The organism is Collinsella aerofaciens (assembly GCF_040915545.1).
Taxonomy (GTDB): domain Bacteria; phylum Actinomycetota; class Coriobacteriia; order Coriobacteriales; family Coriobacteriaceae; genus Collinsella; species Collinsella aerofaciens_BE.
Map to the genome: position 1 here is coordinate 57672 of NZ_JBCPDH010000003.1, position 57671 is coordinate 115342.

A 57671-nucleotide genomic window follows, 5' to 3' on the forward strand; every position below is an offset into this window, starting at 1 on the left:
CACCGTCACGTCATACGCCGGGAGTCGCCCCATGCACGCAACTGATTTTGGCCGCACGCTCATCATCGCCAACCCAGCAGCCCAATCGGGTGCGGCGCACGAAGTTGCCGAGCGCCTGCAACGCTTTTTGGATATGACCGCGCGAGCATCCCAGTTTGACCTGGTGCTGACCGAGCGCATGGGACACGCCAAGGAGCTGGCCGCACAGGCTCAGGGCTATCGCACCGTTATCGCCCTTGGCGGTGACGGCGTGATTCACGAGGTCGTCAACGGGCTTATGACGCAAGAGGAGGACGCCCGCCCCGCTCTTGCCATCCTACCCGTGGGCTCTGGCAACGATTTTGCCCAAACGCTCGGCATCGACGATTTCTCCGGTAAGGATTTTGGCGCGCTGCTCACCTGTGAGCTGCAGCGTCAGGACATCGGGCGAATTCGCTCGTGGAGCCCTGCGAGCGGCAGCGGCGAGGCTACCGTTGAGTACTACGACCAGACGCTTTCGGTCGGCATCGATGCCGCCATCGGCCTTGGCACCACCGAGCTGCGCAAAAAGACCGGCTTGACGGGCGCGCCGCTCTACACCCTCTCGGGACTTGAGCAGTTTGGCCTACGTTATCGCAACTACCCCATGACAGTCAGCTTTGACGGGGCGCCTGCCGAGCGCGTGAGGGCGATCATCATGGCGATTCAGCTGGGTCCTACCTATGGCTCGGGCTATCGCATCTGTCCCGACGCCGACCCCTGTGACGGTATATTCGACGTCTGCTACGCCTGCGGCCCCGTTCCGCGCGCGGTCGCGCTTCCCATGTTCCTTTCGGCCAAAGATGGCCACCATACCAAGTTGCCGCCGGTTCGCATGCGCCGCTGCCGCCATGCCGAGCTTACCTTTGAGGAGCCCGACTACCCCATCCAGGCCGACGGCGAGCCCGTTGTCGCCTCACGCATCGAGGTCGACATCCTCGCCGGCGCCCTCGAGGTCTGGCACCCCACCCGCTAACCCCACCTAAGTTGCGGTGAAATAGGGACTGTTTATGCAGCAAAAGCCGCAAAACAGTCCCTATTTCACCGCAACTTATGAGGAGGCTATTCGTCGCTGCCCGGTTTGCGACGGTTGGCCTTTTTAATGGCGTTGAAGTGCTTGTCATTAAGCCTGCGCTGGCGAGAGCGCTGAGGCACCTTGGTCTTTACGCGTCGACGCGGTGGACGCCCGCGACGCTCAAGCTCAGCGCGCAGCTTACGCAGGCAGCTCGCGCGATTCTGAAACTGGCTGCGGCTCTCACGCGCCGTCACGACAATCCCCGTGGGCCCATGTTTCATGCGCACCGCAGAGTCCGTCGTGTTCACGCCCTGCCCGCCCGGACCCGTCGCGCGAAACACCTGTACCTCGCAATCGTGCGCCAGCTCCTCGACCGACATCTCGGCATAGCGCGCATACTCACGCCATCCCATCTTGTTCTCATCCATATCAGCACCTCCCCTCATACAAAAAATGTGACAAAGGGACAGTCCCTTTGTCACATCGCATACCAATCGCTTGTGTTGCGCGCTTAGGCGAAGGTGATCTCGCCGTTCTCGCAGTCCATATCGGCGATACGGGCCAGGCTCTCAACGCGGAAGCCGCGCTGACGGAGCTTATCGCCGCCGCCCTGGAAGCCCTTCTCCACGGCAATACCGATGCCGGCAACCTCGGCGCCCGCAGCCTCGCAGATCTTGATGAGACCCTCAAGCGCACAGCCGTTAGCCAAGAAGTCGTCGATGATCAGAACCTTGTCGCCCTCGGACAGGAAGCGCTTACCTACAATGACCGGGTACTCCTTCTGCTTGGTGAAGGAGTAGATGGTCGTGGCATACTGCTCGCCATCGAGGTTGATGGACTGCGCCTTCTTGGCAAAGACCACCGGCACGCCGCCAAAATGCTGAGCTGCGATGCAGGCCATGCCAATGCCCGAAGCCTCAATCGTCAGGATCTTGTTGATCTCGACACCCTCGAACAGACGGGCCCACTCGGCACCCATGTGGTCGAACAGCTCAACGTCGCACTGGTGGTTGAGGAAGGCATCAACCTTAAGGACGTTACCGGCCTTTACGATGCCGTCATGGCGAATACGATCCTCAAGCTCCTGCATGGCGCAACCCCTTCTCGCGGCAACGATACCGCGCGATTAATAAACGTTGTTCGATAGTCTACCACGGACCGACCCCCGCCCGCCCCACAAGCCGCATCGCACCACAAACCAGTCTTTTTGGGACGGCGCGAATCGTGGCAGACAGCCTCCCAACACGCTAATGGCGGGCGCGCATCGTCACCAAACGCACCATGGCAAGCGCAAAGCCCACAGCGGCCACAGCCATAAGTACGTAGAACACCGAGCGAAAGCCGAATAGGAATACATCCGGACGGCCTGCAACAAAACTGGTCACGGCCTCGCCCATCGCCACGCTCATCTGCCCATACAGGATATGCGACGCCGCCGTAATGCCGAGTGCCATGCCGGCGTAGCGCGCCAGGCTGCCCAGGCTGCCCGCAAAGCCGAGCGCTTCGCGCGGAGCTGAGCCCATATACAGCGAGTTGTTGGGGCTCTGGAAAATCGACGTGCCACACGACATAAACGCAACGCAGCACACGATCACAGGAATAGAAGAGTGCTCGTCGAGCGTGCTTACCGCAAAGAGACCGCACACGTACACGCCCAGGCCGACCGCCGTGGGGCCCTCGCAGCCAACACGGTCCGAAACCGTACCTGAAAGCGGTCCGATAAAGGCATTCACCATCGGCAGCGCCAAAAAGAGAAATCCGGAAATGTCGGAACCAAAGCCATGGGCGTCCTGAAAATAGAACGGCAGGATAAACTCAGATGCGCCAATACCAACGAACACGATGAGCATGCAGGCAAGGTTGATGGTGAAGGCCGAATTTGCAAAGCAGCGACGAGCGGCCTCGATCAGGGACATGGGGCGCTCGCCGGCCTCCGGCTTAACATGCGGCAGCGTGTAGAGCCCCACGATAAACGAGATGACGCCAATGGGCAGGTTGATGAGGAAGATGCTCTCCCAAGGAAAGCTTGCCACCAGCATGCCGCCGAGCACGGGGCCACACATCATGCCGAGGGCCACAAAGGTCGCGAGAATACCCATGGCACGGCCTCGTTCGCGCGCCGGGAACGACTCGGTGATGATACCCATGTTGTTGGCCATGGCCGCCGCGCAACCGACGCCCTGAACAATGCGTGCCAGGATAAGAACCTCGAGCGAGGCCGAAAGGCCGCACAGCAGCGAACCGACCGTAAAGACGATGACACCCAGCTGGAACACATTCACCTTGCCGCGCACGTCACCCAGACGGCCAAACGGCAACATAGCCACGCATGTCGCAAGCAGGTACACCGAGCTCACCAGCTGAATGCGATCGAGGCCCACGCCCAGCTCCTTTTGCATCACGGGCAGCGCCACGGTCACGACGGTCGAATCCAAACACACCATAAACGTCATGATGAGCACGGTAAATAGAATCGCCCATTTGTTCTTGCCATGGGTGTCGCCCTCTAGGGCAATATGCTCGCGGCGCAGCTGCTCTGCAGTTTTCTCCATATCCATCCTTTCGAGTGGCGCAACGCAAAAACGGGGCCCCAATCGCCTGTAAACAGTCGCAATTGGGGTCCCGCCTACGGAATCGGAACGGAAGGCCACCGAAGCTTTCTGCCAGCATCGGCGCCTTGTGCGAACGCTAGCCTAGCACTGCTCGAGCGCCTGCTCAAGGTCGGCAATCAGATCGGCCGTGTCCTCGAGGCCGCACGACAGGCGCACCATGTCGGCGGAGATACCGCAGGCGATGAGCTCCTCATCGTTCATCTGGCGGTGCGTAGCGTTAGCGGGATGCAGGCAGCAGGTGCGGGCGTCGGCCACATGCGTGGCGATCTGGGCGAGCTTGAGGCTCTTCATAAAGGTCTCGGCCGCCGCGCGACCACCATTAAAGCCAAAGCTCACAACGCCGCAGGTACCGTTTGGCATGTACTTCTGAGCGAGGTCATAGTACTTGTCGCCCTCCAGGCCCGGATAGCTCACGAAGCGCACCTTGGGATGGCTCTGCAGGAACTTGGCAACGGCCAGGCCGTTCTCACAATGACGCGGCATGCGCACATGCAGGCTCTCGAGCGAGCTGTTCAGGAAGAATGCCGCCTGCGGGTTCTGCATGGGGCCGAGGTCGCGCATGAGCTGCGCGGTGGCCTTGGTAATGAAGGCGCCCTCGCGACCGAACTTCTCGGCATACGTCACGCCGTGGTAGCTCTCGTCGGGCGTGGTGAGACCCGGGAACTTATCCGCATGGGCCATCCAGTCAAACTGGCCGTGGTCGACGATCACGCCGCCCAGGTAGGCAGCATGTCCATCCATGTACTTGGTGGTGGAGTGCGTAACGATGTCGGCGCCCCACTCAAAGGGGCGGCACATCACGGGCGTCGGGAAGGTGTTATCGACCATCAGCGGCACGCCGTGGTCATGCGCGGCCTTGGCAAAGCGCTCAATATCGAGCACGGCAAGTGCGGGATTGGCGATCGTCTCGCCAAAGACGAGCTTGGTATTGGGCTCAAAGGCTGCCTCGAGCTCCTCGTCGGTGCAGTCGGGGGCAACGAACGTGCAGGTCAGACCCATGCGCTCCATAGTATGGGCGAGCAGGTTGTAGGTACCGCCATAGATGGCAGAGCTCGCGACCACGTGATCGCCGGCACCGGCCACGTTAAAGATCGCGAGGAAGTTCGCAGCCATGCCCGAGCTCGTGAGCATCGCAGCGGTGCCGCCCTCCATCTCGCAGATCTTGGCGGCAACCAGATCGCACGTGGGGTTCTGCAGACGGCTGTAGAAGTAACCAGACTCCTCCAGGTCAAACAGCTTGCCCATGTGCTCCGACGTGTCGTATTTCCACGTGGTGGACTGGTAAATGGGCACCTGGCGCGGCTCGGCATCTCCCGGGTGATAGCCGCCCTGAACACATGTAGTACCGATGGTCTGCTCGCTCATATCTAGCTCCCTTGCCTGGGTTACGTTTTATCCGGTTCACGATACCGCTACCCCGCACCCCTCACAACCCATCCCCAAGGTAGGTTATGAGACAAATTGATCAGGGGCATTTATTTCAAGCCTTGGACATTTGCTCGATAGATAAAAATGAGGCATACATGAAGCTCTCGATGATTACATGCACTGTCACGGGTACCATAGGCGGGTACACCGTGAACAAGGAGACAACGATGAAGCAAATCGATACGGCCCAGCTCGACATCAACGCCTGTCAGGCTCAGGCTGCCGAATACCACGCCCGTGGCTTTAACTGCGCCCAGGCCGTCGCCTGCACGCTCGCACCTGCCGTCGGGCTCGACCCCCAGACCGCCTTTACCCTCACCGAGGGATTTGGCGCCGGCATGGGCGGCATGACCGAAACCTGCGGCGCCATCTCGGGCGCCGTGGCCATCATGGGCTTTGTGATGAGCGACGGCATGGAAAACCCCAAGACCAAGGGCCAGACCTACAAGCTGTCGCGCGAGATTGCCAAGCGCTTTGGCGAGAAGAACACGACGACCGTCTGCGGCACGCTCAAGGGCATCGGATCGGACAAGGGTCCGCTCCGCAGCTGTCCCGGTTGCATCGACGATGCCGTCGAAATCGCCTGTGATGTACTAAAGCAGCTCGCCGAGTAAACGGCAGCGACATAAAACGACGGTCGGTGTGCTTGGGATCCGTCCAAAAGCACGCCGGCCGTCGCCGTTAGAACTCGGCAAATTCGGGAGCACCGACCTCGATCTCCTCGCGCCCCGCCATAAGCTCGCGCATCTTAGCGCAAAACGACTCCTGCTCCCCCGCCTTAAACACCAAATGAAGTGTCACGGCATCCGCGTACTCGGTATCCGAAACCTTGGCACCGGAATCCTGGGCCAAGCGAAGCACCTGCTCATACTGCGGATAGGCCACATGCACGTCAACAGGCACGACACTCGTCATCTCGACGATCCGCCCGGCCTCCTGAGCCGCGGCCACCGCCGCTTGCGTCGCCGCAGTATAGGCGCGAACCAGGCCGCCCGGCCCCAACAGCGTGCCGCCAAAATAGCGCGTCACTACGCAGCAAACATTTTTGAGCTCCGCACCGCGCAACACCTCGAGCGTCGGCATACCGCTCGTGCGGCTCGGCTCACCATCATCGCTCTGGCGCTCGCGTCCATCGACCAAAATCCACGCGGGAACATTGTGTCGAGCGTCGTAATGACGCTTGCGAACCATCTCGATAAAGGCATTCGCCTCGTCCTCGGACTCAATATGGACCAGCTGGGCAATAAACCGGCTCTTGCGGTCCACAAACTCGCCCGAAGCCTCAATATTCGATTGCAGAGTAAAATAGCTGTCCAACAAAGTCCCTCAACAGAATAAAGCGCAGCAACAAACAGCCTCAATAATACGGCAAAGGCCGTACCGATAACCCCGGTAAATAGAACGGCGACACCGATGATCAGGCAAAAACAGCGAGATGCCAAGAACGGAACCGCCGATGATTCCGTCAACGAAAGCGAGAACCCGTCAGCGCGAGCAAGGTGCCTTGAAAGACGAGATTGCAACAGAAATGAGACGGCCGATGACCAGATAAAAACAGCGAGACGGCGTCAGCTGAGTCGATTTGGCCCGAAAGAGGAGGGAGCACGCCTTATGGCGGCGACCGACGAATGAGCGCCAAATCGGCCAGCTGACGCCGTCGCAGCGTCAACATAGTTGCTGAGTGGGCCTATAAGCCGGGTTCTGTCGTGAACGGTCATTTATCTTGTCTGCACGTTACCGTGCAGCTCCACGCACGCTACCCGAACGCGGACCGGGCCGGCCCATAGCGTTCCTATTCGCGCTTGCTCCGGATGGGGCTTGCCAAGCCGCCGTGTTGCCACGACGCTGGTGGTCTCTTACACCACCGTTTCAGCTTTTCCCTTTACGCCTTGCGGCGCAGGTGGGAGTCTTCTTTTCTGCGGCGCTTTCCGTCGGATCACTCCGCCCGGCCGTTAGCCGGCATCCCGCCCTCTGGAGCCCGGACTTTCCTCACGCGTGCTGCAAGCAGCACATCGCGCGACCGTCTGGCCCACTCAGCAGTGCAAGAGTGTAGCACACCGTCAGCATAGGCAGCGGCACAACACAAGCGCTCGACACGATAAACCAAGAACCATGTCATGCAGCACAATAGGAACGCCGATGGGCAACGTCGTCAGTCGAGACGCGACCGCGCTCCGCACCCCTCCGTCTACTCGGTGCGTTCCCGCCTCCTCCCCGAGGCGGGATGTCGGCGTTTTTTCATGCACCGACAACTCAATAGCAAGCGAATAGCCCAAGCAGCGTTACGCGCAGGCACTATCGAACATCTCGGCAGTAAATGCAAAAAGGGACCCGTCCATTACGGACGGATCCCTTAAAACAAGTGATCGTCAAACCGATTTACTCGGCGTCGGTCTCCTCGTCCTTCTTCTCGGAAGGCAGCGGGGTAACCTCGATCTCGACGCCCAGAGTCTCAGCAGCGGACTTCATGGACAGGGAGATACGACGACGGTCGAGGTCGATCTCCATGACCTTGACCTGAACCTTGTCGCCCACGTGGGTGACCTGAGAAGGCTGATCGACGTGCTTGTTGGCCATCTCGGAGATGTGCACCAGGCCCTCGATGCCCTCGCCCAGGTCGACGAAAGCGCCAAACGGGACAAGCTTGGTCACCGTGCCCTCGACGATAGCGCCGACGGGGTACTTCTTGACCAGTGCGCGCCACGGATCCTCGGTGGTCTGCTTGAGACCCAGGGAGATGCGCTCGCGGTTGAGATCGACGTCGAGAACCTCGACCTCGACCTCCTGGCCGACCTTGACAACCTCGGAAGGATGGTTGACGTGGTTCCAGGAGAGCTCGGAAATGTGGATGAGGCCGTCGATACCACCGAGGTCGACGAAGGCGCCGAAGTCGACGATGGAGGAAACGGTGCCCTGGAGACGCATGCCAGACTTGAGCTTGGACAGGATCTCGGAGCGCTCGGCCTTACGGGACTCCTCGAGCACGACGCGACGGGAGAGGACGACGTTGTTGCGGTTGCGGTCCATCTCGATAACGCGGGCCTCGATGCGGGTGCCCATGTAGGAGGTGAGGTCCTTGACGCGACGGAGGTCGACGAGGGAAGCAGGCAGGAAGCCACGCAGGCCGATGTCGAGGATCAGGCCGCCCTTGACAACCTCGATAACCTCGCCTTCGACGTTCTCGCCGGAGTTGAACTTCTCCTCGATGCGGTTCCAAGCACGCTCGTACTCGGCACGCTTCTTGGACAGGACCAGACGACCGTCCTTGTCCTCCTTCTGGAGAACCAGAGCCTCGATGGGATCACCGAGTGCAACGATGTCTGCAGGGTTAGCGTCCTTGCGGATGGACAGCTCGCGGACCGGGATAACGCCCTCGGACTTGAATCCGATGTCAACGAGCACCTCGTCATGCTCGATCTTAACGACAGTGCCGTTAACGAGATCGCCCTCATCAAAGTCGGTAATCGTACCGTCGATGAGGTTGTTCATCTCCTCCTCGTTGACATCGTCAAGAGAGAAAATGGACGAGTTCTGAATCTCACTCAAAGGTGGACCCCTTTCGAACTACGGGGCCCCGATTGCTAGGACCTACAGAAGGGTGCGACAAGCACACAACGTTTAGGAACACTCGGGAGCCGACAGATACTAATGTGACGCTTATGCAATCACGTTCGTATAGGTTACGGGGAAATGAGTTCGATTTCAAGCGTGAACTGCGATTTTTTACTCGTGTGGAGACTTTTTCGTAATCTTATGAACACACGTCTCCGCAACTTGACGATAACCAGCCAGGCATTCGGCTTTGGGGTAAAGTATCCGGAGCCAACGATTCTAGATCGATTTTTCGAGAAAGGTGCCCGCGTGCTCAAAGCAGTCGTTTTCGATATGGACGAAACGCTTCTCAGCATCAACCTCAACGCGTTCATCCTTCGCTATTTTAAGGATGTCTCTTCGATGCTCGCGGATATCGGGCGCCGCAGTCGCGGTGGCACGATGGCACGCCTCGGCACCATCCTGGTCGACCTCAACGCCAATCGCCGCAGCGGCACGGACAACCGCACCAATCTTGAGTTTTACCAAGAAGAGGTCGAGCGCCGATGCGGGATCTGCCTCTCCGATCCCCTCATCTACGAGGCGTTTACCTACTATGACCGCGAAGTTCTTCCGTACAAGAACGACGAGGTCATTAACGCCCACGCCATGCCGGGCGCGCACGCCGCGCTCCAGGCCGTACAGGACGCAGGGCTGCGTTGCGCGCTCTTTACCAACCCCAGCTTTCCCCAGGGGGCCATCGAGTGCCGCATGGGCTGGGGCGACCTGGCCGACGCCCCCTTTGAACTCGTGACGCACATGGGAAACGCCACCCGCTGCAAGCCCGATACCACCTACTATCTAGAGCAGCTTCAGGTGATGGGGCTCGAGCCGCACGAGGTCCTTATGGTGGGCAACGATCCCAAACGCGACTTCCCGTCCCCCGATTGCGGCATCCAAACCGCCTTTGTGGGCCAAGGCAAGCCCAGCCGAGCCACCTGGCACGGTACCATGGAAGACTTCGCCCGCGACTTTAACGCCGTAGTAGAAGCCTTCTACGAACACCAAGTAGCCGACGAACTGTCGTAGGACCCCTCGCTCGCTCCAAACAAAATGGCGCCGCAGGTTGAAATGTGACAAAGAGACAGTCCCTTTATCACATTAGATACGGAACGCTGATAGAGCAAAAGACAGCGAGCGGGCCGCATTTGAGGCAAGGTGCCGTGAAATGAAAGGGCGCTGACCTTTCGGTCGCGCCCTTGAAATTGAACGGCAGATTGTCCAAATGCGGCCCGCGCAGCGTCGGCCGGTCCGCCGTTCGGCAGAACGGCGGAGCCAATGAACTAGCAAACTCGAGTCTTGCCGATCATGATGTTGAGGATCTCGACGTCGGTGTCTTTCATGCCCACGCGGCCTACGTAGCCCATGCTGGCGATTGTCTGCTCGACGGTATCCTGGATCAGGCCCTCACCGGCACGGAAGCCGCGGCCTTGCATGGCCATATCGTGGCCCAGAATCGCCGCATCAACGGCAGCGGAAATCTTGGCGGCACAGCTCGCCTTGGCGCCGTCGCACACGATGCCGCCCACGTTGCCAAGCGTATTCGAGACCGTCGCGCCAATCTGCTCGCGCGTGCCACCGCACAACCAGGTAATCGCGGCGCCGGCACCGCACGCGGCGCAAATGGCACCGCAAAACGCCGAGAGCGCACCAATATAGCTCTTGATATGCACAGCGATAAGATCGGACAGCATCACGGCGCGCACCAGGCGCTCGTGGTCACAGCGCAGGTACTCGGCATACTCCATAACGGGCAATGCGCAGGTAATGCCCTGATTGCCCGAGCCGCACACAATGGCGACCGGCAGCGCGCAACCGTTCATGCGGGCGTCGGACCCGGCGGCCGCACGGGCACGGGCGCGGCAGGCGACGTCATCGGCACGAGCACCCAGCAGCGTACGACCCACCTCGGCGCCCCAAGCGTGCGCAAGGCCCTCGGCACTGATTGCGCCATTCAGCTCAATCTGACGCTCAACGGCAGCGCGGGCGTCCTCAATGTCACCGTCCTCGATAAAGTCGATGATGGACTCAATGCTCATAGGGGTATCGGCCTTATCCGCCGCACGCTCGGCCACCACGCGCTCGGCGCAGGCGGCACACTCCCCCGCCGACTTGCCGCACACCGGAATACCGTCGAGCGTATGGCACGTGACATTGGTGTGGTGATCGGTAATCTCGACGACCGCGGTATGGCCCCCGGCCGTCACAGTCACCTTGATGTAGAGGTTGGGCACGCCCTCGACAAGCGACACATCGCAGTAGTCGGCGTCGGCGAGGAGCTCGACCACGCGTGCACGGTCTTCATCGTTAACGCTCTCGAGCACCTCGAGCGCGCTCTTGGCGTCGCCGCCCACGGCACCCAGCACGGCCGCGGCCTCAATACCGTGCATACCACCCGAGTTGGGCACGGTCACGCTCTTGACGTTCTTGATGATGTTGCCCGAGCAGGCAACATCCATATGATCGGGTTCGCAACCAAGCGTCTGGCTCGCCAACGCCGCTGCATAGGCAACGGCAATGGGCTCGGTGCAGCCGAGTGCACAGACAAGCTCGCGGTTCAAAACATCGCAAAACGCGGCATCGCGGATGGAATCGGTAGGCATAGGTATCTCCTGCTTACATAACGGACTGGGCCCTCGATAATAGTTAACTCTATTTATTTGATAACAATGCATCAAAAACCGCAACCCAAGTTCCGGCGGACGGCGTTCAAGCGCAAACTGACAGCATTAATACATGAAAAGCTAGTCTTGTTGCATGCTAAAGCGTTTGACCAAAAAACGCCCGAGAGTTTACACAAAAGTCGCGCTATCATGCAGTCGAACGCGGTAAAACCTTTAGCATTTGCACCGCACGGACCAGAGAGGAACCACCCATGAAGATCGGTATCGGTAACGACCATGCCGCCGTCGAGCTCAAGAACATCATCTCCGAGCACCTGAAGGAGCGCGGCTGCGAGGTCGTGAACTTTGGCACCGACACCTCCGAGAGCTTTGACTACCCCATCGCCGGCTACAAGGTGGGCAAGGCCGTTGCCAACGGTGACGTCGATCTGGGCATCCTGATCTGCGGCACCGGCGTCGGGATTAGCTTGGCAGCCAACAAGGTAGAGGGCGTGCGCGCCGTCGTGTGCTCCGAGCCCTTCAGCGCCAAGCTCTCCCGCATGCACAACAACACCAACGTGCTCGCCTTTGGCGCCCGCGTCGTGGGCTCCGAGCTCGCCAAGATGATTGTCGACGAGTGGCTCGACGCCGAGTTTGAGGGCGGTCGTCACGAGCGTCGCGTTAACCTCCTCAACGAGATCGACCACACGCGCGGCCTCAAGGTCGTCGACGAGGCCTAAACTACTCAGTGCCACAAGCTAACAGCAGGGGCCCGCTCGGAACTCATGTCCGAGCGGGCCCCTTCATAGATTTCGGAATAAAAAGGGCGCCGCGGATGGAATTCCGCAGCGCCCAAGCCACACGCTAACAGCTTTAAGGAGTCAAAGCTGGTTTAGCCAAAAAAGCGCTTGATCTCGATCTCGGCGTTCTCCAGGCAGTCGGAGCCGTGGATTACGTTGGCGTTGACATCGACAGCAAAGTCGCCGCGAATGGTGCCGGGGGCAGCATCAAGCGGGTTAGTAGCGCCCATAAGGGTGCGCATCTTGGAAACAGCGGAGAGACCGGAAACGACCATCTTGACGACCGGACCGCTCGTCATAAAGTCGCAGAGACCGCCAAAGAAGGGCTTGTCGGCCAGATGGGCGTAGTGCTCCTCGACGGTAGCGCGCTCGAGCGTGGTCATCTCCATGCGCTCGATGACAAGGCCGCTGCGCTCAATGCGAGCAACGATCTCGCCGATCTTGCGGTCGCGCACGGCGTCGGGCTTAATCATGATGAAAGTCTTCTCGATAGCCATAAGGTAGCCTTTCAAGTAGGTTCGCGCGTGCCCAAGTCCCATTCCGGCACCCGCCTGGACTGCATCGTAACAGAGTTTTAGCTGCAGTTAAACAAAAAGCTGTTTATTGAAACGCTGCAATTTATTAAAACGCTCCATATGTGTCACTTCTGTTTCGAAGCCCGATTAGAGTACCATCCGACCGCCCATCAACCGCATCGAACCGAGCGGACGGTCGGTTGTCGCCCGTGAACGCATCCCCTTCACAACCTGCCCAAAGGTCCTACAGAAGTTCTCGACAAGCCCCTCCCTTCTCTATAACAAAACGGGCGCCCACCGTAGCGGGCACCCGTAAAGGCAAGATATGATGAACACACCAGACAGACGCATCCAATAAGCTAATTAACCCCGTGACCCATCTCGACGACCTTGGTCAGCGATCCAAACACGCCCTCGTCGGCCACGAGCTGTGCCTCGGCACGCTGCAGCTGCACGGAAACGGCGGCAGGAGCGGTGCCCCCCTCGGTCGTGCGCGCGGCGACAATCGACGGGATGTCAAGCGCCTCGGTAATGTCGCGCTCAAAGAGCGGGCTTGCCTCCTGGAACACCTCAAACGGCAGGTCCTCAAGATTGCAGCCGCGCTTCTCGCACATCAGGACCAGATGGCCCACCACGGCATGTGCCTCGCGGAACGGCAGACCACGCTTGGCCAGGTAATCGGCAACATCGGTAGCGGCAAGGTGCCCCACGCCGCACTCGCGCGCCATGGCATCCTCGTTGACGGTCCAGGTCGAAATCATTCCGGCCATAACGGACAGGCACTGCATGAGCGTGTGAGCGGTATCGAGCGCGCCCTCCTTGTCCTCCTGCAAGTCCTTGTTATAAGCAAGCGGCAGGCCCTTCATGGTTACGAGCAGCTGCACCAGGTTGCCATAGACACGGCCGCTCTTGCCGCGAATAAGCTCGGCAAAGTCGGGATTCTTCTTCTGCGGCATGATGGACGAGCCAGTGGAGTACGAGTCGGAAAGCGTGATAAAGCCAAATTCGGAGCTCGACCACAGCACGATCTCCTCGGAAAGACGCGACAGGTGCATCGCCATGACGGAGCCGGCGTAATGCAGATCGAGCAGGAAATCACGGTCGGAAACCGCATCGAGCGAGTTGGGAATCACGCCCGCAAAGCCAAGTTCGGCAGCCGTCATCTGGCGATCGAGCGGATAGCTCGTACCGGCAAGCGCGGCAGCACCCAGCGGACAGTTGTCGGCGGCATCAAAGGCGGCCTTCAAGCGTGTAAAGTCGCGCGCGAACATCCAGGAATACGCCAGCAGATGATGCGAGAGCAGCACGGGCTGAGCGTGCTGCATATGCGTGTAACCCGGCAGAATCACCTTGTCGTACTTCTTAGCCGCATCCACCAGCACATGGCGCAGCTCAAGATTGGCCTCCATGAGCTCCTTGGCCAGTGCCTTGACGCCCAGGCGCGTGTCGGTCGCCACCTGGTCGTTGCGCGAACGTCCGGTATGCAAGCGCTTACCGGCCTCGCCGATGCGACGCGTCAGCTCGCTCTCGATGGACATATGGATGTCCTCGTCGTTGATATCGAAGGTAAAGTTGCCGGCATCGATATCCTGTTCGATTCCGGTCAGGCCCTCGGCAATCGCCTGCTCGTCCTCGGCACTGATGATGCCTTGGGCGGCCAGCATCTTGGCATGTGCCTTAGAGCCGGCGATATCCTGCTTATAGAGATGTTTGTCGACCGGCAGCGACGCGCCAAACTCCTGCGTGACCTCGGCCACGCCCGCCTCAAAACGACCGCCCCAAAGAGCCATGGAACTGTCCCCTTTCTCCAAATACCAAAACAAGCGCCCAAAGCAATGCGCCCTGTCGCTAAAGCGATTTACCAACCGCTAGTTTTGCACATTCCCCACTGCATGCGGGGCCATGTAGCTAATTTGCAAAGAAGTGACGCACCATGCACTTGGCACCCAACGTCTCCCTCCGAATGTTGCCCTGCGAACCGTCAATCCAAGCCTTCAGGCTCATAGGGACGTCCTCGACCTTTGCAGCATCGAGCTCGGGCGCGAGGGCAAATAAAGCATGCGCGATGACATTGAACATATTGGATACTCCTCATATATATAGGCGCAAGGCCGACAAATTGATAGAAAGAGCCCCGCCGGACAACCCCGGCGGGGCTCGGACTCAGCCGCAAGCGCGGCGTCATATATGCGGGCGGAACGTAGGGGCCACCGATGTTAAGAAGTGTCAGCAAGCATAACGAAAGGTAGGGACCCCGTGCGCCCGTTATGTATCACGCGGATGGGCCGCGCGGATACCAAGGGAAGGAGGCGCTAGGCCTGGGCGGCAGCAGAGCTGGGGCCCTGGACCTTTGCCCACGTCTTGAGCGACAGCGTATCGATCTCGATAAAGCCGGCGCTGGCCTTCTCGTCAAACGTGGTGTCACGGTCGTAGGTAGCCAGACCGTAGTCGTAGAGGCTGAAGGGACTCTTGCGGCCGACGACATGGCAGTTGCCCTTAAAGAACTTCAGGCGAACGGTGCCGGTCACGAACTTCTGGGTGTCGGCCATAAAGGCGTCGAGCGCGTTCTTGAGCGGGCTGTACCACCGGCCGTTATACACGGCGGTGGCCCAATCCTGCTCGAGCTTGATCTTGGTCTTGAGCAAGTCGCCCTCGACGCAAATGTCCTCGAGCGCCTTGTGGGCGGTGATGAGCGTCAGGGCGCCGGGAACCTCATAGCACTCGCGGCTCTTGAGGCCCACCAGACGGTCCTCAACCAGGTCGAGACGGCCAAAGCCGTTGTCGCCCGAAATCTTGTTGAGGGCGATGACGATTTCGGAAAGCTTCATCTTCTTGCCGTCGACGGCGACGGGCTTGCCGGCCTCAAACTCAATCTCGGTATACGTAGGGGTGTCGGGCGTATCCTCGGGATTCTTGGTCATAACCCAAGCGTCGTCGAGCGGCTCGTTCCAGGGATCCTCCAGGTGGCCGCACTCAATGGCACGACCCCACAGGTTGTCGTCGATGGAATAGGGGTTGTCGTTGGCACCCTCGGGAACCGGTACGTTGTGAGCGTGGGCATAGGCGACCTCGTCGGGACGGCACTTCAGATCCCACTCGCGAACCGGGGCGATAACCTTGAGCTCAGGGTCGAGGGCCTTGACGGCAGCCTCGAAGCGGACCTGGTCGTTACCCTTGCCGGTGCAGCCGTGGGCGACGTAGGTCGCGCCAAACTCGTGAGCGACCTCGACAAGCTTCTTGGCGAGCAGCGGGCGAGACAGGGCGGAGAGCAGCGGGTACTTGTTCTCGTACATGGAGTTTGCAGCGATGGCCTTAGTCAGGAACTCATCGGAGAACTCGTCGCGCAGGTCGAGTACCTGGCAATCGAGAACGCCAAGGTCAAGCGCCTTCTGCTTCTTGGCGTCCAGGCCGGTCTCCTCCTGGCCCACGTTGCCGCAGACACAAACGACATCGAGATTCTTCTCGTCCTGGAGCCACTTGACACATACGGATGTATCAAGACCACCGGAATATGCGAGAACGACTTTTTCCTTGCTCATGGCTGTTTCCTTTCGCCCTTGGTAGCTAGTTAGAACATCGGTCAGTTGCAAGTCATTTCAAGGTCATATACCGTGCAATATCAGGTTAAATAGCAAAAATCAGCACATACATGCCCTAGAAACATGCAGCAATGTCGTGCTAAAACCCAACGACCTCAAAATGACTCTGTTGAGGCAATTCGCCCCATGCGGACAGAGACGATTGTTATCGTCGTCGGGAAATTGCGCGCTGGCGTCGGATGGCATTGTCTGCAGTGGTGATGATCTTTACGAACTGCATCTGCCTCTCCTTTCACCTATCGCCGGGCGCAATTCTAATATCGTAAACGGTACCTTTTCCTCGGTAAGCGGTTGTTTTTCCGTCTCCGTTTTCGATGGTCGCTATATTACGATAAAGTGCCCGCTGCACAAGCGACAAATTCAAATTTCTGAAAAGTTTTTTCATTAGTTTGTGAAATGCAGTGCAAATACGCTGCGTTCCTGCGAAAATACGCCTGACTACGAGTTGATGGTTATAACATCTGAAACAATTTCGAAACGAAAGGCTCGCTTTTATGCAAACTTACGAATCGGACGCCAATATTGGAAACATTAAGATTCTCGCCGTTGATATGGACAAGACGCTTCTCACCGACGAGCGCGTGCTACCTCAGGGTCTTGATGAGCGCCTGGACAAGCTCGCCGAGGCTGGCATCGTGTTCTGCCCCGCTAGCGGACGTCCGGCCCCCAAGCTTGAGGAGATGTTCGAGGGCATCAAGAACCGCCTCGCCTTTTGTCCCGACAACGGAGCCTGCGTCATCTATCGCGGCAACTATATCTATAAGAGCAACATCGATGTGGCGCTGTATCAGCAGGTCTTGAGCCGTGCCTCGGAGGACCCGCGCGCCGTTCCCGTCCTGTGCTGCTTCGACGAGTTCTACGTGCTTGCCCGCGACCATCAGTACCACGACGAGATCAGCGTCTACTACAACACAATCAACTACGTCGACAGCTTTGAGGGCATTGATTTCGAGTCCAACAAGATTTCGGTCTTCTTCCCCGGCTACGACGCCGAGCCCGCTTTCCGCGAGACCTATAGCCCCGAGTTCTCGGACAAGCTCTACGTCACCAACGCCGGGCGCGAGTGGATCGACTTTATGAACCTGGGTGTCGACAAGGGCGCCGGCGTCGCGCATCTGTGCGAGCACCTGGGCATCGATATTGCCGACGCCGCCGCCGTGGGCGATACGTACAACGACATCCCCATGCTGGAGCGCGTCGGTCACAGCTTTATCGTGGACAATGCCGAAGAGCACATGAACGCGCACGCCAAGTGGCGCATTCCGAGCAACAACGACGGGGGCGTACTGACGCTCATCGACGCCATCCTGGCGGCTCGTTAACGTTGCTCGTCGGACCTGGCCGGGCGAGGCGGGTAAGTTTTTCGTTCGGTCAGGTCCTGGGCTCGCTCGGAAAGCACATTAAGTGCTTTCCGGCTCGTGCGGAATCTACGAAAAACTTACCCGCCTCGCCCGGCCAGGTCCTGCGGTGACTTGCTTGCCGCCTAGATGGCGTCTTGGCGTCTAGATACTTGGCTGTTTTTTTGGAATGAAGGGGGCTCCTTGTTGGCAAGGAGCCCCCTTCTGCTTTTAGTTACTTTGGAATTGTGAGCGCTTCCCTATTTGGCGTCGGCCCAGGTTATGCCGGTGCTAGCTTCGGCGATCAACGGTACGCGGAGGTCTACTACGTGCTCCATGACGTCGCGGACCATGGCGGTCAGGCGCTCGACTTCGTCGACGGGGCACTCAAAGTCCAGTTCGTCGTGTACCTGCAGAATCATGTGGGCGGCAAAGCCCTCTTCTTCCAGGCGGCGGCTTACGCGGGCCATGGCGATCTTGATGATGTCGGCCGCGGTGCCCTGCATGGGGTGGTTCATGGCCGTGCGTTCGCCAAAGCCGCGAAGCTGCGGATTTTTGGCCTTGAGCTCGGGAATATGGCGTCTGCGGCCATACATGGTCTCGGCGTAGCCCGTCTGCTTGGCACGCGCCACCACATTATCGAGGAACGTGCGCACGCCCGGATAGGCCTCGTAGTAGCGGTCGATCATGCCACGCGCCTCGGCCATCGAGATGTGCAGCGACTGCGACAGACCGTAGGCCTGCTGGCCGTACACGATGCCAAAGTTCACGGCCTTGGCGCGGCTGCGCAGGTCGGGTGTCACCTCGGACACCGGCACGCCAAATACACGCGCCGCCGTCTCGGCATGGAAGTCCTCGCCCTCGTTAAAGGCACGCACCAGATGTTCATCACCCGAAAGATGCGCGAGCAGGCGCAGCTCGATCTGCGAGTAGTCCACCGCCAAAAAGACGCTGCCCTCGCCCGCCGAGAACGCCGTCTTGACGGTACGCCCCAGCTCCGAGCGAGTCGGAATGTTTTGCAGATTGGGGTCGCTCGAAGACAGACGTCCCGTCGCGGTGATGGTCTGGTTGTACGTGGTGTGCACACGACCGTCACCACGGCGCAGCGGACCTAGCGTGTCCAGATAGGTCGACTTAATCTTGGACTTCTCACGCCAGTCCAAGATCAGACGAACAATCTCGTGGTCGCGGGCAAGATCGCTCAGTACCTTGGCATTGGTCGAATAGTAGCCGCGCTTAGTCTTCTTGAGGCCCTTGGTCGGAAGCCCCATCACATCAAAGAGCACGTGCGACAGCTGCATGGGACTGCCGATGTTAAAGGTCTCGTCACCCGCCAGGTCGCGAATACTGCGCTCAACCTCGGTAATCTGGGTCGCCAGGCCCTCGGACAGGCTGCGCAGCCGATCGGGATCCACGAGCATGCCCGCGCGCTCCATCTTGGCAAGCACCGGCACAAGCGGCATCTCGATACCGTCGAACACGTTGGCGGCGTTCTCACGGGCCATGCGATCGCGCAGCGGTGCGACCAGCGCCAGCGTCAAGGCCGCCGTGCGAGCGGCGGGCGCCGGAGCGTCCTCACCGGCATCCTCTGCACCGCGCGCCGCAGGCAGCGCCATCCGCAGATACGTATCGGCAAGATATGCCTCATCGAACTCGGAGCGGTCGGAGTCCAACAGGTAGGCGGCAACCACGGTATCGAAGATGCGTGTGGAATCAGCGGACAGCGGATCCATGAGCTCGGGCTCAGAAGAATCGATGGGCGAAAGCTCGTGCAACAGCACCTTCATATCCGGGCTCGCCACGCGACCCTCCATAAACAGACGCGCGAGCACGCCAGCAATCACGCCGTGGACGAAGTTGAAGCCCTCAACCTCAGCCGCCGCGCAGCTGTCGCCCTCCTCGAGCGCGAAGAGGCCCTTGGACGTCGCCAACCACAGCGTGCGCGTCAGTCCAAAGAGCGCGCCCTCTTCCTTATCATCGTCCACCACGGCGGCGACCCACTCGCCCGCCTCGATCGCACGCGAAACCTCGGACGCCACGTCAGCAAGCGCCTCGGCATCGCCGGCAGCGGTGCGCTCAATCGTGGGCATCTCAAACGTTCTAGCAGCGGCAGCAGCGCCACCCTCGCCGCCGATCAGCGCCAAGAAACGGTTCTGCATGGCGGTGATACCAAGCGTGCCCAGCGCCGCGGACACTTCGTCGGCAGAAAACGCCGGGAAGGACGTCGCCTCAAAATCGAGCTCGACGGGCGCATCGGTGCGAATGGTTGCGACCTTGCGGCTCAGCAGCGCATCGTCGATGTGTGCACGCAGGTTCTCGCCCATCTTGCCCTTGACCTCGTCGGCATGCGCGATGACCTCGTCCAAGCTGCCGTACTGTGCGATGAGCGCGCTCGCCTTTTTGGGCCCGATGCCCGGTACGCCGGGAATGTTGTCCGACGTATCGCCCTTTAGACCGTAAAAATCGGGCACGAGCGCCGGCGTGATGCCGTGATACAGGTCGTCCACGCTCTCGGGCGTCATGATCGCCACGTCGGACAGGCCCTTGCGGGTCGAGACCACGTTGACGTGCTCGGTCACGAGTTGATACATATCGCGATCACCGGTCACCAGTAGCATGTCGCAGCCGGCCTCCTCACCCAGACGCGCCATGGTTCCCAGGATGTCATCGCCTTCCCAGCCCTCGGACTGCAGAATCGGCACGTTGAGCGCGGCGAGCAGCTCCTTAATCATAGGGAACTGCGCATGCAGATCGGGGTCCATGGGCGGGCGTTGCGCCTTATACTGCGGCAGCATCTCCATGCGCACGCGCGGCTTGCCCCTATCAAACGCCACAACAACGCCGTCGGGATTAAAGGCGTCGATCATCTTAAGAAACATGTTCAGAAAGCCAAAGATCGCGTTGGTGGGGCGACCGTCCGGCGCGTTCATGGTCGGCGGCACGGCGTGGAAGGCGCGATGCATGAGCGAGTTGCCGTCGATAACGGCAAAGGTGCGGCGCTTGTCAGACATATTGAATACCTCGCTTTAGGCTGGGCACGGTTTGCTCACTCCAGTTTACACGCTCCCCGCCCCGCGGCCACCTCACATCAAGCTCCCCCGCCACCGTGAGCCCGCGCGTGATACGATGGCTCACGGTACATCAACCAGCACGATCGATCCGAAAGGAGCCTGCGTCATGGAGCGTCCCTGCGCATGGAAAAAGTACACGCCACAGCAAGTCGAGGAGCTCGAGGAGCTTTGCCGCGGCTATAAGCAGTTTTTGAGCGAGAACAAGACCGAGCGCCTGTGCGTCAAGACCGGCATCAAGATGGCCGAGGAGGCGGGATACGTCGACCTGGAGACCGTGATCGCCGAAGGCCGCGAGCTCAAGGCAGGCGACAAGGTGTACGCCGCCAATCACGGCAAGGACCTCATGCTCGTCAACCTGGGCAACGCCCCGCTCGAGCAGGGCTTTAACATCCTGGGCGCCCACGTGGACTCGCCGCGCCTAGACCTTAAGCAGAACCCCGCCTTCGAGGCCGGCGACATGGCCTACCTCGACACGCACTACTACGGTGGCGTCAAGAGCTACCACTGGGTGGCCTCCCCGCTCGCACTCGTGGGCGTCATCTGCAAAAAGGACGGTACCACCGTCGACATCAATATCGGCGACAAGGCGGACGACCCGGTCTTTACCATCTCCGACCTGCTGATCCACCTCTCGAGCGAGCAGATGTCCAAGCCTGCCAAGGACGCCGTCGATGCCGAGATTCTCGACGTGATCGTGGGCGGCCGCCCCGTCAAGTTTGACGAGGACGACAAGGACGCCCCCAAGGAGCCCGTCAAGCAGATGTTCCTGGATATCCTCAAGGAGCAGTACGACGTCGAGGAGGAGGACTTCCTCTCCGCCGAGATCGAGGTCGTGCCCGCCGGCCCCGCCCGCGACATGGGCCTCGACCGCTCCATGATTCTGGGCTATGGCCATGACGACCGCGTCTGTGCCTACCCCTCCATGCTTGCCCAAATCGACGTCGCCAACGTGGAGCGCACGAGCATCACGCTCATCGTCGACAAGGAGGAGATCGGCTCCGTGGGTGCCACCGGCATGACGAGCCGCTTCTTCGAGAACACCGTCGCCGAGATCATGACGCTCGCCGGCGAGAATAGCCCGCTGGCCCTGCGCCGCGCGCTCGCCCGCAGCCGCATGCTCTCCTCCGACGTGTCCGCCGGCTTTGACCCGGGCTATGCCGGCAAGTTCGAGACCAAGAACGCCGCCTTTATGGGTCGCGGTCTGTGCTTTAACAAGTACACGGGCAGCCGCGGCAAGGGCGGCTCCAACGACGCCGATGCCGAGTACGTGGCCCTCGTCCGCGACATCATGGACGAGGCCGGCGTGGACTTCCAGACCTGTGAGCTCGGTCGCGTCAACGCGGGCGGCGGCGGCACCATTGCCTACATCATGGCCAAGTACGGCATGAACGTCATCGACTCCGGCGTTGCCGTCCTGTCCATGCACGCCCTGTGGGAGGTCGCCAACAAGGCCGATATCTACGAGGCCTATCGCGGCTACAAGGCCTTCCTCGAGCGCGCCTAACCAGCCCCTTCATCAGTTGCGGTGAAATACGGACTAAACTGGCCTATAAACGGCCAAAACAGACCGTATTCCACCGCAACTTCCTTTTTGACAGAGGAGAGTCCATGCTGCAGGTCATCATTTCGCCCGCCAAGCAGATGCGCTCGGCCCAAGATGCTTTTGAAGTCCTGGGCATTCCGCCCTTTGCGCGCGAGACGGCTCGACTGCATCGCGCGTTGCTAGATATTGAGCGAAATGAAGGCAGCGGCGGCCTGCAGGCGCTATGGAACGTGAGTGACAAACTGCTGGGGCCTTGCCTCAACACCCTGCATGAGTTCGAGCCCATCTTGGAAAACGGCGACCTCGACAATCCCGATATCGCCCGCAATACCTCCCCCGCCGTCATGTCCTATCACGGCATTCAATACCAGAGCATGGCACCCGAGGTGATGGATGCCGCGCAGCTCGCATGGCTGCAAGACCATCTGTGGATCCTCTCGGGCCTTTACGGATGCGTACGCCCCTTTCATGCCGTCGAACCGTATCGGCTGGAGATGGGTGCGAAGCTCGCCGTTGACGATGCCCGAGACCTCTACGCGTTTTGGAGCGACAAGCTCGCGCGGGTTATCGCCCCGGCAGGTTCAAACACCACGATCGTCAACCTCGCCAGCGTAGAGTATGCCAAAGCCGTTCTGCCCCACCTCGCGGGCGACGCCACAGCCGTCACGTGCCTCTTTGGCGAGGGTATCCGCAACGGGAAGCCCATCCAACGGTCGACCGCCAGCAAAAAGGCGCGCGGCTCCATGGTGCGGTGGATGGCAGAAAACAAGCTCGAGGATGCAAGCGAGCTCACCGCGTTCGACGTTGGTTATCGACACTTTCCCGAGCTCTCATGCCCAGGCACCCTCGTGTTCATCAACGAGCACTCTAGAGCCGGCACCCAACACTGACCCGCTCAGCTTTCTCCATATAACTTGCGGTGGAATAGTTCCTATTTGAGCCTTTTATCGCACAATCAGGAACTATTCCACCGCAACTTTTATGAATTGGCTGCTAGGCTCGACACCTATTCTGCTAGACCGTCGGCCTTTGCAATCCCATTTGTCGAACCGTCCTGATAGACAATCTTGACGTGCTCAACCTCGGACACCGCAACACCCGTCGGAGGCTCCAAACGCCATTCCGTCAGGGCGATATCCATGGTCGTGGGCACGTCCCCCTGATCTTTGAGCTTTACCGTGAGCGTTTTGAGCGCTGCATCAAACGTCACGCGTTCGATTTCTTCACCCGGAATGGATCCACCACTCAGCTGCAGCTGCACAAACTCGTCGCGCGGATACCAATAGTCGCCCGGAACGGCGAGCGTATTGGCATTACCGCCAGTACTCCTCACCGTCATAATCGGCAGGGCATCATCGGCCTCAAATTCCCAGGCAGCGCCGCCGCGACCGCCAAACGTCCAAATACAAAAGGCAATCACCAGCACGGCAAGCACCGCAAAACCAATCGCAACCAACCCATGGTGCGCACGGCTTTCCTCGGCCGATACATCCCATTGCGTCTCTCGATATAGATGCTTGTCTTCCATGTACGCCTCCCCACAGGCACGCTCGTTAGGCCAATCGTACCCATTCGAGCTATACTTGAGCCCATTACATAAACGGGGAGCTTGCAGGACAAGACGGCAGGCTGAGATTGGGCGCGCCCGCCCTGACCCGCAAACCTGATATGGGTAATGCCAACGAAGGGAGCCGTGCCAATGAGCACACAGACCGAGCCCAAGCTCGTCACGCAAATCGACTTCGCCCGCGCCGGGCAGATCACACCGCAGATGAAGGAGGTCGCCGAGCGCGAGCATCGCGACCCCGAGTACATCCGCGAGCGCGTGGCCGACGGCCGCATCGCCATTCCCGCCAACATCGTGCACATCAAAAAGGGCATGCGCGCCTTTGGCGTCGGCGAGGGCCTTTCCACCAAGGTCAACGTCAACCTGGGCATCTCGGGCGACAAGGCCGATGCCGCCGAGGAATGGAAGAAGGTCAAGATCGCCGAGGACTTTGGCGCCGACGCCATCATGGACCTCTCCAACTCGGGCAAGACGCGCCAGTTCCGCCAGCAGCTCATCGACGAGACGCCGCTCATGGTAGGCACCGTCCCCATGTACGACGCCATCGGCTACATGGAAAAGCCGCTGGTCAAGCTCACCAAGGACGACCTGTTCGAAGTCGTGCGCGCGCATGCCGAGGACGGCGTGGACTTTATGACCATCCACTGCGGCATAAACAAGTCGGTCACCAAGACCTTTAAGGAGACCGGCCGCCTGATGAACATCGTGAGCCGTGGCGGCTCACTGCTGTTTGGCTGGATGGAGGTCACCGGTAACGAGAACCCATTCTATGAGTTCTACGACGAGCTGCTCGAAATCTGCCACGAGTACGACGTAACGATTTCGCTCGGCGACTCCTGTCGCCCGGGCTGCCTCTACGACTCCAACGACGCCACCGAGACCGCCGAGATGATCGAGCTGGGCAAGCTGTGCAAGCGCGCATGGGCCGCCGGCGTCCAGGTTATGGTCGAGGGTCCGGGCCACATGGCGCTCGACGAGATCGCCGCCAACATGAAACTGCAGAAGCGCCTGTGCCACAACGCCCCGTTCTATGTGCTCGGGCCGCTGGTGACCGATATCGGCGTGGGCTACGACCACATCACCGCTGCCATCGGCGGCGCCATCTCCGCCAGCTCCGGTGCCGACTTCCTGTGCTACGTGACACCGGCAGAGCACCTATGCCTGCCCAACGCCCAGGATGTGCTCGACGGCCTCATGGCCACCAAGATCGCCGCACACGCCGCCGACATCGCCAAAAAGGTGCCCCACGCCCGCGACATGGACGACAAGATGGGCCAGGCACGCCGCAAGCTCGACTGGGACGCCATGTGGAAGTGCGCGCTCGACCCGGTTACGGGCAAGAAGCGCTACGAGGAGTCCCCCGCCGCCACCGAGGGCACTTGCACCATGTGTGGCAAGATGTGCGCCGTCCGCACCGTCAACAAGATCTTCGAGGGCACCACGATCGACCTCGGCATGGAGGACTAGCCCTGTCGCCGCGGCCGCTTCTGGCGGCGAGCTGGTGCCTGTCAATTGTTGACTTGTGAACATTTACTTACACTTGCGTAGAGATTGCATCGCCCGCCCGGGTTCGGCATAGAGTCGGCCCGGGCATCTTTATAATGCTGGCTTAAAGACCCATTTGATTCCGACCGAACAAGGGAGCGAACATGGATCGTAGTAAGGTACCTGCCGTCCTGTCCATCGCGGGATCCGATTCCAGCGGTGGCGCCGGCATTCAGGCCGACATCAAGACCATCACGGCGCACCGCCTGTATGCCGAGACGGCCATCACCGCCATCACAGCGCAAAACACCCTGGGCGTTACCGCCGTGCAGGATATCTCGCCAGATATCGTAGCCGCGCAAATTGACGCCGTTTTTGACGATATCCGCCCCAGCGCCGTCAAGATCGGCATGGTTTCTTCTGTCGAGATTATCGAAGTCATCGCCGACCGCTTGAGCGCCTGGAACGCAACGAACGTGGTCGTCGACCCCGTCATGGTCGCCACCTCGGGCGCGCGGCTGATTGCCGAAGATGCCGCCGAGGCGCTCACCCGCCGCCTGTTCCCGCTAGCGACGGTTATCACGCCCAATATTCCCGAGGCCATGGCACTGCTCGACTATGAGGTCGACTCCGAGCGCACGCAGCAAAATGCTGCCATGCTCCTCACCCGCCGCTTTGGTTGCGCATCCCTCGTTAAGGGTGGGCATCTTGTCAACGAGGCCAACGATGTACTGGCCGAACCCGCGCCACTCGATGACGAGGGCAACCATCTGGGAGATCCACTCACCACGTGGTTCCGCCACAAGCGCATCGAGACCGACAACACGCACGGCACCGGATGCACGCTCTCGTCCGCCATCGCCTGCGCGCTGGCTCAGGGCATGGATCTTGCCGACGCCGTCAACGCCGGCAAGGCCTACCTAACCGGCGCTCTGGCCGCCGGCTTTGACATGGGCAAAGGCTCCGGCCCCGTCAACCACATGTGGCAGTATTAAGATTCGCAGTCCAAAGCCACCGCAAAGGCGCCCGTCCCCTTTGCGGTGGCTTGGGGTCGCGCTACTCTCCGAGCATCTCTTGGAGCTTGGCTGCCACGGCGTGGCCCAGGCTCTCGTGGCTTTCGGGCATCATGTGCAGATAATCGATATCGCCCGGCTCGGCAAAATCAGCGGCATTCAAAAAGTCGCAGCCAAACTGTTTAGCAGCATACGCATAGTATTCGGCAAAATGCTCCGAGGCCTCGACGGAGCGCTCGTCAAAGTCGGTCATGTACACATCGGCGATCTGCGGTTTAATCTTGATAGGCGCCATCAGCAGAATACGCGGGCAGGGCGCGGCTTCGGTCCAGGGAAACGCGCGGACGGTGCGAATCAGCGCCATGGCACCGTCAGCGATATCGGCAGCCCCCACGCTAAAGACCGTCTTGCAGTCGTTGGTGCCCAGCATAATCACGATCGCATCCAGCGGCTTATGAGCCTCGAGCAGCATCGGCAACGCGCGGATGCCGTTGAGATTAGTGTCCAGATGGCACATGTCGTCGCGTACCGTCGTGCGGCCGTTGAGGCCTTCCTCAATCACGTGCCAGCCCTCGCCCAGGTCGCGCTGGGCCACGCCGCACCAGCGCACATCGTGCGCATAGCGTACCGCGGTGCCGTCGCGCATGCCCGCCGGATCATAGCCGTAGGTATTGCTGTCGCCAAAGCACAGAACGTTTTTCATCGTAAGCCCTTCCTCTAGTAAAAAGAAAAAGTCGGCGGGAGCAGTCTCTCCCGCCGAATCGACCTATCTGTCAGCACATACCGATTACAGGTACTTGCGCCAATCGTCATCGTCTTCATCGTCCTCGGCGGCAGCCTGGGCCTGCTCGGCGGCGCGGGCAGCCGCAGCGCGAGCGGCAACCTGGGCATAGGACTCCTCGTTGCGCTCGGGGAAGTTTGCCAGCACATGCTCGAACTTGGCAAAATCTTCGTCCCAGCGCGTAGAGGGCACGGCAAAAAAGACCTGCTTGACCTTAAAGTCGCCCGATGCGAGCTCCTTGCGGAAGAGCTCGGCCACGGCCTCGGCGTCAAAGCCGTTGTTGTCGCAGCCCCAAGCGCCCAGCACGAGCTTCTCGCGACCCAGCTCGTCGCAGATGGCAAGCACAAAGCGGATGCGATCGCGCAGGGCGTCCAGCAGGGCATCGTCACCCACACGATACTCCTGGCGAGCGCGCTTGGCGTTGGGCGCGGCGGCCACGATCACGTCGGCATACGCATGCACGTGGTTGCGGTCGAAGCGCACCGCAGGCACCACCAGCGCACGGTTGCGGTAAAGCTCGCAGTTGATGTTGCGGCGACGGTTCTCGCCGTACCATTTGCGCTGTTTATCGAGCACGTTGTACAGGTACGAATCGGCACAGAGCGTGGCCTCCTGACCCAGATAGCCCTGGATGTAGCCGCCGCCCGGGTTGGTGAACGAGGCAAAGTCGAGCACGGCCATGTCGCAGAACTGCGCATAGCCTCGGCCGTTATCCAGAATGGCCTGCGTGGCAGAGGCGTCGAGCACGGTGACCTCGGGCAGGACCGGAGCGGGCTCCTCGGCGGCAGGCGCGGACTCGGTCTCCGTGGCCTCCTCTGCGTGTGCAGGCTCGGCCGTAACCTCGGTCTCGGCGGACGCAACCTCAGCGGTCTCGGCCTCGGCGGCCTCAGACTCCTCGGCAACCTGTTCCTCGACAGCGTCGGCCGCTTGGGCCTTGGCCTTCATCGCCGCGACAAAACCGGCAGGCATACCATCGAACTCGCACACGCCGGCAAGCGAACGCTCGATATCCTTGGCGCACGCTTCGGACACAGTTGCCACGTGACGCTCGGCGGCCTTGGCACGGGCCTCGCGCTTGGGATTGGGCTGACCCGCTCGGTTGGACCTGCGGTTACGGTTCCTGTTGTCGACGTCTGCCATACATGGTCACCTTTCCTGTCGCTGCCGCTATCGGCTTTTCCCATCCATGATACCCCGCCGAGTACAAAAAAGACGGCCCCGAAGGACCGCCTTTCGCATCGATTTACACGCACGGCAAGCACCGCCGCAATTCGCCACTAGTCGCGACGGCCAAGGATGTTCAGGATGCGCAGGAACACGTTGATAATGTCCACGAACAGATTGGACGCCATGAGCACGGCGTTGGGCAGCGTAGGCGGCACCGTCGTGGCAACATAGGTGTCGTAGCCAATAAAGCCGGCGAACACCACGATTACGATCAGATCGGTGATGGTCTGCGAGACGCCCATGAACATCAGCACGATCTCAACCAGAATAGTGGCGAGCAGAATGCCAAAACCGATGCCATATACGCGCTGGAAAAACTTGGGGAACGTCACGCCCAAGGCGCCAAAGACAAAGGTGATGGCGGCCGTGGCGATAAAGGCAGTGTTGATGGTGGGCAGGTCGTAGTTGGCAAGGCCAAACGACGCGGTCAGGCCAAAGGTGCTCGCAAAGATTACGTAGCCCACAAGGGACAGGCCCACGGACTGCTTACTGGCGGCGGCCGACATCATGACCATGCCGACGATGGTCAAAATAAACGAGCCAAAGACCAGCGGCAGGGCGGCGCCGCTCATCATCATGCGCGCAAACGACATGGTGCTCGTAAAGTAGGCGCCGGCGCCCATGGCGCAAAAGCCCAAGAAGATCAGGGCAGACATGGCGAGATTGTACGCGCGCGGCGACATCTCCTTGGCGCGGCTTGCGCCGCTCTCGACGGGGCCGTTCTGATAGCCCTGGATATCGTTCATAGGTTCGTCCTTTCAAAAAGTGCCGTGAAAGACGGCGCAGCAGGTGACAAGATTCCTGTCATTGTACCCGAATGCCGTACGTCCTTACCCACGGCGCTCGCCCTCGAGCGTACGGTCGAATGCCCACACCCACCAACGCATCAGATGGGCCTGCGAACCATCTGGTCGTTCGCGCGTCTGGTCCTCCAGATACAACTCGGTCGCGTGCCCGCCAAAACGCACCTTATAGGTTGCCGTACGGATGCCGTGAACCGTCAGGCCAAACCCAGTGGTCGAGACAATCTCGTCAATCGTAAAGCAACGGCCGTCGACCCAGCAGACGGTGACCGGCACGACCTGTCCGCCCGCGAGGATGCGAGCCACGACGTCCACATACTGCTTGTGCACGCGCCGAGTTTTGCCATCTGTCTGTCGATATTCCATGCCTCCTATTATCGAACGCATGTTTGCATGTTGTAAAGCGAACAGACTGTGGTTTTGGAGTGTCGTAGTAATCGCACGTGTCCGCATGGCGTTTTAGCAAAAAGAACACCCGCGGTCAACAGGGCTAATATTCAATTTTAGTGCCAAAAAGTTCACTTCTCCCATCAGAACTCGGTAAAGAAACCCACAGGAGGTGATACGATTTATCATGTTTTTGTAACGTGTCTGCAAACTTCGAGAAAGCCCATATATGGACGTAACGTTCTCAACCTTCCTCGGCCAAATTGTGTCGAACCCAGTCCTTGCCGTCACCGTGATCCTCGCGTTGGGCGCCATCTTCGTCAATGGATGGACCGACGCGCCCAACGCCATCGCGACCTGCGTCACTACGCGTTGCATGCCCGCCCGCGCCGCCATTCTCATGAGCGCCGCATTCAACTTCCTCGGTGTGCTCATCATGACGCACTTTAACGCGAGCGTCGCCAATACCATCTCGCATATCGTCGACTTTGGCGGAAACAGCACCATGGCGCTCGCGTGCCTCTGCGCGGCGCTGTTCTCCATCGTCGTCTACGGCGCCACAGCGTCGCGTTTTGGTATCCCCACCTCGCAAAGCCACAGCCTTATCGCCGGCCTGACCGGTGCCGCTATCGCCCTCGGCGGCGCGAGCAGCGTCAACGTCCACGAGTGGATGAAGGTCATCTACGGCCTGGCGCTCTCCATCGGCCTGGGCTTTGTCATGGGCTGGGTCCTGTGCAAGCTCGTCTCGATTCTTTTCGCCGCCGCCAACAGGCGACGTGCCAATGTCTTCTTTAAATACGCTCAGATCGCGAGCGCTGCGGCCATGAGCTTTATGCACGGCGCGCAGGATGGACAGAAGTTCATCGGCGTGCTCTTTTTAGGCGTGGCCTTTGCCAGCGGCCAGACGAGCGTCGGCGATGCAGGCATCCCCATCTGGATTATGCTGCTGTGCTCGGCCACTATGGGTATCGGCACCAGCGTGGGCGGCGAGCGTATCATCAAGTCCGTCGGCCAGAGCATGGTCAAGCTCGAAAAGTACCAGGGCTTCTCCGCCGACCTGGCGGGCGCCGCAAACCTGCTGCTTGCCACCCTTACCGGCATCCCCGTGTCCTCCACCCACATCAAGACCTGCGCCATCATGGGCGTCGGTGCCGTCAAGCGCCTTTCGGCCATCAACTTCGGTGTCGTCAAGGACATGATGTTCACCTGGTTCTTCACCTTCCCCGCCTGCGGACTCATCAGCTTTGTCATGGCCAAGCTGTTCATGATGTTCCTCTAGTCAAACCGAACGTCCATCCGGACTGCATTACCTCGCCCGCCCATCTTCACCTCGAAAGGACCACCCATGGCAAAGAAACCCGATTCGTTCTACTTTGACAACTACGTCGCCTGCGCCGACCTAGCCGTCCAGGCCGCAGAGCTGCTCACCAAGATTTTTGAGAACTTTGACCCTGCGCAGATCCACGACATGCTCGATAAGATGCATGCGATTGAGCATGCGGCAGACAAGAAGCACCACGAGCTCGAAGACGCCCTGCTCACCGCCTTTATCACCCCGCTTGAGCGCGAGGATCTAGACCTGATGAGCTGCTCGCTCGACACCGTGCTCGATCGTATCGAGGGCGTCGTGCAGCGCGTCTACTTCACCAACATCCAGAGCATCCACCCCGATGCCATCGTCATCGCCCACAAGGTGACCGACGCCTGCCGCGCCATGAAGGACCTGATGGTCGAGCTGCCCAACTACCGCAAGTCCAAGACCCTGCGCGAGCTCGTCATCCAGATCAACACCATCGAGTCCGAGGCCGACGAGCTCTACATCAACGCCATGCGCAACCTGCACGTTAACGGCAAGGACCCGCTCGAGGTCATCGCTTGGCGTGACGTGTACGCCTTCCTGGAGTACTGCGCCGACTGCTGCGAGAATGTGGCCGATGTCGTGGATTCGATTGTCATGAAGAACAGTTAATTGGGGGTACGTGTCCCGGCGGCGAAGGGCCGGCCACGGTTTGCTTTCTCACTCCGGCTGCTTTGCAGAGTCGTTCGAAAGCAAACCGTGGCCGGCCCTTCGCCTTACGTACCACCATTGGGAACTTTGGCTGATACTTTGAAAGCAATGAGGCTTTTGTTGACAGGGCCTTTGAGCCCGATTGGGAACTTTGGGACCGCCTTAAACGTTTGGCTGGATCGGGCTTTGGGTACCCTTTGTTTTGCTTTGGGTTGATACACTGAATTTGGAGGGCTTGGTTGTGAGTTATTTGGATCTGGCTCGGGGTCGGTATTCTTGTCGTGAGTTTGAAGATCGGGCTGTGGAGCAGGCTGTGGTGGATGCCATTGTTGAGGCTGGGCGTATTGCTCCTTCTGCTTGTAATAACCATCCAACCCGTGTGATGGTGTTGGATACGCCTGAGCTTCTGGAGAAGGCTGCTGCTTGTCAGCCTCGGTTTGCTCGTGATGGGTCTATCTTTGGGGCTCCGCCTGTCTTCCTTATTTGCAGCGTTACCGATGACGCTTGGGTGCGCCCGTATGATCAGATGAATTCCAGCGAAATCGATACGTCCATCGTGTGTGATCAGATGATGATGGAGGCCACCGAGCAGGGCCTGGGAACGTGCTGGGTATGCCATTTTAAGCCTGAGGTGGCACAAGAACAGTTCAATCTGTCCAAGGGCGTCTATCCCTATCACATGCTCGTCTGTGGCTATCCTGCCGACCACATCGCCGATCCCGAGCATCGCGAGGCCCGCACCATTCCCCTCCCCGACTTCCTCCTCAAGTAGATTTTTGGGACATGCCTTAAAGCCTACCCTTGACCGTTCATCCGTTCGCCGAGTTCTGCGCCACTATGTGCAGGGCTTGGTTTTTATGTTACGCACCCCGGCACAGTCATAAAAAAGGAGGCTTATAGGACAAAATGTGTGTCCCGATAGAACATCCGTTTCCATCCATTAATCCAGCCAGAACGGGTACGGGTCCCTGTGGTGGAGGTCCTCCCACACGGCCCTGTCGCCCCACTCCGGCCCTCCGTCCTCGCGCGACGGCGAGGCGGAGTAGACGCTGAACAGGAAGTCGATGTCCGCGTCGGTCGGCATCGTGGCGAGCTTCTCGCGCGCCGTCCTCGCGTCCCCCGAATGAGCGTGGCACCACCAGAACACCGCCTTAACGCGCTTGACCGACGTCAGCCCCCGGTGGTTGCGCAGGACGGCCCTCAGCTGCGAGTTCACCCCTCCCTCGATCATGTTGTTGGTCGACGGCAGCGGGCCGGCCTTGGCCAGGGCGGGGTCGAGGTAGGTGAACAGCGTCCCCGCCGACACCAGCGACGACAGCGACGAGCGCGCCCGCCTCAGCCTCTCGTGGGTGTAGACCCTCCTGCCGTCCACCACGGTCCTGTCCTCCAGGAAGTCGGCCCAGAACCCGCACCAGTCGAGGTAGCGCTCGACCCAGAGCTCGGCCTGGTGCAGCGTCTCGATGCCCATGAGGTCGCGCGCGATGAGGTAGAGCTCGCGCCCCGCCTGGAGCTTCGGCCGCGTCGTCGTGTAGCGCTTGACCTGCGAGAAGGCGTGGAAGGTGCACCTCTGGACCCTGGTGCGCGGCCAGGTCTCGCGCACGGCCCTGGCGAACCCGCTCCCGCCGTCGGTGACGACCACGTCGGGCGCCGGGATCGGCGCCATGAGGGCCGACCACGCCCTCGAGTTCTCGGACCTGGCCATGTACCAGGAGACCACCCTCTCGCCGCTGCAGCATATGAGCACCACGAGGACGCGCGCGACCCAGATCCCGTCGGCGTAGAGCACGCGGTGCAGCTCGCCGACGGGGACAGCATCGGCCAGACCTCCCAGAACTCGGCCGTCCTGCGCCTGAAGGACCGTCCGCCGCCCGGCATCATGGCCTGCGAGTCCTTCGAGAGGAGCCACCCGAGGAACTCCTCGAGCCTTGTCGCCGTGTCGTCGTACCTCACCGTCGTCGACGCGCCGCAGGCCGTGCACCTCCACCGCTGGGACCCCGATGAGGTCCTGCCGTTGCGCTTGGTCCGACCGCCGCAGTAGGGGCAATAAACGGCCTTCATGGGCACCTCTTCCGAAAGGGTATTTAACGGTTCCGGAAAAGGTTATCTACCTGCGGCAACGATAGGCAACCGGACACACATTCCGTCCGAGCGGTTAAAAGCGGCCACGGAATTTAAACGGCTGAAAAAGGGGCATCGACCTGCGCCGATGCCCCTAAAGTAGACACACATTTTGTCCTATAAGCCAAAAAGGACCCGCAAGCTGCGGGTCCTTTCTAGGCACTAAATTGTAGGCCGAATGTTAGTCCAGGTCGTCGGCAGCAAAGTTGTCGATCGGGGCAAAGGGATCGGCCACGGGGACAACCGGGTCAGCGACGGGCAGCGGCTCGGCGGGAACAGTCACTGCAGGAGAAGCGGCAGAACCGACCGGCGTGGAGGCCATGAGGTCGGCCGGGAAGGAGTTCTGGGCATCGTCCATGAAGTGCTGGATGAGCTTGAGATACTCGGCCTTGAACTCCTCACGGGAAGCTTTGAGACGATCGATCTCCTCGAGCTCGGCCTGCTTTTCGGTCAGAGCCTGGCGGATGACCTCGCGGGCCTTGGCGTCAGCCTCGTTGCGGATACGCTCAGCGTTCTCGTTGGCATCGTTAACGATGGTCTCAGCGGTCTGCTGGGCAGCGATCAGGGCAGCGGAAATCTGGCGCTCCTGAGCGGAGAAGTCAGGGGCGGGAGCAGCCACGGGGGCGGCAGGAACGGCCTGGGCGGTGGCATCCTGAGCTTGGGCAAGCTGAGCCTGCGCATCGGCAAGCTGCTGCTCGGTAGCAGTCAGACGACCCTTAAGGTCGACGATCTTAGCGAGCATAGCGTCAACCTCGGAGGACAGCGTCTCCAAGAAGACGTCGACCTCAGCAGGATCGTAGCCACGCTTGGCCTCAGAGAAAGTCTGAGCCTGGATGTCTGCAGGGGTAATAGCCATAACAAGTCTCCTTTTTCATCGCCTCGGCGCTACACGCCCGACGTAAGTTACTAAGTCAGTTCTACACGAGTATACCTATAAGAAGCTGCAGAACCAGCCTCTGCACCAACTGCAACGCAATAATCGCAACGACCGGCGAAAAATCGATACCGCCCATCGGCGGGATGAAACGACGGAACAGGTTGAGCCACGGACCGCACACGCTATCAAGCACCGCGGCAATATCCTGAAGCAAACCACCCTGCTTCATGGGAATCCACGTCATAAAGCAGTAGACGACAATGAGCGTGGAATAGAAGTTGAACAGCGTGTTGACCAGCTGGACGATAGTGTAGATGTTGATGGGAATCTCCTCGTCTTGTCTTTACTTAAGGTAGCCGTCGGCACGAAGCTTCTTGAGATCGGAATCTTTGACCTCGCAACCGGCGGGCAGCACCATGAACACGCGGTCGCCCACCTCCTTGACCGTGGCACCCAGACCGCAGGCAAAGCCGTAAGAGAAGTCCAAGACGCGCTTGGCAACTTCGGTGCGTACGCCCACAAAAATCAGTGCGACAGGCTGCTTGGTGCGAACGCGGCGCACCACGGTCTCCACGTCGTCATAGCTCTCGGGGCGCAGGACATAGGCCGGCAGCTGCGGCGTGGCGTTGATGATATTGCTCGCATAGGCCGAGGCATCGCTCGGTGCAGGCGCGGGTGCAGCGGCGGCACGGGCGCGGGTATTCTCGGCGTAGCTCGACGGCGTGTCATAGGCACCAGGACGATAACCGCTCGCAACACTGTCCTGCGAGCGCGAAGGCGGGTTATACGTCGTGGCATGACGGGAGTCATCGCCGACCAGCTGACCGGAGCGCGTATACACGGCAACCGACTCAGCTTCACCGCGGCGCGTCTGGCCAAGCAGGCCGTTGCTCGGCTCGTCTTGGGTGTAGAAGCCCTCGCCCGAAGCACCACTGTAGCCGTTGTTCTGATAGCCATCGTCGTAGCCGTCATCGTAGCCGTAGTCGTCGTCCTGGCCATAACCCTGGTCGTAACCCTGCTGGCCGCCCAGGTGCATCTTATTTTTAATCTCGTCAAGGAAGCCCATGGTTGTGTCCTCTCGCGGTTTAGTGCAGGCGCCCCGATAATCAGTGCGCACTTCAGAGCCTTATTTTACTGCAAACTCCGGGCTAAATACTACCCTGCCCAGGCGAACGAGCGTAGAGCCCTCCTCAAGGGCAGACTCAAAGTCCTCGCTCATACCGCAGGAAAGCTCAGGCAGGTTCAAATCGGGATGCGCCGCCTCCAGCTCATCCCTCAGCTCACGAAGCCCCGCAAAGGTGCGGCGTGCCACATCCTTATTCCCCCGGGGCGCCATAGTCATAAGCCCCTGTACGCAAATTCCCTCAAGTTCTGCAAGCTCACCCGCGGCGGCGCGAATCTCATCGGGTGAAAAGCCTCCCTTCGACTCCTCACCACTCACATTGACCTCAATGAGCACACGCTGGGGGCCGACGAGCTCGCCTGCCTCAATCTTGCGAACAGCACGGCTCGAGATCGCCTGCGCCAGATGCAGCGAACCCACCGAGTGAATCAGCTCGGCTGAGCCCAGCACCGCATTGATCTTATTGGTCTGCAGGTTGCCGATCATATCGAAGCGCACCTCGGGCAGCTCCGGATGCTCCGCCAGACCCGTGAGCTTGCGAACCAGCTCCTGCGGGCGGTTCTCGGCAAAATGGCGATACCCCGCCTGGATGGCGGCAACGGTCTCATCGACACCAACGGTCTTGGACACGGCAATGAGGCTCGCGGCGTCGTGGGGACGGCCCGCGCGATCGAGCGCCGCATAAAAACGTTCCAGAATCTGCTCGCGGCGAGCGCGCATCAAGTCCAAATAGTTATCCATTGCCAATCGCCTCCGCTGACAGCCAAACAAGTAGTCCCATGCTAACGCAAGAGCGCGGCCCCGCATGTGCAAGGCCGCGCTCACTTAGGTATTTACAATCTTTCGACGAACGGGGTTACTTACTCCTCGTCGTCCTCGCCATCGTCCTCATCCTCAAGATGATCGAGCAGGTAGCGAAGACCCTCGCTGACCTCGTTAACGGGCACCTTGGCAACGTAGCGTGCATCGACGGCGGGCCTCATGATAACACCCTCGCCCGAAGGCACGCGCATGCTCTCGAGCTCATCCTCATCAGTGCAGGCGATATCACCGGCAGTCATACGCTGTCCGGTCAACAGGAAGGTCAGACGGCAGGCGGCATCGATGGAAATCGAGGCGATGCGATCGAGATAGCGCGATACCATGATGGCGCGGCGCAGGTCGTCATAGTTGCTGTCGTCGTCCATAAAATCGCCCGTGTCCATGCGGTTAAAGGTGCGGAAGAACTTCTCGTAGGCGGCGTGCACTGGCTCGTCCTCGACGGCCAAGTTGCAGATGATGGACATGTCGTTGGTGACGAGCGCAGAAAGCGAAGAGCCCAGCACCTGGTAGACGGCCTCAGCCTCGGCCTCGACCGTGCCGACAAGCTCCTTGGGCAGCGAGATGTCGGCCTTGATCATATGACGCGTGGCGCGGCAAATCTGGCGAACCTTATCGGTCATGCGCTGCAGGTTAAAGTCGACGTAGATGATCGTCTGCAGCAAGCGGAAGTCGGAGGCGACCGGTGACTGCGTGGCAATCAGGTTGTAGCAGACGGCCTCCAGGTTGGCGCAGCGTGCGTCAATCGAAAGCGTGCGCTTCTTGGTCTTGGTGGCGAGCTTGCGGTCGTCGGTCACATAGGCCTTCACGGCATCGTGGAGGGCCAGATCGACGGCCTCGTAGATGCTCAGCATCTCGTGACGGGCCTCGATGAGCTGACGGGAAAACAGTTTGCGCATGGTTCACTCCAATCAGTTGGGTGCGGTCATGCCGCCCGCACAGTGAATACGCACCGGACCAGATCCGATCGGCTTGGGACTAGTCGCACCGATCAGCCAAAGCGGCCGGTGATATAGTCTTCCGTCCGCGAGTCCACCGGGCTGGTGAAGATCGCGTCGGTTTGACCATACTCGATGAGCGTAGCGGGCTCGCCGGCAACTTCCTGCAAGAAGAACGCGGTGTAGTCACTGATACGAGCTGCCTGCTGCATTGAATGCGTGACGATGATAATCGTCATCTCGGGCGCCAGCTCGGCCATCAGATCCTCGACCTTAGAGACGGAAGTGGGGTCGATGGCGGAGCAGGGCTCGTCCATCAGGAGGACATCGGGTTGCACCGCAAGCACGCGCGCGATGCACAGACGCTGCTGCTGACCGCCCGAGAGCGCCAAACCATCCTTGTTGAGCTGATTGGATACCTCTTTCCAGAGGTTGGCGCGCTTGAGCGATTCTTCCACGATGTCATCGAGGTCGCTTTTGCTAGTCACGCCCTGCAGACGAGGGCCAAAGGCGACATTCTCGTAGATGGATTTGGGAAACGGGTTGGGCTGCTGAAAGATCATGCCCACGCGACGACGGAGATCGACCGGATCGACACCCTCGGCATAGATATCGTTGCCGTCGAGCGTCATGGTGCCCTCGACGCGCGTGCCCTCAATCAGGTCATTCATGCGGTTGATGCAGCGCAAAAACGTCGACTTGCCGCAGCCCGAAGGGCCAATGAAGGAGGTGATGGCGTTTTTGGCGATGTTGAGGTCAAGCCCCGTCAGCGCATGAAAGTCACCGTACCAAAAGTTGAAATCCTTGGCCGTAATGGCCGCTTGCTCCAACGCGGGAGCGGACTGATAAACGGACATGGGACTCCTTAACTAGCGACGCTTGCGCGACAGGAAGCGCGCAAACAGGTTGAAGGCCAAAATGATCACCATCAGCAAGAGCGCGGTGCCGTAGGCTGCGTTCATGTTGATGCCGTCGTTGGCAAGCAGGTACAGGTGAACGGTCATGGGACGACCGGAATCGAGCGGCGAAATAGGTAGATTGATGGCCTGGCCCATGGTGTAGAGCACCACGGCGGTCTCGCCGATGGCACGGCCGATGGCAAGGACGATGCCCGTGGCAATGCGGCCAAAGGCCGAAGGAAGCACGATCTTGGAGACGACCTGCCACTTGGTAGCGCCCAGGCCGTACGCGCCCCAACGGATATAGCGCGGAACGGCGCGAATGGCTTCTTCGGTGGTGCGCATGACGATGGGAAGCATCAAGAGCGCGAGCGCCAGAGCGGCCGAGACCATCGAAAGGCCCAGGCCCATAGCCTCGACAAACAAGGCGTAGCCAAACAGGCCCATAACGATGGAGGGCACCGAGGCCAAAGCGTCAGCAGCGTAGCGAATGAGCTCGACGACCTTGCCCTGCTTGGCGTACTCGGCCAGATAGACGGCTGCCAGCACAGCGATCGGCGTGCAGATAAGCATGGCGAGCGCCGTCACGTAGACGGTCGAGACGATCGTGGGCCAAATTCCGCCCTCGGCGTTGACGCCCTGGGGCCAACCGAAGATAAAGTCGAGCGAGATGTGTGGCAGGCCGTTGATGACCACGTAGGCGATGATAGCGACCAGCACCAGCGTGGTGATGTAGGCAGCGGCACGAAACACGCCAAGCATGATCTTGTTGGACAGGTCCTTGTTGATGCGGCCCTTCTTGCCGTGGGAAAGGGCACGCTTGATGCGCTCGCGCGACGAGGTCGTATCGACCGTCGTGTCAACGGAATCGGACATAGCCTACCCCCTCTTCTTCTTGGAAATCAGACGAACGATACCCACCAGCGTGGCGGAGATGATAAACAGGACCACACCCATGCCGAACAGCGCCGAGCGGTGCAGACCCGAGGAATAGCTCATGTCGAGCGCAATCTGGCTCGTGAGCGTCGAGATGGGGCTCGCAATGCTGTCGGGAATAACCGGGGCGTTACCTACGACCATGAGCACGGCCATGGTCTCGCCGATGGCACGGCCCATACCCAGCACGATGGCATCAACGATACCCAGCTTCGCGGCAGGTAGCACGACCTTATAGATGGTCTGCCACTTTGTGGCACCCATGGCATACGATGCCTCGCGAATGCCCATGGGAATGGAATTGAGAGCATCGATGGTGAGCGTGGTGATGGTAGGGACGATCATGATGGCGAGCACAAACCACGCCGTCAGCGCACCAAAACCAAGGCCGCCGGTCAGTTGTGCGATAAACGGGCGGATGATGATCATGCCGAAAAAGCCGTAGATGATAGAAGGGATGCCGGCCAGCAGGTCGACGGCAGGGCTGATGAGCTTGCGCACGCGCTTGCTGGCAATCTCGACCAGGTAAACGGCTGTACCCACGCCCAGCGGCACGCCCATGGCGAGCGCACCGACGGTCACCAGACCCGAGCCGGCAAGCAGCGACAAGATTCCGTAGTGGCCCTCGGAAGGCGCCCACGTAAAGCTAAAGAAGTCCGCCAGACCGATGTCAGTAAAGACGGGCAGCGCCGAGTACGTGGTAAAGACAAAAATCAGGATGACGGTGACGACCGCCAAGAACGCGCAGGCAAAGAAGATCCACTGCAGCGCCTTCTCCTTGATATAGGTGCTGCGCGATACGAGCGCCAGCTCGCGCTTCTTGGGCGTCTGAACATTCTGCTCAGTCTGGGAGTTTTCCTGTGCTTCCATGCTACTCACTCCCCTTCTCGTCGTTGGTGACGGGGATAAAGCCCGCCTCGCGAATCTGCTTGTCCATCTTTTCGGACGTCACATAGTCAATGTAATCCTGCGCCTGCTGCGAAGGCGCACCCTTCACAAAGAAGTAAAGGTCGCGCGAGATGGGATAGCCGCCACTCGCGACCGTCTTCTCGGACGCCTCAACATGATTGACCGAGACGGCCTTGACCGAGGTCTTGGCGTTGAGGCTATCGACGAAGCCCAGCGAAATGTAGCCGATGGCCCCACGCGAACGAGATACCACGTCGCGGACCTGGCCCGTACCCGAAAGAACAGCCGAGCGGCGATCGAACGGCGTGCCATCCATCACGATGGTACGGAAGGCCTCGCGCGTACCGGACGCCTCGTCTCGGTTGATGACCTGAATCCTCAGGTCCTCGCCACCGACCTCTTTCCAATTGGTAATCTTGCCGGCGTAGATATCGCGGAGCTGCTCGGTCGAGAGGTTATCGACGGGATTGTCGTCGTTCACGATGACCGCAATACCGTCGTGGGCAATGACGATGGGAGTCAGGCCCAGATCCTGTTCGTCGGCATTGAGTCCACGGGAGGAGCTGGCGATATCCGCCGTGCCGGCGCTGACGGCCTCGATCCCAGCGGAAGAACCCAAACCGGAAACGAGCACGTCGATGCCGGTCTCCTCCTTAAAGCCCTCGGCCGCAATCTCGGCGATAGGAAGGCAGGTCGTGGAGCCGGCCACGGTAATGGAAGAGGTAGAAGATCCCGAAGAACAGGCGCACAGCGTAAGCGTAAACACAGCGGCGCTCAGGACCGATACGATCTTTCTCATAGCATCATGCCGATCGCAGCATGGCGCCCACAGGTGCCGTCCTCGTTACGGTAGGAATAAAAGCGGTCGTTCTGACGCACGGTCGAAAGCTGGGTATCCACGATATTATCCGCGTCGACACCGACATCTACCAGCGCCTCGCGAATGGCAGCGGAAAGATCAAGCATGCGAGAGGTATTCGCATCGATGCAAGAGAACTCGGCGGCAAAGCGATCCATGAGTTCCTGGGATACCTCATATTCGTCACCCAAGATATGGGGGCCGATATAGGCGGAAACGTCGCTCGCATCGCAACCGGCAGCATCGCAAAGCGCCTGGCACGCCTTGGCGGAAATACGTGCAATCGTGCCCTTCCAACCGGAGTGCACCACGGCAAATCCGCCGGGGGCCACCAGCACCACGGGAACGCAGTCGGCAAAGCAGAGCAGCACGGGCACGTTATGCGCCGTGCAGACGATGGCATCACAGCCCTCGGCAATCTGCTCGCGAACGTCCTCAAGGTCATCGGCGCCGTTCGAGGTCACCGCAACGATATGATCACCATGGACCTGATTGGGAACGAGCAGGTTGTGCTCGCACTCGGCGGCACCCATAGCCTCGAGCGCACGACGACGATTTTCTTGAACAGCAAAGGGGTCATCGCCAACATGCGAGCCCAAGTTGAGTGAGGAGTACGCATCTTCGGAAACGCCACCGGCGCGCTCGGTGAAGGCAAAGCGAACATCGGATGTCGCGCCCTCCACCAACGTAACTCCATCATGGTCGACACGCGAAACTTTGTCCGCACGTGCTGCCATACTAAAGCCTCCTAATAACACAAGTACCGCGGCATCGCCGCTACAGCCCGCGTTTATACGGCTGTCATACTTCTCTAAAAGGATACCTGCTGCGCTGGAGGCAATCGTAAAGGGAACGTAAAGAGATTGGAGGTTCTAGTTTACAAAGTCGAAATAAAAAGGGCGCGTCCATACGGACACGCCCCTGTGCACAACAATGCAAAGAACGACTTAGAAGCTACCGCGCTTCAGGAAGTCGGGAAGCTCGAACTGATCGTTGCCGAAGTTAGGAAGCTCGGTGCCACCGACGTTGCGGGTCGGAGCGGCCTGAGCCGGGCTCGTGGCAGGAGCGGTGCGCTGCGGCTCAGCGGAGGCAGCGGCCTTGCTCTGAGACTGCTGAGCAGCAAAGAGCTCGTCCTGACGGTTGACGTTGGAGTCGGAGAAGCCCGTAGCGATGACGGTGATACGCACCTGATCGCCCAGGGACTCGTCGACAACGGTACCGAAGATGATGTTGGCCTCGGGGTCGACGGCGTTGGCGACAACGTCGGCGGCGTCGCTGATCTCCTGGATGCCCAGGTCCTTGGAACCGGCGATGGAGAGCAGCACGCGCGTGGCACCATCGATGGAGCTCTCGAGCAGCGGGCTGGAGATGGCCTGCTGGGCAGCGTCGACGGCACGGGTGTCCCCAGAAGAGGTACCGATACCCATCATGGCGGTACCGGCCTGCTTCATGATGGTCTTAACATCGGCGAAGTCCAGGTTGATGATACCGGGGACGGTGATGAGGTCGGTGATGCCCTGGGTGCCCTGGGAAAGGACGCCATCGGCAATCGCGAAGGCCTCGAGCATGGTGGTCTTCTTCTCGGCGATGTCGAGCAGCTTATCGTTAGGGATGACGATCATGGTGTCGACGCAATCGGAGAGGGTCTTAATGCCCTCCTCGGCGCTCTTCTTGCGCTTGCGGCCCTCGAAGGTGAAGGGCTTGGTCACGACGGCGACGGTCAGCGCACCGACCTCGTTCATCGCGATATCGGCAACGATGGGAGCAGCGCCGGTACCGGTGCCACCGCCCTCGCCGCAGGTGATGAACACCATGTCGGCACCAGCGAGCGCCTCGGCAATGTCGTCGCGGGACTCATCGGCAGCCTTGCGGCCAACCTCGGGGTTGGCGCCGGCGCCCAGGCCGCGGGTAAGGTCGGTGCCGATGTGCACCTTGATATCGGCATCAGAGATCGCGAGTGCCTGAGCATCGGTGTTGATGGCAACAAACTCGACGCCGCGGATGCCCTCTTCGATCATTCGATTGACCGCGTTGGTACCGCCGCCGCCGACGCCGACCACCTTAATGACGGCAAGGTAGTTGTTGATCTCTGTCTCGTGCATGTCGGTCCTCCGAACAAAGGTTATAGCCATAGCATGGGTCGACCCCTGCGCACATTAACCTTCAGGTTGAAAGTAAATGCAAAGGTAAACCGTATTATGTTTGCACATTATGAACGTATCAGTCAAATAATTGACCGTGAAAACCAAACAAACCAGATAAACGGCGTGGTATGGCCCCTCAACAAAGCATCAACCAGCGCTACGAGGTCGGAGCGTTCCTAAATGTATAGTTACCCGGAGAGCGCACATTGATATACGTTACGCCCTCTACCTGCGAAAGCAGCTTGGTGACTACGCGCTCCTTCTTGACGATATCGTTCGAATCGCCCAGCGACACCTCAATGCCGTTATTGAGGTTTGCCGAGATGGCTTCGACCGAAGGCGTGGAAATATCCTTGACTTGTCCCAAGAACTCGCTCGAAAAACCACGCACATAATCCAAGCCAGCCTTAACGGCCTTGGAGCTCACTGCCTGGCCGGAAACCGGAGCGACATCCGCCGAGACATCAGTCAACAACACCGCGCCATAGTGCTTAGCGAGCGCCAGCGCGGCATCGATTCCGGTCAAGGTATTTGAGCCCTGCCCTGTCGTGATGACGTTGCCCTGATCGTCCACTTCGACCGACGTCGACAGCGGGGCGATCCAGGTGTCATCATCCCCGATGGCCCAGGCAAGGTCATCGGAGCTGATATAGGCAATTGCGATGACCTTGCGCTCCATCGGCGTAATGATGAGCGTATGTGGGAACTGACGCTGGACATCCACGCCCGAGACCCACGGGTTCTGCTTGAGGTCCTCGGTAATCTGGTCGGGATCGACGTTAAAAAGCGACGTTCCCTCGGGCAAATCGATCAGCTGGATAGCATCGTGCTTCGTCACATGCTCGCTGCCTTGAATCTGAATATCAGTGGCGGTAAATAATCCAGAGTTAATCACCACGATAGCAACGACGACGAGCACGGCCAAGACGGCCAAAACGCCGCCCACGATTTTGCCTTTGCCTGTAACGACAGAAGCGGCGTCTGATGTTTTATTTGCCATCGCCCTAAGTAAAGACAACGGGTTGACGCCTTTTTTACCCGAAGGCTTCTTGGCGGTAGCCGGCACCGATGTCAGCGAGCGCGGTTTCGATGCGCCCAGCGTGCGACTCGGACGCGCCGCCTTAGTTCCTGGCGAGGGCTTAGGAGTTGCCATAGGACGGGCAGGCTTGACGCCCATAACAGGCTTTGACGTCACCGAGGGACGCGAGGACTTTTTTGCGGCCGGACGATTACCGAGCTGCGAGCCGACAACCGGACGACTGGTCTGTCGAGCATGCCCGACAGGCTTAGAGTGCGCGACGATATTGCGTTGAGGTTTGGCAGGCGCGCCGGAACGCCCTCCGGCGCGGCGGAAGGTGGGTTTCGATGCTCTAGAAGCCGAGGAATTTAACTTCCGGTCTGAGCTCGATGCCATACGCCTCCCTCACCTTTCCGTGCACATGTCTGATAACCGCGGCAACGTCATCGGCCGAGGCAGTTCCGTTATTAACGATAAAATTAGCGTGAACGGGCGAAACTTCCGCGCCGCCAATCGAAAAACCCTTTAATCCACAATCCTCGATAAGCTTGCCCACGCTCGCATCGGGCGGGTTGCGAAAGACCGACCCGCAGGATGCGCGACCCATGGGCTGTGTACGCTTGCGCCTCGTCAGGTACCGCTCCATGCGCTCGCGAATGTCGGCCTTGGGCGCCGGTTTAAGCTTGAGCACGCACTCGAGGATGATCTCATTGCGGGGAAGGCTACATTCGCGGTAGCCCCAAGTGATCTCGGACCCCGCATAATGTTTGATACCGGATGCCGGGTCAAACGTTACGACATCCTCAACCAGCGAGCCAATCCACTCGGTCCGTGTGCCGGCATTCATAGATATCGCACCGCCAACCGAACCAGGGATGCCAACGGCAAACTCAAGGCCCGAGAGGCTACGCGACAGGGCATCGTTGACCAGGCGCGCAAACATCACGCCCGCACCGACCGTCAGCGTACAACCGTCATCGGCAACAACCGTGCGCTGAAACTCACGTCCGAGCGAAATGACGGCGCCGCGATAACCGCCATCGGCAACCAGCAGATTGGAGCCCTTGCCGATGATGACCCACGGCACCTGCTCGCGATCGAGCACCGCCACGGCGCGGCGGAGGGCATGATAGCTATGGCACGTCACAAAGAGGTCGGCCTTGCCGCCGATACGATAGCTCGTATGACGCGCAAGGCGCTCGTCCTCGATCACATCCGTGTCGATCATGCCCGAGAGCGCCATGACGGCGTTAAACAGACCCATTAGACTTAAGCGTCTTTCTTGGCAGTCAGATACTCAATGAACTCGGGACCGACGGTCGTAACGTCACCGGCACCCATAGTGAGCAGCAGGTCGCCCTCGCCCACCATCTGCTCGAGCTCCTGATTGAGCTCAAGACGGCTGGAGCAGTACACGACCTCCTTGCCAGGATGCTTGGCGCGCACGGTATCGGCGAGCATCTTAGAGGTGACACCCGGAATGGGCATCTCGCCAGCCGAGAACACATCAATCAGCAGCAGTTTATCGGCATTGGCAAATGCATCGGCAAATTCGTCGCACAGGGCCTGCAGGCGCGAATAGCGGTGCGGCTGGAACACGACGTCGACGTGCTTGTAGCCCAGCGACGAAGCAGCAGCAAGCGTCGCCTTGATCTCGGTGGGGTGATGGCCGTAATCATCGACCACGGTGATGCCATCGATATCGCCCACGTGGGTAAAGCGACGGCGGACGCCCTCAAAGCTCGAGAGCGCCTTGGCGGCGGCGTCGATGTCAAGGCACAGGACATGGGCGACGGTGAGCACCGCCGTGGCGTTGAGCATGTTGTGGCGACCGGGATTGCTCTTGATCTCCACAGCGTGCTCAGTGCCGTCCTCAAAGCGAACGATAAAATCGCTCTGGATGCCCTTGACATCCGGGTGCATGCAGACGATGTCGTTGCTCTCGGCAAAGCCGTAGGAAAGCACGTGACGACCCGTCGACTTGGCGAGCTCGACCAGATGCGGGTCCTCACCGCAGACGATGACGGTGCCGTCCTCGCCCACCAGGCTCATGAATTTGGCGAAAGTTGCCTCGATCTCCTCGATACCCGAGTAGTGATCGAGGTGGTCGGCCTCGACGTTGGTCACGATGACCACGTTGGGGTTCAGGAACAGGAAGGAGCTGTCGGACTCGTCGGCCTCAGCGACAAAGTAGTCGCCCGAGCCGTTCTTGCCGTTCGTATCATAGCCCTCGACGATGCCACCGATCAAGAAGCTCGGATCCAGACCCATGCGGTCGAGCATGGTGGCGCACATCGAAGACGTGGTGGTCTTGCCATGCGTGCCGGCAACAGCGACGGTGGTGTAGCCGTGGCCCAAAGCAGAGAGCATCTTGGCACGGGGCCACACGGGAATACCAAGCTCGCGAGCGCGCACGAGTTCAGGGTTGGACTCCGGAATAGCGGTGGAGACAACAACCACGTCGGGCTTGACCTCGTCGATCGTGGCGGCCTCATGGCCCACATGCACCTTCACACCAGCGCGGGTAAGCTGGCGGATATAACGTGACGTCTTAAGGTCGGAGCCGGTAACGGCATAACCGCGCTCGTGAAGAACGAGGGCGATGCCGCTCATGCCGGCGCCGCCGATACCGATAAAGTGGGCGCTCTTAAACTCGGGCGCGGAGGTTGCAGTCTGGGAATCAGCCATGTGCTCGTGTACTCCTTGCGTAAACACTGCCTGTAACCCGTTAACTGTACCGCACCTACCGCATCAGCGCGAGGGCGACCGACGATATCCCGTCTAACTAACGCAAACCCTCTACCGCATCCGCCAGAAGAGCGGCGGCCCTATCCTGAGCCAGACCACGCGCCGCCTGACGCATGGCGTCGCGCGCCGCCGCGTCATCGACCAGGTACAGCAGTTCATCGGCAAAGGCAGAACCGTCGATATCGGCATCGGCGCAGAGCACGCCGGCCCCAGCGTCGACCAGATAACGGGCATTGGTGGTTTGGTGGTCGGCCGTCGCATGCGGGTACGGCACGAGCACCGAAGGCACGGCGAGTGCAGCGATCTCGGCCACGCTCGATGCGCCCGAACGCGAGAGCACCAAATCGGCAGCAGCCAGCATATCGCCCATGTTGTCGATGTAAGGCTGGACGCGGTAACGCTTCGCCTCCTCGGGCGTCAGCGCCAAAGCGCGCTCGGTCTCCTCAAAGCCGTCGGCACCCGTCGAATGCAACACATAGAGGTTCTTGCGCGAAAGCAGCTCGTTTTTGAGCGAAGCCACACGCTCGTTGAGGTGCTGGGCGCCAAGTGAACCGCCAAAGACGAGCAGCAGCGTAGCGTCCTCGGGAACGCCAAGTGCCTTGCGGCCGCGAGCGCGATCGCCCTCGATCACCGAGCGACGTACGGGGTTGCCGGTCATGAGCACGTGGTCAGGGTCACCTTCGCGCTCAAAGACCGAACGCGCTGCCGGCACCGAGATGCACACGCGGGCGGCGTGGGAGTTCATCATCTTGTTGGCCAGGCCCGGAACAGAGTTCTGCTCATGCAGCAGATACGGAACGCCCGCGCCCTTGCACCACCCCAGCAGCGGAACCTCGACATAGGCACCAAAACCAATGGCGGCATCGGGCTTGCCGACCTTTGAGAAATGACTGGCGAGCACACGCTTGGCTTTGTTGACACGCCACAGCGAGGTCAGCGCCGTCCAAGGACGGGAGCGGTCGAAGCCCGTGACCGTAATGGGCACAAAATCAAACCCAGCCTCGGGGACCAGACGACCCTCGAGCTTGCGCGACTGGCCCACGAACACAACGTGGTGGCCACGGTCACGCAGCTCTTCGGCCAAGGCGAGCGCGGGGTTGATGTGCCCGGCCGTGCCGCCGGCTGCAATAGCAACGGTCATTTTATCGGTCATGGTAGTCCCTTCGTACACGCGGTCCCTGGTCGTCGATACGCAGACGCGCCGACGGGTCCGAGTTCAAATCGATTCGATTATATCCGCCGCCCGCGTTGCGAGGGCTGGGGCGCTGAGGACGACCTTGCGGCGCCGTTCGTTGACGCGGGCGGGCTGCCGGCTCGGTCGCAGAGCCATCCAGGACGGTAAAACCGTTACGCGAAGATCGCTCGCCGCGCACGTGGGGCACGCCGGCGGTACTCTCATCCATAACGGCAAAGCTCTCGCGGCGGCGGTCATACTCATCGCGGCGGGCGCTCTCGTACGAAACGCGCAGGATCAACCCGGCAAGCATGAGCGACACAATAATCGACGAACCGCCGTAGCTAATAAACGGCAACGGTTTGCCCGTCATGGGAAACACGTTGAGGATGCCCAGCGCGTTAATCAAAAACTGCACTGCGAGAATGACCGCGGAGCCAGACGCCATAAGCGCGCCCCGGCGATCGGTCGCCTGCTCGGCAATGCGAAACGCCGAGTAGATCAGCATCGCAAACACCAAGAAGAACAGCACGGTTCCGACAAAACCGACTTCCTCGCCAATGATGGCCAAGATGTAGTCGTTGTGTGCCTCGGGCAGATACGAGTACTTCATGGTTGAGTTGCCGATGCCACGGCCGAACAGACCGCCCGAGGCAAAGGCCATGATGGCAAGCGTGGCCTGATAGCCGTCACCATACTCGTCGGCCCAAGGGTTCAAGGCAACCTGAATACGCACCATACGGTACGGCTCTGCGACAAGCGCAATCACGATCACGAGAATGCCGAAGATTAGCACGCCGATGATAAATCTGGGGTCGAGACCCGCAAACAACGCCATGCACATGAGGGTCAACAGGATGATCAGGACAGTACCGAAATCGGGCTGGATAAAGATCAGAAAGAGCGAAATGCCCAGGTAAATGCCCATCTTGCGAAGGAATTCGTTGATGTTGCCACCGGGCGAAAAAAAGCGATCAAGCATGATAGCCGAATACGCAATGGCAAATGGCTTTAAAAACTCGGAAGGCTGGAACTGAATGCCGGCGATGTTGAGCCAGCGCGTGGCGCCACGGCTGCCGCTGCCCACCAAGAACACCAGAAACAGTAGCCCTATCATGCCTATGAGGAAGATCCTGAGCACATCCTCCCCAAACCAGCTGTCCGGCAAAACGCGCACGATGGCAATCAACGCCAGAACACCAACCACGGCAAAAGCGGCCTGTCGACCCAGAAAAAACGTCGCCGAGCCATTCTCGTGCAGCGCCTCGACCGAAGACGCCGAGTACACCATCAGCAGGCCAAAGCATACCAAGGTAAACAAGCAGGCCATGAATATCAAACGGGGGCGCATGATACGGGCGGGAACGCCGGCAATATAGCGTTCGCTAAACGACTGCCCGCCGCGGCTGGAACGCGGTGTGGTGCGACGTGAGGAAGCACGGTCCGAGTCGGGCCTCCTCATACCTTGTCGGGGGCTCTCCTCTCTCACCGCAACCCCTATTCCATTTGTGATTTCGCTGCAGCGGCAAGCTGGGCCACGTAGTCCTTAAACACGCGGCCGCGCTCCTCATAGCCCGAGAACTCATCGAACGAAGAGCAGGCAGGAGAAAGTAAGATCACGTCACCACGGCTCGACAGCGAACGGGCGACGTCCACGGCGTCGCGTAGGTCATCCGCCTGGGCGATATCCACGTCGCCATCGACATCGGCCTCGTCCATAGCGGCGGTGAAGCGCTCGCGCGCATCGCCAAAGCAGACGACCGAGCGCACGTTGTCCATAACGACGCGCGCGAAGTCCGTGAGCGGCGTGCCCTTATCGTGGCCGCCGAGCAGCAAGATCACGTCGTCATCGGGAAATGCCGTCAGTGCCTTCTCGACCGCATCGGTGTTGGTCGCCTTGGAATCGTTGACGTAGCGCACGCCGTCAATCTCGCCACACGGCTCCACGCGGTGCTCGAGCGGCTGGAACGAGGCCAGACCGCGGCAGACACCATCGACATCGGCACCGACCGCCAAGGCAGCCGTGGCAGCGCACAGGGCATTGATAACATTGTGATGGCCCGAGATCTTGAGCGCGGATGTAGCGATGAGCGGGGTCTCGACACCCTTCAGACGCACGATCATCTTGCCATCGCGCACAAAGGCGGCATCCTCGCCCTCAGGCTCGTCAAAGGCAACCTTGCAGATGCGACGACCCGGCGTGTAGATGTACTCATCGAACTCGTGAATGCCGGCGTCTTCGACGTCGACAACCACCAGATCGTCATCGGCCATATTGTCAAACAGTTTGATTTTGGCAAGCGCATAGTTCTTATGGCTCTTATGCCAGCCCAAGTGGTCGGGAGTGATGTTGAGCAGCACCGCCACGCGGGGGTGGAGCTCGGTTGTCGTAGCAATCTGATAGCTCGAGAGCTCAGCCACAAACCACTCGTTGTGGGCTCGGCCGTCAATCTCGTTGACCGGCGGCTCGCCGATGTTGCCGACAGCAACGCTGGCCTCGCCGGCAGCCTTAAGCAGATAATCAGTCAGCGACGTGGTGGTCGTCTTGCCGTTGGTGCCCGTGATGGCAATCCAGTTATCGGGCGACAGGCGATAGGCAAACTCGGGCTCACCCATAATCTGGGCGGCATGCTCGCGCCCGGCCTTAAAGAAGCCCGAGAACTCCGAGATGCCCGGGCACGTCACGCATACGTCATAGGCGCCCTCGACCTGTTCGGTCCCATAGACAAACGACGCACCAGCAGCCTCGAGCGCACGCGTGGCGTCATTGGGCTCAGAGGTGCCACCGCCATACACGGTAACGGCGCTTACGCGCTCGGGATGTGCCAACGCCCAGCGGGCGACATCGAGACCGGATTTGCCCTGACCCAAAACGAGCAGGCTAAAGACATCAGCAAGAGACATGAAAGACCACTATCCCAACTGGAAGAACAGAGCAAGGCCAACGGCACCAAAGGCAGCAGCGATAATCCAAAAACGGATGACGACCTTGGTCTCGGCCCAGCCCTTCTTTTCGAAATGATGATGGATGGGCGCCATAAGGAAGACGCGCTTGTGCGTAAAGTGGAAGTAGACAACCTGAATCATGACCGACAGGGTCTCAACGATAAACAGGCCACCGATGATGAGGGAGACGACCTCGGTGTTGGTCATGATGGACGTGCAGGCAAACGCGGCACCCAGGGCAAGCGAGCCGGTATCGCCCATAAAGATGCTCGCCGGATAGCAGTTGAACCACAGAAAGCCCAAGCAGGCACCGGCACACGCGGTGCAGAAGATGGACAGGTTCACGTCTCCGTGCAAAAACGCCATGGCGGCCATGGCGAGCATAGCGATCATGGAGGTGCCGCCAGCAAGACCGTCAAGGCCATCGGTCAGGTTCACGGCATTAGAAAGACCGGCGATCATCAGCCAGCAAAAGACAATATAGAGCCACGGGAACGAAAGGCCGCAGATGGTGGTCGAAAGCACGCCAAGGTCGATCGTCAGGCCGCCGGGAAAACGAATCTCGGGGGCGACGCCGCACCAGTTAACGGCAAGTACCGTAAAGGTGACACAGATAATGGTTAGACCGATCATCTTGGCATGAGGCGTCAGACCGAGCGAGCGCCCATGCGTAACGGAGGTCAGGTCGTCGATCAGGCCCAGCACGCCGGTCGCCAGCGTGGCGAGCAGCACGAGCACGAGCTCGGTGGTGAGCTTGCCCATCAGCAGGCAGGTCAGCGAAATCGCGACGAGAATGACAACGCCACCCATGGTGGGCGTTCCCTGCTTAACCAAATGACGCTTGGGGCCGTCGGCACGAACCTGCTGGCCGATACCCTCGACCTTGAGCAGCTTGATCCACCACGGCATGAGCAGCAGCGCAATGGCAGCGGCGATGCCAAGCCCCAAAAAAGCCTGATACGTTGGATACGAGGGATTGCCGAACATGGGCTAGCACACACCTTCCACAAAGCGGTCGAGCTCAACAAAGCGGGAACCCTTGACCAGTACAACATCATGTTTTTCAAGCGCGCCGCCCATGCGGTCGAGCACCTGCTGATAATCGGAGAACACCTGGATGCGGTCCTCGTCCATGCCCATCATGCGCGCGGCATCGGCCATAAGCTGGGCCAGCTCACCACCCACGCACGCCAGCATGTCGAGCTTCTTGGCGGCGGCATAGGCGCCCACGAGCTCATGCATGCGAGGAGCCTCATCGCCCATCTCGCCCATCTCGCCCAGGATCGCCATGCGAGACCCCGTGCACGAAAGCGAGCACAGTAGATCGAGGCCAGCAGCCATGGATTCGGCACTGGCGTTATAGGAATCGTCGATGACGCGGGCACCGCTCTTGGCGCGCTTGATCTCCTGGCGGTGACCGGTGATCGTGAGGCCCCTAAAGGCAGCACCGATCTGCTCGGGCGTCACACCCAGGCGATAGGCAACCGCGGCGGCCTTAACGGCATTGGGAACGGACTGCACGCCGGGAATGGCAAGCATGGTATCGATCGTCTCACCCTGGCCAAAATCGAGCGTAAAGACCGGACGGCCCTCGTCATCAACACGAATGTCGCGGGCACGGACCTCATCATCGTCCGAGACGCCGGCCAGCATCACGTCGATACCAGCAGGCTGGGCGAACGTATCGCGAATGAACGGCGTAAAGTCGTCCTCGCCGCCCAAAACCAGCAGCGGCAAATAGTCGCCGGCGGCACACATGCCCTGGACGATCTCGGCCTTAGCGCGGGCGATGTTCTCGCGGCTACCCAAAATGCCGATGTGAGAGGTACCAATCTTGCTCACGATGGCAAGATTGGGATTGGCGGACTGGGACAGGCGCTCGATCTCGTGGAAATGGTTCATGCCCATCTCGAGCACCAGGACCTCGGTATCGGCCGGAGCGGAAAGCACCGTGAGCGGCATGCCAATCAGGTTATTGAAATTGCCCTTGGTGGCCCAGACACGATAGCGCTTGGCGAGCACGGCGGCGAGCACGTCCTTGGTCGTCGTCTTGCCGATGGAACCGGTAATGCCAACGACCAGGCAGCCAAGCTCCAGGCGATACGCGTGCGCCAAACGCAGCAGAAACTCCTCGGGATCATCGGTCAGCAAGATGGCACAGCCCTTGTCCTGCGCCAGCGAGACCAGCTCGGCCTCGGGCTCACGCGTCATCACGACGGCGCCGGCACCCGACTGGACGGCACGGGAAGCAAAATCATTGCCGTCGACGTTTTCACCGGGAAAGGCGACGAAAATCGTCCCTTCCTCGACCTGGCGCGAGTCGATAACGCACCCGCGGCATACCCGATCGGCTTCTCCCGTCACGGTTCGGGCCCCTGTTGCGGCCGCGAGGTTGTTGACGGCGATCTCTATCATTGCAGCTCCCCTGTAAACCTAATAATGCTATCGGCGTATTGTATCCCAGCGCCGCACATGCGTGGTGCAGGGCATGTGAACACCCTCATATGGGACAACAAACAACGCCCCAAAGATTGTAACCCCCTACTTCGTGTGCGGGATACCCAGCACGTCGAGCGCGTTGGCCATAATGGACTGGAACGGCACCGCAGCGGCATCTGAGCCGCTCGGCGTTCCGTCGAGCGTGATATAGCACAGCACTTTGGGCGATTGTGCCGGTGCAAAGCCCATAAAGGACGACATGTAGTTCTCCTTGAGGTAGCCGCCGTTCTCGTCGGCACGTTCGGCCGTACCGGTCTTACCCGCTACGTCATAGCCGTCAACCGCGCCGCCAACGCCCGTTCCCTCGGACACGACCGTCTGCATGCACGATGTCACCTGGGATGCGGCGTCCTCCGAAATCGCGCGCTCGCCTTCGCCCCAGTCCTTCTCGTCGCCTTTGCTGGACTTATAGAAGTGCGGTGTCATCATCACGCCGCCGTTGGCGATGCCGCCCACGGCACGTGCGATCTCAATCGGCGAGACAGACAGTGCCTGTCCAAAGCTCATCGAGCCCAGCGTGGCGCCGTCATACTGGTCACGCTCCTTGACGATACCCAGGCTCTCGCCCGGAAAATCTACACCAGAGCTGTGACCGATGCCCCACTTGTCCACATAGGTGGCAAAGTCGTCGGCACCGATCTTGCGCCCCACCAGGACAAAGCCCACGTTGGACGAACGGCGCATCATCTCGCGCACATCCATGGTCATGGCGTAGTCGCGCTTGTCGGCATCGGTGACGGTATCGTCGCCCACCTTGATGCTCGCCGGCACCTCAAACGACGTACTCGATCGCACGACACCCAAGTCGAAGCCGGCGCCCGCCACGAGCGTCTTAAAGACCGAGCCGGGCTCGTAGGCGTCGGTGACCAGGCGCAAGTTCATATCCTCGGTCTTGGCGTTTTCCAGATCGGTCTGGTCGTAAGTCGGATACGAGCAGGCTGCCAAGATCTCGCCTGTCGTAGGATCGGTGACCAGCGCCGAGCCGTTCTTGGCCTTTGTCTTCTCGACAGCCTCTGCCAGGGCATCCTCGGCCGCACGCTGGATATTGACGTCGAGCGTCGTCACGATATCAACGCCGTCGACCGCAGCCACCTTTTTATAGGCACCGCCCGCGATATAGCTGCCGTCCCTCGCGCGCTCGCGTACGAGAGAACCGTTCGTGCCGGTCAGAAGCTTGTTGTATTGCTTTTCGAGACCCGTCAAGCCGTCGTTGTCTACATTCACTACACCCAGCACCTGCGATGCCAGATTGCCGTATGGATATACGCGCTTCATGGCCTGCTCAAAAAGCACGCCGGGCAGGTTCTTCTTCTCCAGCGCCGCAACATCGTCTTCGTCCACCTGGCGCTTGATATACACCCAGGTTCCATCGGACTCAACGAGCTCGCGACAGGTCTTTTTATCGATTCCCGTAGCTTTGACCAGCGCCGATACCGTCTTGTCAACGTCCTCGATAAGCTGAGGATTCACGGCGATGTTGCGGCATTCGACCGACGACGTCAGCACGTTGCCGTTGCGGTCGTAGATGGTACCGCGCTTGGCATACAGCGTCTGTGCAAGCAAGCGACGTGCATCGGCGCGGTCGCGTAACTTATCGGCTTCCACAATTTGATAGTCGGCAAGGCGAAGGACGCCCAAACCCAAGCCAAACCCGATGAAGCCCATGACGGCCTTGCGACGGGGCAGTGGCGTGCCCGTGAGCCATTCGGTCGGCGAGCTCTTGCGCGGTCTGGTGTTATGCATTTGAGGACCATTCGAGCCACGGAGACGCGACGCGGAGTCGTTGCCATAGGACGGCCTCGCGTTGTAAGATGGCCGACCCGTTCCTTGATAACCAGAACGTCCCCGCGATGAGGGACGTCCAGAACCGCGACCCCCGTCGGAGCCGCGGCGATAGTCATTTGTCATACTCAGCTACCGTCTTGTTACTGAGCGGTCGCGGTCGAGCTAGCGCCCGCGGCTGCATCCTGCGAAAAATCAAGTGTAACGCTCTCGCTGGGCTCCACCATGCCATAAGCGCCCGCAAGGTCGCGAATGCGCGTGTCGGCACCATAGACCGAATGCATGACCTCCAGGTCGGAGCTCTCGTCGGTCGCCTTCTCGAGCGTGTTGGTAAGCGCGGCGTTGCTGTTGAGCACCTGGGCCGTAACGCCGGCGAGCGCCACACGGGCGACACCGATCGTCATGAAGATGGCCGCAATGATGCAAAACGTTTTAAGAACGCTCATGAAAACCGGGCTTACCGCCTGGTTTGCCTGACGGCCCGCGCCCGTGTAGACATCAAAGCGCGGCGTGCGCTGCTCGCGGGGAGCAACGGGGGCCTGCGGTGCCTCACGATAGGCGGGCATGGCGTTCATATCATAGGCGAGTGCTGCGTTTGAGGTGTTGTAGCCCATGATATGCCGCCTCCCATCCCGAGTACGTTGGTAGTGTGTTTAAGCTTCGTTTGTGGTACGAGCGGGAGGTCCAATATCGCGCGGTCGCGTCTACAGACGCTGCGCCACGCGGATCTTGGCTGATCTCGCCCGAGGGTTGCGCGCAACCTCATCGGGTTGGGCAACCAGGGGTTTGCGAGTGATGACCTTGAGTATCGGCACGTTGCCGCACACGCACACCGGAATCTCCGGCGGACACGTGCACCCCTGGCTCATCTCCTTAAAGTGGTTCTTTACGATACGGTCCTCGAGCGAGTGATACGAGATGACGCAGATGCGTCCGCCCGGGTTGAGCCACCTTGTGGCGGCGTCAAGCCCTCGCTCGAGCACATCGAGTTCGTGATTGACCTCGATGCGAATGGCCTGGAAACTTTTCTTGGCTGGGTGTCCGCCATGCCGACGAGCGGCAGCGGGGATACCAGCCTTGATGATCTCGACAAACTGACCGGTGGTTTCGATCGGCTCATGCTCGCGGCGGCGCACGATCTCACGTGCGATCTGCGAGGCGAACTTCTCTTCGCCATAGACGCGTAGAATCCGGGCGAGGTCGTGTTCGTTATAGGTGTTGATGACCTCAGCTGCGTTTAAGGTGTTGTTACCCGGATCCATCCGCATGTCCAATGGGGCGTCCTCGTTGTACGAAAAGCCCCTGCCAGGGATATCGAGTTGCGGCGACGAAACGCCCAAGTCGAACAGGAAGCCATCGACCCCGGGCACCTCGGCCGAGCAAAGCAGCTCGTCCAAGTCGCCGAAGTTGCCCTTCAGCAGCTGGTGTGGTACGCCGGGAACCTCGCGGTCCAGACGGGCGCCAGCGGCCTCAAGGGCCATGTCGTCCTGATCGACGCCGAGCAAAAGGCCGGTCTCCCCCACCTGCGCGGCCATCTTTACCGAATGGCCGGCACCGCCAAGAGTGCAGTCGCAGACGACGGAGCCGCTCTTTAGCTGCAGCGACTCAAGCACTTCGCCGAGCATGACAGGTTCATGCCGATATTCTTGTGTCAAGATCCCACGCTCCATCCGTTACTCGTGCCTTGCCCTTACGAGAAGAAGAGGTCCAGCAGGGCCTCGTCGTCATCGTCCTCATCGGCCGTAGCGCGGTCCCAAACCTCAAGGTGGTCGTAGTTGCCCACAACCGTGACCTCGCGGTCGAGGTTCGCCTGCTTGCGGAGAGACTCGGAAAGACCGATACGACCCGCGCTGTCCACATCCATCGACGTGGTGCGCTTGTTGATCGCCCTCATGAGCTTCTGGTCGTTGATGTCACGCGGGTTAAAACCCTCGTGGCCCTCACGACCCGCGAAGAGTCCTTCGACCCACTTATCGAAGGCCTCGGCAGAGAACACGTACAGAGCATCGACATCCAGGGCTTTGAACACGCGAACGTGCTCTCCAAGCTCCTCACGAAGGGGTGCAGGCAGGGATAGACGACCTTTTGCATCGAGATTGCGCTCGTATGCACCCGTCATTCCCATGTGCGCCCTCCCCTCGGTTACTCAGATGGCACGTACGCGGGGAACCACCCCGCCTGTCGACGTCATCAATAATATGGGGAACCGCCCCATTTTTCAACACCTTTCCCCACTCCTTCCCCCACCCCACCCCACCACTCCACCCCCAATATGTTGTAAAACACCCCCGAGCATATGTTCGAAAACACAATATGTTGTGTTTACAGCAAAGGCGGGATGCCACCTGTAGAACCACGCCCGCGAACCTCAACCTTCAAGTTGACCTTGAGGCGATTTTTACGTCCCTTTACACACCGTTCACATCGCCCCCAAACTCCCCCACCCACGGTACACACGGCCCACCAACGCGTCGGTGTC

General features: G+C 59.9%; 51 protein-coding genes, 1 other RNA gene and 2 pseudogenes. 12 read left to right on the forward strand and 42 right to left on the reverse strand.

The annotated features are described in order from the left end of the window. The first annotated feature begins 31 nt into the window (after window positions 1–31). Complete coding sequence (locus AB5202_RS01715; RefSeq protein ID WP_368143502.1) at window positions 32–994, forward strand: diacylglycerol/lipid kinase family protein; 963 nt, start codon at window positions 32–34, stop codon at window positions 992–994. 86 nt (window positions 995–1080) lie between these two features. On the opposite strand, the pseudogene AB5202_RS01720 reads toward AB5202_RS01715, so the two are convergent. The 4 genes and pseudogenes from AB5202_RS01720 to AB5202_RS01735 form a co-directional block, all read right to left on the reverse strand. Then, a pseudogene (locus AB5202_RS01720) lies at window positions 1081–1389 on the reverse strand (peptide chain release factor-like protein); the annotation flags it as partial. Window positions 1390–1544: 155 nt separating this feature from the next. Next, a complete protein-coding gene (locus AB5202_RS01725) occupies window positions 1545–2123 on the reverse strand; it encodes a xanthine phosphoribosyltransferase (RefSeq protein WP_195544895.1) in 579 nt (192 codons plus the stop codon). 157 nt (window positions 2124–2280) lie between these two features. Beyond that, window positions 2281–3585: an MFS transporter gene (locus AB5202_RS01730; RefSeq protein WP_271749031.1), complete on the reverse strand. Its 1305-nt coding sequence runs from the start codon at window positions 3583–3585 to the stop codon at window positions 2281–2283. A 141-nt stretch (window positions 3586–3726) separates the two neighbouring features. Beyond that, window positions 3727–5010 carry an O-acetylhomoserine aminocarboxypropyltransferase/cysteine synthase family protein gene (locus AB5202_RS01735; protein ID WP_117820360.1) on the reverse strand — a complete coding sequence of 428 codons (1284 nt, stop codon included), beginning with the start codon at window positions 5008–5010 and terminating at the stop codon, window positions 3727–3729. A gap of 230 nt (window positions 5011–5240) precedes the next feature. On the opposite strand from AB5202_RS01735, the gene AB5202_RS01740 reads away from it, so the two are divergent. Next, window positions 5241–5687, forward strand: a complete 447-nt coding sequence (locus tag AB5202_RS01740; RefSeq protein ID WP_229090749.1) for a C-GCAxxG-C-C family protein — start codon at window positions 5241–5243, stop codon at window positions 5685–5687. Between the two features lie 67 nt (window positions 5688–5754). On the opposite strand, the gene AB5202_RS01745 is transcribed toward AB5202_RS01740, so the two are convergent. The 3 genes from AB5202_RS01745 to rpsA all read right to left on the reverse strand — a co-directional run bounded on the left by AB5202_RS01745 (window position 5755) and on the right by rpsA (window position 8619). Further along, window positions 5755–6393 (reverse strand): YigZ family protein, encoded by a 639-nt coding sequence (locus AB5202_RS01745; RefSeq protein WP_368143505.1) that lies wholly within the window; start codon window positions 6391–6393, stop codon window positions 5755–5757. A gap of 354 nt (window positions 6394–6747) precedes the next feature. Beyond that, window positions 6748–7109, reverse strand: an RNA gene (gene rnpB, locus AB5202_RS01750) — RNase P RNA component class A. Window positions 7110–7452: 343 nt separating this feature from the next. Next, window positions 7453–8619 (reverse strand): 30S ribosomal protein S1, encoded by a 1167-nt coding sequence (gene rpsA / locus AB5202_RS01755; RefSeq protein WP_022095232.1) that lies wholly within the window; start codon window positions 8617–8619, stop codon window positions 7453–7455. A gap of 315 nt (window positions 8620–8934) precedes the next feature. Here rpsA and AB5202_RS01760 point away from each other — a divergent pair, with 315 nt between their 5' ends. Continuing rightward, window positions 8935–9693, forward strand: coding sequence for an HAD family hydrolase (locus AB5202_RS01760; protein ID WP_368143506.1), 759 nt, complete (start codon window positions 8935–8937; stop codon window positions 9691–9693). 254 nt (window positions 9694–9947) lie between these two features. On the opposite strand, the gene AB5202_RS01765 is transcribed toward AB5202_RS01760, so the two are convergent. Next, window positions 9948–11267 (reverse strand): L-cysteine desulfidase family protein, encoded by a 1320-nt coding sequence (locus tag AB5202_RS01765; protein WP_368143507.1) that lies wholly within the window; start codon window positions 11265–11267, stop codon window positions 9948–9950. 272 nt (window positions 11268–11539) lie between these two features. Here AB5202_RS01765 and rpiB point away from each other — a divergent pair, with 272 nt between their 5' ends. Beyond that, window positions 11540–12007, forward strand: a complete 468-nt coding sequence (gene rpiB, locus AB5202_RS01770; RefSeq protein ID WP_006234151.1) for a ribose 5-phosphate isomerase B — start codon at window positions 11540–11542, stop codon at window positions 12005–12007. 152 nt (window positions 12008–12159) lie between these two features. On the opposite strand, the gene ndk is transcribed toward rpiB, so the two are convergent. From ndk to AB5202_RS01790, 4 genes are all read right to left on the reverse strand, one after another. Then, window positions 12160–12564 (reverse strand): nucleoside-diphosphate kinase, encoded by a 405-nt coding sequence (gene ndk / locus AB5202_RS01775; protein WP_055251725.1) that lies wholly within the window; start codon window positions 12562–12564, stop codon window positions 12160–12162. Window positions 12565–12941: 377 nt separating this feature from the next. Continuing rightward, the gene (argH, locus tag AB5202_RS01780) at window positions 12942–14372 is read right to left on the reverse strand and encodes an argininosuccinate lyase (RefSeq protein ID WP_368143508.1); all 1431 of its coding nucleotides are present in this window, start codon (window positions 14370–14372) and stop codon (window positions 12942–12944) included. A gap of 118 nt (window positions 14373–14490) precedes the next feature. Then, the gene (locus AB5202_RS01785; RefSeq protein ID WP_195620588.1) at window positions 14491–14661 is read right to left on the reverse strand and encodes a hypothetical protein; all 171 of its coding nucleotides are present in this window, start codon (window positions 14659–14661) and stop codon (window positions 14491–14493) included. A 233-nt stretch (window positions 14662–14894) separates the two neighbouring features. Beyond that, window positions 14895–16121 carry an argininosuccinate synthase gene (locus AB5202_RS01790; protein ID WP_368143509.1) on the reverse strand — a complete coding sequence of 409 codons (1227 nt, stop codon included), beginning with the start codon at window positions 16119–16121 and terminating at the stop codon, window positions 14895–14897. A gap of 554 nt (window positions 16122–16675) precedes the next feature. Here AB5202_RS01790 and AB5202_RS01795 point away from each other — a divergent pair. Continuing rightward, the gene (locus AB5202_RS01795; RefSeq protein WP_368137756.1) at window positions 16676–17503 is read left to right on the forward strand and encodes a Cof-type HAD-IIB family hydrolase; all 828 of its coding nucleotides are present in this window, start codon (window positions 16676–16678) and stop codon (window positions 17501–17503) included. Between the two features lie 275 nt (window positions 17504–17778). On the opposite strand, the gene polA is transcribed toward AB5202_RS01795, so the two are convergent. After that, a complete protein-coding gene (gene polA / locus AB5202_RS01800) occupies window positions 17779–20529 on the reverse strand; it encodes a DNA polymerase I (protein ID WP_368143510.1) in 2751 nt (916 codons plus the stop codon). 166 nt (window positions 20530–20695) lie between these two features. Here polA and AB5202_RS01805 point away from each other — a divergent pair, with 166 nt between their 5' ends. Next, window positions 20696–22093 carry an aminopeptidase gene (locus AB5202_RS01805; protein WP_368143512.1) on the forward strand — a complete coding sequence of 466 codons (1398 nt, stop codon included), beginning with the start codon at window positions 20696–20698 and terminating at the stop codon, window positions 22091–22093. A 104-nt stretch (window positions 22094–22197) separates the two neighbouring features. Further along, on the forward strand, window positions 22198–23022 hold the full coding sequence (locus AB5202_RS01810) for a YaaA family protein (RefSeq protein WP_368143513.1): 825 nt from the start codon (window positions 22198–22200) through the stop codon (window positions 23020–23022). A 116-nt stretch (window positions 23023–23138) separates the two neighbouring features. On the opposite strand, the gene AB5202_RS01815 is transcribed toward AB5202_RS01810, so the two are convergent. After that, window positions 23139–23660 carry a hypothetical protein gene (locus tag AB5202_RS01815; protein ID WP_368143514.1) on the reverse strand — a complete coding sequence of 174 codons (522 nt, stop codon included), beginning with the start codon at window positions 23658–23660 and terminating at the stop codon, window positions 23139–23141. A 171-nt stretch (window positions 23661–23831) separates the two neighbouring features. Here AB5202_RS01815 and thiC point away from each other — a divergent pair, with 171 nt between their 5' ends. Then, window positions 23832–25166 (forward strand): phosphomethylpyrimidine synthase ThiC, encoded by a 1335-nt coding sequence (thiC, locus tag AB5202_RS01820; RefSeq protein WP_117820371.1) that lies wholly within the window; start codon window positions 23832–23834, stop codon window positions 25164–25166. Between the two features lie 182 nt (window positions 25167–25348). Next, window positions 25349–26179: a bifunctional hydroxymethylpyrimidine kinase/phosphomethylpyrimidine kinase gene (thiD, locus tag AB5202_RS01825; protein WP_055286100.1), complete on the forward strand. Its 831-nt coding sequence runs from the start codon at window positions 25349–25351 to the stop codon at window positions 26177–26179. 61 nt (window positions 26180–26240) lie between these two features. Here thiD and AB5202_RS01830 read toward each other — a convergent pair whose 3' ends face one another. From AB5202_RS01830 to AB5202_RS01845, 4 genes are all read right to left on the reverse strand, one after another. After that, a complete protein-coding gene (locus AB5202_RS01830; RefSeq protein WP_349090777.1) occupies window positions 26241–26900 on the reverse strand; it encodes an SGNH/GDSL hydrolase family protein in 660 nt (219 codons plus the stop codon). Between the two features lie 84 nt (window positions 26901–26984). Then, window positions 26985–28118 (reverse strand): TIGR02452 family protein, encoded by a 1134-nt coding sequence (locus tag AB5202_RS01835; protein ID WP_260699161.1) that lies wholly within the window; start codon window positions 28116–28118, stop codon window positions 26985–26987. Between the two features lie 137 nt (window positions 28119–28255). Beyond that, window positions 28256–28951 carry a Bax inhibitor-1 family protein gene (locus AB5202_RS01840; protein ID WP_055286094.1) on the reverse strand — a complete coding sequence of 232 codons (696 nt, stop codon included), beginning with the start codon at window positions 28949–28951 and terminating at the stop codon, window positions 28256–28258. Between the two features lie 84 nt (window positions 28952–29035). After that, window positions 29036–29374, reverse strand: coding sequence for a hypothetical protein (locus AB5202_RS01845; RefSeq protein WP_006234236.1), 339 nt, complete (start codon window positions 29372–29374; stop codon window positions 29036–29038). A gap of 250 nt (window positions 29375–29624) precedes the next feature. On the opposite strand from AB5202_RS01845, the gene AB5202_RS01850 reads away from it, so the two are divergent. From AB5202_RS01850 to AB5202_RS01860, 3 genes are all read left to right on the forward strand, one after another. Continuing rightward, window positions 29625–30674: an inorganic phosphate transporter gene (locus AB5202_RS01850; RefSeq protein ID WP_006234237.1), complete on the forward strand. Its 1050-nt coding sequence runs from the start codon at window positions 29625–29627 to the stop codon at window positions 30672–30674. A gap of 66 nt (window positions 30675–30740) precedes the next feature. Then, window positions 30741–31364, forward strand: coding sequence for a DUF47 domain-containing protein (locus AB5202_RS01855; protein ID WP_055309822.1), 624 nt, complete (start codon window positions 30741–30743; stop codon window positions 31362–31364). Between the two features lie 280 nt (window positions 31365–31644). Continuing rightward, window positions 31645–32175, forward strand: coding sequence for a nitroreductase family protein (locus AB5202_RS01860; protein ID WP_368143515.1), 531 nt, complete (start codon window positions 31645–31647; stop codon window positions 32173–32175). 168 nt (window positions 32176–32343) lie between these two features. On the opposite strand, the pseudogene AB5202_RS01865 reads toward AB5202_RS01860, so the two are convergent. The 24 genes and pseudogenes from AB5202_RS01865 to AB5202_RS01980 form a co-directional block, all read right to left on the reverse strand. Continuing rightward, window positions 32344–33461 (reverse strand): annotated as a pseudogene (locus AB5202_RS01865) (IS1249 family transposase). A 241-nt stretch (window positions 33462–33702) separates the two neighbouring features. After that, window positions 33703–34377 carry a DivIVA domain-containing protein gene (locus AB5202_RS01870; protein ID WP_006234242.1) on the reverse strand — a complete coding sequence of 225 codons (675 nt, stop codon included), beginning with the start codon at window positions 34375–34377 and terminating at the stop codon, window positions 33703–33705. A 61-nt stretch (window positions 34378–34438) separates the two neighbouring features. After that, window positions 34439–34726 (reverse strand): YggT family protein, encoded by a 288-nt coding sequence (locus AB5202_RS01875; protein WP_040358293.1) that lies wholly within the window; start codon window positions 34724–34726, stop codon window positions 34439–34441. Between the two features lie 15 nt (window positions 34727–34741). Continuing rightward, entirely contained in the window at window positions 34742–35464 is a 723-nt protein-coding gene (locus AB5202_RS01880; protein WP_006234245.1) for a cell division protein SepF, read from the reverse strand. Window positions 35465–35524: 60 nt separating this feature from the next. Beyond that, on the reverse strand, window positions 35525–36262 hold the full coding sequence (locus tag AB5202_RS01885; RefSeq protein ID WP_117746754.1) for a YggS family pyridoxal phosphate-dependent enzyme: 738 nt from the start codon (window positions 36260–36262) through the stop codon (window positions 35525–35527). 119 nt (window positions 36263–36381) lie between these two features. Then, a complete protein-coding gene (locus AB5202_RS01890) occupies window positions 36382–37239 on the reverse strand; it encodes a phosphate signaling complex PhoU family protein (RefSeq protein WP_006234247.1) in 858 nt (285 codons plus the stop codon). 92 nt (window positions 37240–37331) lie between these two features. Then, on the reverse strand, window positions 37332–38135 hold the full coding sequence (pstB, locus tag AB5202_RS01895) for a phosphate ABC transporter ATP-binding protein PstB (RefSeq protein WP_006234249.1): 804 nt from the start codon (window positions 38133–38135) through the stop codon (window positions 37332–37334). Between the two features lie 12 nt (window positions 38136–38147). Next, window positions 38148–39053: a phosphate ABC transporter permease PstA gene (pstA, locus tag AB5202_RS01900; RefSeq protein WP_006234250.1), complete on the reverse strand. Its 906-nt coding sequence runs from the start codon at window positions 39051–39053 to the stop codon at window positions 38148–38150. A gap of 3 nt (window positions 39054–39056) precedes the next feature. Further along, window positions 39057–39983 (reverse strand): phosphate ABC transporter permease subunit PstC, encoded by a 927-nt coding sequence (gene pstC / locus AB5202_RS01905; protein WP_006234251.1) that lies wholly within the window; start codon window positions 39981–39983, stop codon window positions 39057–39059. A 1-nt stretch (window position 39984) separates the two neighbouring features. Beyond that, entirely contained in the window at window positions 39985–40821 is an 837-nt protein-coding gene (locus tag AB5202_RS01910; protein WP_346979698.1) for a phosphate ABC transporter substrate-binding protein, read from the reverse strand. Then, window positions 40818–41618, reverse strand: coding sequence for a purine nucleoside phosphorylase YfiH/LACC1 family protein (locus AB5202_RS01915; RefSeq protein ID WP_055286078.1), 801 nt, complete (start codon window positions 41616–41618; stop codon window positions 40818–40820). Before AB5202_RS01915 ends, AB5202_RS01910 begins: the two co-directional genes overlap by 4 nt. Before the next feature lie 210 nt (window positions 41619–41828). Continuing rightward, entirely contained in the window at window positions 41829–42983 is a 1155-nt protein-coding gene (gene ftsZ / locus AB5202_RS01920; RefSeq protein WP_022094491.1) for a cell division protein FtsZ, read from the reverse strand. A 199-nt stretch (window positions 42984–43182) separates the two neighbouring features. Then, window positions 43183–43971, reverse strand: a complete 789-nt coding sequence (locus AB5202_RS01925) for a cell division protein FtsQ/DivIB (protein ID WP_022094490.1) — start codon at window positions 43969–43971, stop codon at window positions 43183–43185. Window positions 43972–44395: 424 nt separating this feature from the next. Beyond that, on the reverse strand, window positions 44396–45307 hold the full coding sequence (gene murB, locus AB5202_RS01930; protein WP_006234257.1) for a UDP-N-acetylmuramate dehydrogenase: 912 nt from the start codon (window positions 45305–45307) through the stop codon (window positions 44396–44398). Window positions 45308–45312: 5 nt separating this feature from the next. Next, the gene (gene murC / locus AB5202_RS01935) at window positions 45313–46731 is read right to left on the reverse strand and encodes a UDP-N-acetylmuramate--L-alanine ligase (RefSeq protein ID WP_368143516.1); all 1419 of its coding nucleotides are present in this window, start codon (window positions 46729–46731) and stop codon (window positions 45313–45315) included. A 97-nt stretch (window positions 46732–46828) separates the two neighbouring features. Next, complete coding sequence (gene murG / locus AB5202_RS01940) at window positions 46829–47944, reverse strand: undecaprenyldiphospho-muramoylpentapeptide beta-N-acetylglucosaminyltransferase (protein WP_368143517.1); 1116 nt, start codon at window positions 47942–47944, stop codon at window positions 46829–46831. Further along, window positions 47934–49427, reverse strand: a complete 1494-nt coding sequence (gene ftsW, locus AB5202_RS01945; protein ID WP_368143519.1) for a putative lipid II flippase FtsW — start codon at window positions 49425–49427, stop codon at window positions 47934–47936. The genes murG and ftsW overlap by 11 nt, the downstream gene beginning before the upstream one ends. Before the next feature lie 35 nt (window positions 49428–49462). After that, complete coding sequence (murD, locus tag AB5202_RS01950) at window positions 49463–50869, reverse strand: UDP-N-acetylmuramoyl-L-alanine--D-glutamate ligase (RefSeq protein ID WP_368143520.1); 1407 nt, start codon at window positions 50867–50869, stop codon at window positions 49463–49465. Between the two features lie 9 nt (window positions 50870–50878). Next, entirely contained in the window at window positions 50879–51898 is a 1020-nt protein-coding gene (mraY, locus tag AB5202_RS01955; RefSeq protein WP_006234262.1) for a phospho-N-acetylmuramoyl-pentapeptide-transferase, read from the reverse strand. A 3-nt stretch (window positions 51899–51901) separates the two neighbouring features. After that, a complete protein-coding gene (locus AB5202_RS01960) occupies window positions 51902–53326 on the reverse strand; it encodes a UDP-N-acetylmuramoyl-tripeptide--D-alanyl-D-alanine ligase (protein ID WP_368143521.1) in 1425 nt (474 codons plus the stop codon). A gap of 126 nt (window positions 53327–53452) precedes the next feature. After that, the gene (locus AB5202_RS01965; RefSeq protein WP_368143522.1) at window positions 53453–55153 is read right to left on the reverse strand and encodes a peptidoglycan D,D-transpeptidase FtsI family protein; all 1701 of its coding nucleotides are present in this window, start codon (window positions 55151–55153) and stop codon (window positions 53453–53455) included. 182 nt (window positions 55154–55335) lie between these two features. Next, window positions 55336–55806 carry a hypothetical protein gene (locus AB5202_RS01970; RefSeq protein ID WP_195919276.1) on the reverse strand — a complete coding sequence of 157 codons (471 nt, stop codon included), beginning with the start codon at window positions 55804–55806 and terminating at the stop codon, window positions 55336–55338. Between the two features lie 90 nt (window positions 55807–55896). Next, entirely contained in the window at window positions 55897–56862 is a 966-nt protein-coding gene (rsmH, locus tag AB5202_RS01975; protein WP_117636014.1) for a 16S rRNA (cytosine(1402)-N(4))-methyltransferase RsmH, read from the reverse strand. 20 nt (window positions 56863–56882) lie between these two features. Next, window positions 56883–57317, reverse strand: a complete 435-nt coding sequence (locus AB5202_RS01980; protein ID WP_035137949.1) for a division/cell wall cluster transcriptional repressor MraZ — start codon at window positions 57315–57317, stop codon at window positions 56883–56885. Window positions 57318–57671 lie beyond the last annotated feature (354 nt).

Coding starts and splice junctions, on each gene's coding strand:
- AB5202_RS01715 (WP_368143502.1), top strand. CDS start 32: ATGCACGCAACTGATTTTGGCCGCACGCTCATCATCGCCAACCCAGCA.
- AB5202_RS01725 (WP_195544895.1), bottom strand. CDS start 2,123: ATGCAGGAGCTTGAGGATCGTATTCGCCATGACGGCATCGTAAAGGCC.
- AB5202_RS01730 (WP_271749031.1), bottom strand. CDS start 3,585: ATGGAGAAAACTGCAGAGCAGCTGCGCCGCGAGCATATTGCCCTAGAG.
- AB5202_RS01735 (WP_117820360.1), bottom strand. CDS start 5,010: ATGAGCGAGCAGACCATCGGTACTACATGTGTTCAGGGCGGCTATCAC.
- AB5202_RS01740 (WP_229090749.1), top strand. CDS start 5,241: ATGAAGCAAATCGATACGGCCCAGCTCGACATCAACGCCTGTCAGGCT.
- AB5202_RS01765 (WP_368143507.1), bottom strand. CDS start 11,267: ATGCCTACCGATTCCATCCGCGATGCCGCGTTTTGCGATGTTTTGAAC.
- rpiB (WP_006234151.1), top strand. CDS start 11,540: ATGAAGATCGGTATCGGTAACGACCATGCCGCCGTCGAGCTCAAGAAC.
- ndk (WP_055251725.1), bottom strand. CDS start 12,564: ATGGCTATCGAGAAGACTTTCATCATGATTAAGCCCGACGCCGTGCGC.
- argH (WP_368143508.1), bottom strand. CDS start 14,372: ATGGCTCTTTGGGGCGGTCGTTTTGAGGCGGGCGTGGCCGAGGTCACG.
- AB5202_RS01785 (WP_195620588.1), bottom strand. CDS start 14,661: ATGTTCAATGTCATCGCGCATGCTTTATTTGCCCTCGCGCCCGAGCTC.
- AB5202_RS01790 (WP_368143509.1), bottom strand. CDS start 16,121: ATGAGCAAGGAAAAAGTCGTTCTCGCATATTCCGGTGGTCTTGATACA.
- AB5202_RS01795 (WP_368137756.1), top strand. CDS start 16,676: ATGCAAACTTACGAATCGGACGCCAATATTGGAAACATTAAGATTCTC.
- polA (WP_368143510.1), bottom strand. CDS start 20,529: ATGTCTGACAAGCGCCGCACCTTTGCCGTTATCGACGGCAACTCGCTC.
- AB5202_RS01805 (WP_368143512.1), top strand. CDS start 20,696: ATGGAGCGTCCCTGCGCATGGAAAAAGTACACGCCACAGCAAGTCGAG.
- AB5202_RS01810 (WP_368143513.1), top strand. CDS start 22,198: ATGCTGCAGGTCATCATTTCGCCCGCCAAGCAGATGCGCTCGGCCCAA.
- AB5202_RS01815 (WP_368143514.1), bottom strand. CDS start 23,660: ATGGAAGACAAGCATCTATATCGAGAGACGCAATGGGATGTATCGGCC.
- thiC (WP_117820371.1), top strand. CDS start 23,832: ATGAGCACACAGACCGAGCCCAAGCTCGTCACGCAAATCGACTTCGCC.
- thiD (WP_055286100.1), top strand. CDS start 25,349: ATGGATCGTAGTAAGGTACCTGCCGTCCTGTCCATCGCGGGATCCGAT.
- AB5202_RS01830 (WP_349090777.1), bottom strand. CDS start 26,900: ATGAAAAACGTTCTGTGCTTTGGCGACAGCAATACCTACGGCTATGAT.
- AB5202_RS01835 (WP_260699161.1), bottom strand. CDS start 28,118: ATGGCAGACGTCGACAACAGGAACCGTAACCGCAGGTCCAACCGAGCG.
- AB5202_RS01840 (WP_055286094.1), bottom strand. CDS start 28,951: ATGAACGATATCCAGGGCTATCAGAACGGCCCCGTCGAGAGCGGCGCA.
- AB5202_RS01845 (WP_006234236.1), bottom strand. CDS start 29,374: ATGGAATATCGACAGACAGATGGCAAAACTCGGCGCGTGCACAAGCAG.
- AB5202_RS01850 (WP_006234237.1), top strand. CDS start 29,625: ATGGACGTAACGTTCTCAACCTTCCTCGGCCAAATTGTGTCGAACCCA.
- AB5202_RS01855 (WP_055309822.1), top strand. CDS start 30,741: ATGGCAAAGAAACCCGATTCGTTCTACTTTGACAACTACGTCGCCTGC.
- AB5202_RS01870 (WP_006234242.1), bottom strand. CDS start 34,377: ATGGCTATTACCCCTGCAGACATCCAGGCTCAGACTTTCTCTGAGGCC.
- AB5202_RS01880 (WP_006234245.1), bottom strand. CDS start 35,464: ATGGGCTTCCTTGACGAGATTAAAAATAAGATGCACCTGGGCGGCCAG.
- AB5202_RS01885 (WP_117746754.1), bottom strand. CDS start 36,262: ATGGATAACTATTTGGACTTGATGCGCGCTCGCCGCGAGCAGATTCTG.
- AB5202_RS01890 (WP_006234247.1), bottom strand. CDS start 37,239: ATGCGCAAACTGTTTTCCCGTCAGCTCATCGAGGCCCGTCACGAGATG.
- pstB (WP_006234249.1), bottom strand. CDS start 38,135: ATGTCCGTTTATCAGTCCGCTCCCGCGTTGGAGCAAGCGGCCATTACG.
- pstA (WP_006234250.1), bottom strand. CDS start 39,053: ATGTCCGATTCCGTTGACACGACGGTCGATACGACCTCGTCGCGCGAG.
- pstC (WP_006234251.1), bottom strand. CDS start 39,983: ATGGAAGCACAGGAAAACTCCCAGACTGAGCAGAATGTTCAGACGCCC.
- AB5202_RS01910 (WP_346979698.1), bottom strand. CDS start 40,821: ATGAGAAAGATCGTATCGGTCCTGAGCGCCGCTGTGTTTACGCTTACG.
- AB5202_RS01915 (WP_055286078.1), bottom strand. CDS start 41,618: ATGGCAGCACGTGCGGACAAAGTTTCGCGTGTCGACCATGATGGAGTT.
- ftsZ (WP_022094491.1), bottom strand. CDS start 42,983: ATGCACGAGACAGAGATCAACAACTACCTTGCCGTCATTAAGGTGGTC.
- murB (WP_006234257.1), bottom strand. CDS start 45,307: ATGGGTCTGTTTAACGCCGTCATGGCGCTCTCGGGCATGATCGACACG.
- murC (WP_368143516.1), bottom strand. CDS start 46,731: ATGGCTGATTCCCAGACTGCAACCTCCGCGCCCGAGTTTAAGAGCGCC.
- murG (WP_368143517.1), bottom strand. CDS start 47,944: ATGACCGATAAAATGACCGTTGCTATTGCAGCCGGCGGCACGGCCGGG.
- ftsW (WP_368143519.1), bottom strand. CDS start 49,427: ATGAGGAGGCCCGACTCGGACCGTGCTTCCTCACGTCGCACCACACCG.
- murD (WP_368143520.1), bottom strand. CDS start 50,869: ATGTCTCTTGCTGATGTCTTTAGCCTGCTCGTTTTGGGTCAGGGCAAA.
- mraY (WP_006234262.1), bottom strand. CDS start 51,898: ATGTTCGGCAATCCCTCGTATCCAACGTATCAGGCTTTTTTGGGGCTT.
- AB5202_RS01960 (WP_368143521.1), bottom strand. CDS start 53,326: ATGATAGAGATCGCCGTCAACAACCTCGCGGCCGCAACAGGGGCCCGA.
- AB5202_RS01965 (WP_368143522.1), bottom strand. CDS start 55,153: ATGCATAACACCAGACCGCGCAAGAGCTCGCCGACCGAATGGCTCACG.
- AB5202_RS01970 (WP_195919276.1), bottom strand. CDS start 55,806: ATGGGCTACAACACCTCAAACGCAGCACTCGCCTATGATATGAACGCC.
- rsmH (WP_117636014.1), bottom strand. CDS start 56,862: ATGGAGCGTGGGATCTTGACACAAGAATATCGGCATGAACCTGTCATG.
- AB5202_RS01980 (WP_035137949.1), bottom strand. CDS start 57,317: ATGGGAATGACGGGTGCATACGAGCGCAATCTCGATGCAAAAGGTCGT.